Source organism: Aerococcus sanguinicola (assembly GCF_001543145.1).
GTDB lineage: Bacteria > Bacillota > Bacilli > Lactobacillales > Aerococcaceae > Aerococcus > Aerococcus sanguinicola.
In genome coordinates this window covers 1,845,487-1,903,157 of record NZ_CP014160.1, presented here as the reverse complement: position 1 = coordinate 1,903,157, position 57,671 = coordinate 1,845,487, and the positions used below count along the sequence as shown (strand labels likewise).

General features: G+C 48.1%; 51 protein-coding genes, 1 tRNA gene and 3 pseudogenes (2 of these 55 only partly in view). 19 read left to right on the top strand and 36 right to left on the bottom strand.

Features of this window, described 5'->3' with window-relative positions; translation table 11 throughout:
- Window positions 1-239: the 5' portion of a glycerol-3-phosphate 1-O-acyltransferase PlsY gene (gene plsY / locus AWM72_RS08500; protein WP_067976227.1), read on the bottom strand. It extends 367 nt beyond the left edge of the window; only the first 239 of its 606 coding nucleotides appear in the window; its start codon is at window positions 237-239; the stop codon falls past the left edge of the window.
- A 200-nt stretch (window positions 240-439) separates the two neighbouring features.
- Here plsY and parE point away from each other — a divergent pair, with 200 nt between their 5' ends.
- The 6 genes from parE to AWM72_RS08470 all read left to right on the top strand — a co-directional run bounded on the left by parE (window position 440) and on the right by AWM72_RS08470 (window position 9,812).
- Window positions 440-2,494, top strand: a complete 2,055-nt coding sequence (gene parE / locus AWM72_RS08495) for a DNA topoisomerase IV subunit B (RefSeq protein ID WP_067976226.1) — start codon at window positions 440-442, stop codon at window positions 2,492-2,494.
- Between the two features lie 3 nt (window positions 2,495-2,497).
- Window positions 2,498-4,963 (top strand): DNA topoisomerase IV subunit A, encoded by a 2,466-nt coding sequence (parC, locus tag AWM72_RS08490; RefSeq protein ID WP_067976224.1) that lies wholly within the window; start codon window positions 2,498-2,500, stop codon window positions 4,961-4,963.
- A gap of 88 nt (window positions 4,964-5,051) precedes the next feature.
- Window positions 5,052-5,903, top strand: coding sequence for an aldo/keto reductase (locus AWM72_RS08485; protein ID WP_067976222.1), 852 nt, complete (start codon window positions 5,052-5,054; stop codon window positions 5,901-5,903).
- Window positions 5,904-5,964: 61 nt separating this feature from the next.
- On the top strand, window positions 5,965-6,903 hold the full coding sequence (locus AWM72_RS08480) for a manganese-dependent inorganic pyrophosphatase (RefSeq protein WP_067976220.1): 939 nt from the start codon (window positions 5,965-5,967) through the stop codon (window positions 6,901-6,903).
- A gap of 72 nt (window positions 6,904-6,975) precedes the next feature.
- The gene (gene trkA / locus AWM72_RS08475; protein WP_067976219.1) at window positions 6,976-8,358 is read left to right on the top strand and encodes a Trk system potassium transporter TrkA; all 1,383 of its coding nucleotides are present in this window, start codon (window positions 6,976-6,978) and stop codon (window positions 8,356-8,358) included.
- 2 nt (window positions 8,359-8,360) lie between these two features.
- Window positions 8,361-9,812 carry a TrkH family potassium uptake protein gene (locus AWM72_RS08470; protein ID WP_067976217.1) on the top strand — a complete coding sequence of 484 codons (1,452 nt, stop codon included), beginning with the start codon at window positions 8,361-8,363 and terminating at the stop codon, window positions 9,810-9,812.
- Between the two features lie 55 nt (window positions 9,813-9,867).
- Here AWM72_RS08470 and AWM72_RS08465 read toward each other — a convergent pair whose 3' ends face one another.
- Window positions 9,868-10,761: a fructose bisphosphate aldolase gene (locus AWM72_RS08465; protein WP_067976213.1), complete on the bottom strand. Its 894-nt coding sequence runs from the start codon at window positions 10,759-10,761 to the stop codon at window positions 9,868-9,870.
- 647 nt (window positions 10,762-11,408) lie between these two features.
- Between AWM72_RS08465 and AWM72_RS08460 the strand changes: the two genes are divergently transcribed.
- Both AWM72_RS08460 and AWM72_RS08455 read left to right on the top strand, forming a co-directional pair.
- Window positions 11,409-11,762 (top strand): HesB/YadR/YfhF family protein, encoded by a 354-nt coding sequence (locus tag AWM72_RS08460; protein ID WP_143485075.1) that lies wholly within the window; start codon window positions 11,409-11,411, stop codon window positions 11,760-11,762.
- Between the two features lie 17 nt (window positions 11,763-11,779).
- Window positions 11,780-12,199 (top strand): OsmC family protein, encoded by a 420-nt coding sequence (locus AWM72_RS08455; RefSeq protein WP_067976210.1) that lies wholly within the window; start codon window positions 11,780-11,782, stop codon window positions 12,197-12,199.
- 79 nt (window positions 12,200-12,278) lie between these two features.
- On the opposite strand, the gene AWM72_RS08450 is transcribed toward AWM72_RS08455, so the two are convergent.
- The 16 genes and pseudogenes from AWM72_RS08450 to aroF form a co-directional block, all read right to left on the bottom strand.
- Window positions 12,279-12,971 carry a VIT1/CCC1 transporter family protein gene (locus AWM72_RS08450; protein WP_067976209.1) on the bottom strand — a complete coding sequence of 231 codons (693 nt, stop codon included), beginning with the start codon at window positions 12,969-12,971 and terminating at the stop codon, window positions 12,279-12,281.
- 338 nt (window positions 12,972-13,309) lie between these two features.
- Entirely contained in the window at window positions 13,310-14,239 is a 930-nt protein-coding gene (locus AWM72_RS08445; RefSeq protein ID WP_067976208.1) for a dihydroorotate dehydrogenase, read from the bottom strand.
- On the bottom strand, window positions 14,239-15,021 hold the full coding sequence (locus AWM72_RS08440; RefSeq protein WP_067976206.1) for a dihydroorotate dehydrogenase electron transfer subunit: 783 nt from the start codon (window positions 15,019-15,021) through the stop codon (window positions 14,239-14,241). The genes AWM72_RS08445 and AWM72_RS08440 overlap by 1 nt, the downstream gene beginning before the upstream one ends.
- 24 nt (window positions 15,022-15,045) lie before the next feature.
- Window positions 15,046-18,204, bottom strand: a complete 3,159-nt coding sequence (gene carB / locus AWM72_RS08435; RefSeq protein ID WP_425246124.1) for a carbamoyl-phosphate synthase large subunit — start codon at window positions 18,202-18,204, stop codon at window positions 15,046-15,048.
- Between the two features lie 31 nt (window positions 18,205-18,235).
- On the bottom strand, window positions 18,236-19,312 hold the full coding sequence (locus tag AWM72_RS08430; RefSeq protein WP_067976203.1) for a carbamoyl phosphate synthase small subunit: 1,077 nt from the start codon (window positions 19,310-19,312) through the stop codon (window positions 18,236-18,238).
- A gap of 2 nt (window positions 19,313-19,314) precedes the next feature.
- Window positions 19,315-20,595, bottom strand: a complete 1,281-nt coding sequence (locus tag AWM72_RS08425) for a dihydroorotase (protein ID WP_067976201.1) — start codon at window positions 20,593-20,595, stop codon at window positions 19,315-19,317.
- Between the two features lie 31 nt (window positions 20,596-20,626).
- Window positions 20,627-21,547 (bottom strand): annotated as a pseudogene (locus AWM72_RS08420) (aspartate carbamoyltransferase catalytic subunit); the annotation flags it as partial.
- 42 nt (window positions 21,548-21,589) lie between these two features.
- On the bottom strand, window positions 21,590-22,126 hold the full coding sequence (gene pyrR, locus AWM72_RS08415; protein WP_067976633.1) for a bifunctional pyr operon transcriptional regulator/uracil phosphoribosyltransferase PyrR: 537 nt from the start codon (window positions 22,124-22,126) through the stop codon (window positions 21,590-21,592).
- A 274-nt stretch (window positions 22,127-22,400) separates the two neighbouring features.
- Entirely contained in the window at window positions 22,401-22,925 is a 525-nt protein-coding gene (locus tag AWM72_RS08410; protein ID WP_158444765.1) for an HdeD family acid-resistance protein, read from the bottom strand.
- Between the two features lie 356 nt (window positions 22,926-23,281).
- The gene (locus AWM72_RS08405; RefSeq protein ID WP_067976198.1) at window positions 23,282-24,604 is read right to left on the bottom strand and encodes a uracil-xanthine permease family protein; all 1,323 of its coding nucleotides are present in this window, start codon (window positions 24,602-24,604) and stop codon (window positions 23,282-23,284) included.
- A gap of 222 nt (window positions 24,605-24,826) precedes the next feature.
- Window positions 24,827-25,651 (bottom strand): MetQ/NlpA family ABC transporter substrate-binding protein, encoded by an 825-nt coding sequence (locus AWM72_RS08400; RefSeq protein ID WP_067976195.1) that lies wholly within the window; start codon window positions 25,649-25,651, stop codon window positions 24,827-24,829.
- Between the two features lie 69 nt (window positions 25,652-25,720).
- Window positions 25,721-26,620, bottom strand: coding sequence for a prephenate dehydratase (locus tag AWM72_RS08395; protein WP_067976193.1), 900 nt, complete (start codon window positions 26,618-26,620; stop codon window positions 25,721-25,723).
- A gap of 25 nt (window positions 26,621-26,645) precedes the next feature.
- Window positions 26,646-27,734, bottom strand: a complete 1,089-nt coding sequence (gene aroC / locus AWM72_RS08390; RefSeq protein WP_067976191.1) for a chorismate synthase — start codon at window positions 27,732-27,734, stop codon at window positions 26,646-26,648.
- The gene (aroA, locus tag AWM72_RS08385) at window positions 27,715-29,019 is read right to left on the bottom strand and encodes a 3-phosphoshikimate 1-carboxyvinyltransferase (protein ID WP_067976188.1); all 1,305 of its coding nucleotides are present in this window, start codon (window positions 29,017-29,019) and stop codon (window positions 27,715-27,717) included. The genes aroC and aroA overlap by 20 nt, the downstream gene beginning before the upstream one ends.
- Window positions 29,019-30,104 carry a 3-dehydroquinate synthase gene (gene aroB, locus AWM72_RS08380; protein ID WP_067976183.1) on the bottom strand — a complete coding sequence of 362 codons (1,086 nt, stop codon included), beginning with the start codon at window positions 30,102-30,104 and terminating at the stop codon, window positions 29,019-29,021. The genes aroA and aroB overlap by 1 nt, the downstream gene beginning before the upstream one ends.
- Before the next feature lie 39 nt (window positions 30,105-30,143).
- The gene (gene aroF / locus AWM72_RS08375) at window positions 30,144-31,169 is read right to left on the bottom strand and encodes a 3-deoxy-7-phosphoheptulonate synthase (RefSeq protein WP_067976182.1); all 1,026 of its coding nucleotides are present in this window, start codon (window positions 31,167-31,169) and stop codon (window positions 30,144-30,146) included.
- 523 nt (window positions 31,170-31,692) lie between these two features.
- Here aroF and aroE point away from each other — a divergent pair.
- From aroE to AWM72_RS08355, 5 genes and pseudogenes are all read left to right on the top strand, one after another.
- A complete protein-coding gene (gene aroE, locus AWM72_RS08370) occupies window positions 31,693-32,505 on the top strand; it encodes a shikimate dehydrogenase (protein ID WP_067976181.1) in 813 nt (270 codons plus the stop codon).
- A pseudogene (locus AWM72_RS08365) lies at window positions 32,492-32,836 on the top strand (shikimate kinase); the annotation flags it as partial. The gene aroE and the pseudogene AWM72_RS08365, both read left to right, overlap by 14 nt.
- Window positions 32,791-33,015, top strand: coding sequence for a shikimate kinase (locus AWM72_RS09720; protein ID WP_425246123.1), 225 nt, complete (start codon window positions 32,791-32,793; stop codon window positions 33,013-33,015). The pseudogene AWM72_RS08365 and the gene AWM72_RS09720, both read left to right, overlap by 46 nt.
- Complete coding sequence (aroQ, locus tag AWM72_RS08360) at window positions 32,996-33,424, top strand: type II 3-dehydroquinate dehydratase (RefSeq protein ID WP_067976179.1); 429 nt, start codon at window positions 32,996-32,998, stop codon at window positions 33,422-33,424. Before AWM72_RS09720 ends, aroQ begins: the two co-directional genes overlap by 20 nt.
- A 2-nt stretch (window positions 33,425-33,426) precedes the next feature.
- Complete coding sequence (locus AWM72_RS08355) at window positions 33,427-34,269, top strand: prephenate dehydrogenase (protein WP_067976178.1); 843 nt, start codon at window positions 33,427-33,429, stop codon at window positions 34,267-34,269.
- Between the two features lie 79 nt (window positions 34,270-34,348).
- Here the strand turns inward: AWM72_RS08355 and AWM72_RS08350 are convergent, their stop codons facing one another.
- The 4 genes from AWM72_RS08350 to AWM72_RS08335 form a co-directional block, all read right to left on the bottom strand.
- Window positions 34,349-35,155: an ABC transporter ATP-binding protein gene (locus tag AWM72_RS08350; protein WP_067976176.1), complete on the bottom strand. Its 807-nt coding sequence runs from the start codon at window positions 35,153-35,155 to the stop codon at window positions 34,349-34,351.
- Window positions 35,156-35,167: 12 nt separating this feature from the next.
- Entirely contained in the window at window positions 35,168-36,058 is an 891-nt protein-coding gene (locus AWM72_RS08345) for an ABC transporter permease (protein ID WP_067976175.1), read from the bottom strand.
- 5 nt (window positions 36,059-36,063) lie between these two features.
- Window positions 36,064-37,017, bottom strand: a complete 954-nt coding sequence (locus AWM72_RS08340; RefSeq protein WP_067976174.1) for an ABC transporter substrate-binding protein — start codon at window positions 37,015-37,017, stop codon at window positions 36,064-36,066.
- Window positions 37,018-37,784: 767 nt separating this feature from the next.
- Entirely contained in the window at window positions 37,785-38,687 is a 903-nt protein-coding gene (locus tag AWM72_RS08335; protein WP_067976173.1) for a hypothetical protein, read from the bottom strand.
- Between the two features lie 214 nt (window positions 38,688-38,901).
- Between AWM72_RS08335 and AWM72_RS08330 the strand changes: the two genes are divergently transcribed.
- A complete protein-coding gene (locus tag AWM72_RS08330) occupies window positions 38,902-40,299 on the top strand; it encodes an L-cystine transporter (RefSeq protein WP_067976171.1) in 1,398 nt (465 codons plus the stop codon).
- Window positions 40,300-40,355: 56 nt separating this feature from the next.
- Here the strand turns inward: AWM72_RS08330 and AWM72_RS08325 are convergent, their stop codons facing one another.
- Both AWM72_RS08325 and AWM72_RS08320 read right to left on the bottom strand, forming a co-directional pair.
- Entirely contained in the window at window positions 40,356-40,913 is a 558-nt protein-coding gene (locus AWM72_RS08325) for a DUF2628 domain-containing protein (protein ID WP_067976170.1), read from the bottom strand.
- Between the two features lie 150 nt (window positions 40,914-41,063).
- Window positions 41,064-42,725 (bottom strand): G5 domain-containing protein, encoded by a 1,662-nt coding sequence (locus AWM72_RS08320; RefSeq protein WP_067976169.1) that lies wholly within the window; start codon window positions 42,723-42,725, stop codon window positions 41,064-41,066.
- A 196-nt stretch (window positions 42,726-42,921) separates the two neighbouring features.
- On the opposite strand from AWM72_RS08320, the gene AWM72_RS08315 reads away from it, so the two are divergent.
- Window positions 42,922-43,170 (top strand): hypothetical protein, encoded by a 249-nt coding sequence (locus tag AWM72_RS08315; protein WP_067976168.1) that lies wholly within the window; start codon window positions 42,922-42,924, stop codon window positions 43,168-43,170.
- Between the two features lie 191 nt (window positions 43,171-43,361).
- Here the strand turns inward: AWM72_RS08315 and AWM72_RS08310 are convergent.
- Window positions 43,362-43,434 (bottom strand) — tRNA-Ala (locus AWM72_RS08310).
- Between the two features lie 217 nt (window positions 43,435-43,651).
- Between AWM72_RS08310 and AWM72_RS08300 the strand changes: the two are divergent.
- Together AWM72_RS08300 and AWM72_RS08295 are read left to right on the top strand one after the other, a co-directional pair.
- Window positions 43,652-44,413 (top strand): annotated as a pseudogene (locus AWM72_RS08300) (SDR family NAD(P)-dependent oxidoreductase).
- A gap of 45 nt (window positions 44,414-44,458) precedes the next feature.
- Complete coding sequence (locus AWM72_RS08295; protein WP_067976164.1) at window positions 44,459-45,583, top strand: pyridoxal-phosphate-dependent aminotransferase family protein; 1,125 nt, start codon at window positions 44,459-44,461, stop codon at window positions 45,581-45,583.
- Window positions 45,584-45,634: 51 nt separating this feature from the next.
- On the opposite strand, the gene AWM72_RS08290 is transcribed toward AWM72_RS08295, so the two are convergent.
- Genes AWM72_RS08290 through AWM72_RS08275 form a run of 4 tightly spaced genes read right to left on the bottom strand, consistent with a single transcriptional unit; the run spans window position 45,635 to window position 49,250 of the window.
- Window positions 45,635-45,961 carry an MTH1187 family thiamine-binding protein gene (locus AWM72_RS08290; RefSeq protein WP_067976163.1) on the bottom strand — a complete coding sequence of 109 codons (327 nt, stop codon included), beginning with the start codon at window positions 45,959-45,961 and terminating at the stop codon, window positions 45,635-45,637.
- Window positions 45,962-45,978: 17 nt separating this feature from the next.
- Window positions 45,979-46,446 carry a hypothetical protein gene (locus AWM72_RS08285; RefSeq protein ID WP_067976162.1) on the bottom strand — a complete coding sequence of 156 codons (468 nt, stop codon included), beginning with the start codon at window positions 46,444-46,446 and terminating at the stop codon, window positions 45,979-45,981.
- Window positions 46,447-46,459: 13 nt separating this feature from the next.
- Window positions 46,460-48,031 (bottom strand): vWA domain-containing protein, encoded by a 1,572-nt coding sequence (locus tag AWM72_RS08280; RefSeq protein ID WP_067976160.1) that lies wholly within the window; start codon window positions 48,029-48,031, stop codon window positions 46,460-46,462.
- 19 nt (window positions 48,032-48,050) lie between these two features.
- Window positions 48,051-49,250: an AAA family ATPase gene (locus AWM72_RS08275; protein WP_067976158.1), complete on the bottom strand. Its 1,200-nt coding sequence runs from the start codon at window positions 49,248-49,250 to the stop codon at window positions 48,051-48,053.
- Between the two features lie 144 nt (window positions 49,251-49,394).
- Here AWM72_RS08275 and AWM72_RS08270 point away from each other — a divergent pair, with 144 nt between their 5' ends.
- Window positions 49,395-50,261 carry a fructosamine kinase family protein gene (locus AWM72_RS08270; protein WP_067976156.1) on the top strand — a complete coding sequence of 289 codons (867 nt, stop codon included), beginning with the start codon at window positions 49,395-49,397 and terminating at the stop codon, window positions 50,259-50,261.
- Between the two features lie 48 nt (window positions 50,262-50,309).
- Here AWM72_RS08270 and AWM72_RS08265 read toward each other — a convergent pair whose 3' ends face one another.
- The 3 genes from AWM72_RS08265 to trkA (AWM72_RS08255) form a co-directional block, all read right to left on the bottom strand.
- Window positions 50,310-51,242 carry a dihydroorotate oxidase gene (locus AWM72_RS08265; RefSeq protein ID WP_067976154.1) on the bottom strand — a complete coding sequence of 311 codons (933 nt, stop codon included), beginning with the start codon at window positions 51,240-51,242 and terminating at the stop codon, window positions 50,310-50,312.
- A gap of 187 nt (window positions 51,243-51,429) precedes the next feature.
- On the bottom strand, window positions 51,430-52,878 hold the full coding sequence (locus AWM72_RS08260; RefSeq protein ID WP_067976152.1) for a TrkH family potassium uptake protein: 1,449 nt from the start codon (window positions 52,876-52,878) through the stop codon (window positions 51,430-51,432).
- Window positions 52,879-52,881: 3 nt separating this feature from the next.
- Complete coding sequence (trkA, locus tag AWM72_RS08255) at window positions 52,882-54,246, bottom strand: Trk system potassium transporter TrkA (RefSeq protein ID WP_070486015.1); 1,365 nt, start codon at window positions 54,244-54,246, stop codon at window positions 52,882-52,884.
- Between the two features lie 328 nt (window positions 54,247-54,574).
- Here trkA (AWM72_RS08255) and AWM72_RS08250 point away from each other — a divergent pair, with 328 nt between their 5' ends.
- A complete protein-coding gene (locus AWM72_RS08250; protein ID WP_067976148.1) occupies window positions 54,575-55,798 on the top strand; it encodes an NADH-dependent flavin oxidoreductase in 1,224 nt (407 codons plus the stop codon).
- 72 nt (window positions 55,799-55,870) lie between these two features.
- On the opposite strand, the gene AWM72_RS08245 is transcribed toward AWM72_RS08250, so the two are convergent.
- The 4 genes from AWM72_RS08245 to phoU form a co-directional block, all read right to left on the bottom strand.
- Window positions 55,871-56,359 (bottom strand): class A sortase, encoded by a 489-nt coding sequence (locus AWM72_RS08245; RefSeq protein ID WP_067976145.1) that lies wholly within the window; start codon window positions 56,357-56,359, stop codon window positions 55,871-55,873.
- Window positions 56,360-56,425: 66 nt separating this feature from the next.
- Window positions 56,426-56,566 (bottom strand): hypothetical protein, encoded by a 141-nt coding sequence (locus tag AWM72_RS09415; RefSeq protein ID WP_158444763.1) that lies wholly within the window; start codon window positions 56,564-56,566, stop codon window positions 56,426-56,428.
- A 50-nt stretch (window positions 56,567-56,616) separates the two neighbouring features.
- Window positions 56,617-56,985, bottom strand: coding sequence for a DUF4430 domain-containing protein (locus AWM72_RS08240; RefSeq protein ID WP_067976143.1), 369 nt, complete (start codon window positions 56,983-56,985; stop codon window positions 56,617-56,619).
- A gap of 320 nt (window positions 56,986-57,305) precedes the next feature.
- Window positions 57,306-57,671 carry the 3' portion of a phosphate signaling complex protein PhoU gene (phoU, locus tag AWM72_RS08235; protein WP_158444761.1) on the bottom strand. The gene runs 303 nt beyond the window's last position, so only the last 366 of its 669 coding nucleotides appear in the window; its start codon lies off the right edge, out of view; its stop codon occupies window positions 57,306-57,308.

Genomic DNA, 57,671 nt, shown 5'->3' with positions numbered 1-57,671 from the left:
CAAGTAAAGACAGTAAAGCTCTGGGCAATGAGGACAATGAGACCTGCTTTGAGCATATCGCAGACGAAGACAAATAAGCCACCGGTCCTACCAAGAGCACGAAAGGCATTGGTGGTCCCGATATTCCCTGAGCCGTAGTCACGGAGGTCAGTCTGATAGAAGACCCGACCGATCAGTAGCCCAAAAGGAACTGAGCCAAGAAGATAAGCAATAATTAAAAGTAATAGATTTAATAACATATATTCACCTGCTTTTTTGACATGTCTATATTATAGCATTATTCCGACCGCCCTTGATTAAAAAATTCAAAAGGGGCACAAAACTAGGCAAAGGAAGCAGGCATTGTGAATTGAGTAAAAATCGAGTAAGATGGTAAAAGATGTCTTTTGAGACGCGATGAAATAAATGATTATAATGGATTAAAGGGGACATGCTTAAGATGACCAAAAAGCAAGCACAATATGATGAAAGTTCAATCCAAGTCCTAGAAGGCTTGGAAGCCGTCAGAAAACGGCCGGGAATGTATGTGGGATCAACAGATAGCCGAGGCCTTCACCACTTGGTCTATGAGATTGTAGACAATTCTGTCGATGAGGCTCTTGCTGGCTATTGCGATGAGATTGACGTCTGCATCCATCCAGATAATTCTGTCACCGTCCAAGATAATGGCCGGGGCATGCCCATTGGCCAACATGCGACAGGCCGGCCCACGGTAGAAGTTATTTTAACCGTCCTCCATGCCGGAGGGAAGTTCGGAGGTGGCGGCTATTCGACTTCAGGTGGCTTGCACGGGGTTGGCTCTTCTGTCGTGAACGCACTTTCTTCATCACTAGAAGTTACCGTCCACCGTGACCAAAAAGAGTATAAGCAAGCTTTCAAGGACGGCGGTAAGCCAGGTAAGGCCCACTTGAAGTCCATTAAATCCAAGGCCACAGGAACCAAGATTCATTTCAAACCAGATGAAAAAATCTTTGGCCAGGCCCAATTCGATCGCAAGACCTTACAAGAGCACTTGCGCGAATCAGCCTTCTTAATGAAGAACTTAAAGATTAATTTTAAAGATGAAAGAGAGGACTTCGAAGAAAGCTACCACTATGAAGAGGGGATTGTCGCCTTCGTTAAATACCTTAATGAAGACAAGGACGCCCTCCACCAGGCTGTTTATTTCGAAGACAAGGCAGCCGAGAGCGGAATCGAGATGGAACTCGCCTTCCAGTACAACGATGGCTATTCCGAAACCATCCTATCCTTTGTCAACAATGTACGGACTTCGGACGGGGGGACCCATGTTTCAGGGCTTAAGACCGGACTTACCAAGGCCTTCAATGAATATGCGCGGAAGACCAACCTGCTCAAACCCAAGGAAAAAAACCTGGAAGGGACCGATGTGCGCGAAGGCTTCACGGCTGTCCTATCCATCCATGTGCCGGAAGAATACCTACAATTTGAAGGGCAGACCAAGAGTAAGCTAGGAACCCCCCAGGCTCGGTCCAGTGTGGAAGCTATGGTTAATGAGAAGTTGGGCATCTACCTTCTCGAAAACGGGGAATCCGCCCAGCACTTGGTCCGCAAGGCATTGAAAGCTCGAGAAGCCCGGGATGCTGCTCGCAAGGCCCGGGAAGAGAGCCGCAAGGGCAAGAAGAGCCGCAAACGAGAAACTCTCTTATCCGGCAAGCTGACCCCTGCCCAGGGTAAAAACGCTAAACGTAATGAGCTCTTCTTAGTCGAAGGGGATTCAGCGGGAGGCTCAGCCAAGCAGGGACGGGACCGGAAGTTCCAAGCCATCCTACCGCTTCGAGGCAAGGTCTTAAATACGGAAAAGGCCAGCATGCAGGATATCTTAAAGAATGAAGAATTGAATACTATTATCTATACCATCGGTGCCGGCGTCGGGGTAGAATTTGAACTTGCCGATGCAAATTACGATAAGGTCATCATCATGACCGATGCGGATACCGATGGGGCCCATATTCAAGTCCTCCTCTTGACCTTCTTCTACCGCTATATGCGGCCCTTGGTCGAAGCCGGCAAGGTTTATTTGGCTATGCCTCCTCTTTATAAAGTATCTAAAGGTAAGGGGAAAAAGGCAAAAATCCGCTATGCTTGGACCGATGAAGAGCTTGCCCAAGTGACTAAGGAAGTTGGCAAGGGCTATACCCTCCAACGCTACAAGGGTCTGGGGGAAATGAATGCTGACCAATTATGGGAAACGACGATGAACCCTGACTCCCGCACCTTGATCCGGGTGACCTTGGATGACCAATCGCTAGCTGAGAAGCGTGTTTCCGTCCTGATGGGGAACAAGGTAGCCCCTAGACGGGAATGGATTGAAGAAAATGTTGCCTTTACTATGGATGAAGAGGACAAGCTTTTAGAGGCTGCTAGCCAGGAGAGCGATCCAGAAATGGAAGAAGAATTGGCCAGTAAACTGGCTGACCAGTCTGCTGGTCCCGAAGCTGACCAAACGAGTCTATTTGATGATGAGGAGTTTTAGTGCATGACAGTCGATATTCAAGAATTATCTCTAGAAGATGTAATGGGGGACCGTTTTGGCCGCTATTCCAAGTACATTATCCAAGACCGGGCCTTACCGGATATCCGCGATGGGCTCAAGCCTGTCCAACGGCGGATTCTTTATGCCATGTTTGTGGATGGCAATACCTCCAGCCATAATTTCCGTAAGTCTGCTAAAACAGTCGGGAATGTGATCGGTAACTACCACCCCCACGGCGACAGCTCGGTTTATGACGCCATGGTGCGGATGAGCCAAGACTGGAAAAACCGGGAAGTTTTAATCGAGATGCATGGTAATAACGGCTCGATGGACGGTGACCCAGCAGCTGCTATGCGTTACACCGAGGCCCGTTTATCTAAGATTGCCGATGAACTCTTGGCCGACTTGGACAAGCAGACGGTTGAAACCATGCTCAACTTTGACGATACAGAAGAAGAGCCTACCGTATTACCTGCCGGCTTTCCAAACTTACTGGTCAATGGAGCAGCGGGGATTTCTGCTGGTTATGCGACGGAAATTCCCACCCACAATCTGGGAGAGGTCATTGATGCGACTAATTATTTTATCGACCATCCCAAGGCTAGCATAGACAAGCTCATGGACTTTCTACCCGGTCCCGATTTTCCGACAGGGGGAATTATCCAGGGCAAGGATGAAATCCGCAAGGCCTATGAAACGGGCCGGGGCAAGGTGGTTGTCCGGTCTAAACACCGCATGGAGACCCTGCGTTCGGGCCGCCAACAGATTGTCATCGATGAAATTCCCTTTGAGGTCAACAAATCGGATTTGGTCAAACGGATGGATGAACTCCGACTCAATAAGAGCATCGAGGGCATTAGTGAAATCCGCGATGAAAGTGACCGCAACGGCCTAAGAATTGTTATCGAGTTGAAGAAGGATGCCAATGCCAATGCCATCCTCCAGTATTTCTATAAAAATACGAACTTACAGATTAATTACAACTTCAATATGGTAGCCATTAACCAGCTCCGGCCCCAGCAAGTGGGCTTGAAGGATATCCTGTCAGCCTATATCAGCCACCGTAAGGAAATCGTCACCCGGAGGACCCAATTTGACCTCGACAAGGCTTCTCAGCGCTTGCACATTGTCGATGGTTTAATCAAGGCCATCAGCATCCTCGATGAACTGATCCAAACCATCCGGCAGAGTAAGGACAAGAAGGACGCCAAACAAAATATTATGGAGCAGTTTGACTTTACTGACAAGCAAGCTGAAGCCATCGTCAACCTCCAACTTTACCGACTGACCAATACCGATATCACTAGCCTTCAAGAAGAAAATCTCAGTCTAAATGAAGCCATTGCTTCTTACCAAACGATTTTGAGCCAGCCCAAGGTCTTACTCAAGGTCATCAAAAACGAGCTCAAAGCCATCAAAAAAGCCTATAGCAATCCCCGTCGTAGTGAGATCCAAGACGAAATTAGTGAAATTAAGATTAAAAAGGAACTTCTTATTCCTGAAGAGCAGGTCATGGTGGTCATCAGCAACTATGGTTATGTCAAGCAAACTAGTTTGCGTTCTTACCGGTCCTCTGAACTAGAAGACCTGGGACTAAGAGAGGGCGACCATGTCCAATACTTAGCTGAACATTCTACACTTGACCTATTGATCTTAATCACTAACAAAGGCAATTATATCTTCCAACCTGTCCACGAACTTCAAGAGCTCAAGTGGAAGGACCTAGGAGAGCACATATCGCAAAGGGTTAACTTTGCTAATGATGAAAAAATTATTAAAGTTCTCCCTTACGCCAAAGATAGCAAAGATAACATTTTGCTTATTACCCAGGCAGGCATGGTTAAGCAAAGCCCCTTAGCTGATTTTAAAGAATTTAGAGGTTATAAGAAGCGCTCAGCCGTCGCCATGACCCTCTCCGACGAGATGGACCAGGTCGTCAATGTCTACCAAATTTCTGCCCAGACAGATCAGAGCCAAGCCCAGATCATTATCTTTACCGAATTTGGCTTCAGTCTGCGCTACAGCATTGACGAAATCAACCAGGTTGGCCTCCGTGCCAAAGGGGTGAAGTCCATTAACCTCAAAGATAAAGATCAGGTTGTCAATGCGGTCTACCAGGACCAAGCTGACGACCAGGCGCAAATTATCTTATTCACCCAAAGAGGGCACGCCAAACGTTTGCGCTGGGAAGAAATTGCCAGTCTTGGCCGGGCCAAACGGGGGCTAGTGGTCCTCAAAGAATTGAAAACCAAGCCTCACCGCTTACTCGCTGCCTATCCGGTAACGACCACCCAAGACCTCTTTGAACTCTACTGCGCCAATGGCCAGCTCAAGCAAATTCGAGCTGTTGAGGCGCCAATTGCCGACCGCTATTCCAATGGCAAAGCCCTGGTCGATGAAGACAAGGAAGGGGAGCTTATGCGTGTGACCCCCCTCATCGACTTGGATGAGCTAGCGGCAGAAGACTAGGCCTTTCACTTTTCAAATCTTAAGCAGACCTGTTATACTGGGACTAAAGACTGATTACTGATGATTTCAAAGGAGGCGTTGGATCCAAATGACCATTCCATACTATACTTTGCGTAACGGTGACCAAGTCCCCCAAGTCGGTTTAGGGACCTATAAGCTTAAAGGTCGGGCTGGTGTGGACAGCATCAAGGCTGCCTTAGACATTGGCTACCGCTACCTCGACACCGCTTATAATTATGAAAATGAGGGGACAGTTGGCCAGGCCATTCGTGAATCAGGCCTGGCTCGTGACCAAATCCAAGTCGCTAGCAAGTTACCAGGCCGTTACCACGCTTATGATTTAGCTCTGACGGCCATTGAAGAATCTCTCTACCGGGCCCAATTGGACTACTATGACTACTACTTAATCCACTGGCCTAACCCTAAGCAAGGCCACTATGTCGAAGCTTGGCAGGCCCTGATTGAAGCTAAAAAACGCGGCTATGTCAAAGCGATTGGGGTCAGCAATTTCTTGCCTGAACACATCGATCGCTTAATTGAAGAGACCCAGGAAGTACCAGTTATAAACCAGGTAGAGACCCATCCTTACTTCCAACAGGCTAAGCAGATTGCCTATGACAGAGACCACGGCATCCTGACCCAAGCTTGGAGCCCACTCGGTCGGGGGAGCGAGAAGATGTCTGAATCCATCTTGGAACAAGAGCTAATTAAAAAGATTGCTGAGAAGCACGGCAAGACACCAGGTCAGGTCGTCCTGCGCTGGCATCTACAGATCGGCACCATGCCCATTCCTAAGTCGAGCCATGCTGACCGCCTGGAAGAGAACTTCAAGGTCTTTGACTTTGAACTTGACGATGACGATATGGCCCAGATTGCTCGCTTGGACCATCCCAATGGTCGAACCGGGGCACAAAATCCAGCAGTTTATGAAGAATTCTAAGCCTAAAGCCGGCTTTTATGATAAAATAGAGGCAGAAGTTTTTTAGAAAAGAGGAGATTTTGTGAGTAAAATTCTTGTTTTTGGACACCAAAATCCAGACACAGATGCCATTACATCTGCTATCACTTACAGTCATTTATTAAATCAATTGGGTGAGGAGGCTGAAGCCATCGCTCTTGGCGACTTAAACCCAGAGACCCAGTTTGCTTTAGAGCATTTCTCTGTCCAAGCCCCACGTGTGCTTAAGAAAGTAGCTGCAGAAACAGATCGCGTGGCCTTAGTGGACCACAACGAATTCCAACAATCTGCTGAAGATATCCGTGAGGTTGACATCCATTCTGTAGTGGACCACCACCGGATTGCTAATTTCGAGACGGCTTCACCTTTGGCCTATACCGCTCGCCCCGTAGGCTGTACCCAGACGGTCATTTATGGCCTCTACCAAGTCCATGGCGTTGAAGTGACTAAGGAAATCGCAGGTTTAATGCTTTCTGGTCTGATTTCTGATACCTTGCTCTTGAAATCACCAACTTGTACCGAAGAAGACCGTAAATTAGCCAGCAAGCTCGCTGAAATTGCTGGAATCGACCTTGAAGCTTATGGTCTCGACATGCTGCGGGCAGGGGCCGACGTTTCTGAAAAATCTGCCTTGGAAATCGCAGATGGCGACGCTAAGTCCTTCGAAATGAACGGTCACTCCGTTCGCATCGGCCAAGTCAACGTGGTAGATGTCAATGACGTCCTCAAGCGTAAAGACGACATGCTCCAAGTCATGCAAAAAGAAACCGCAGAAAAGGGCTATGACGCTTTCTTCCTCGTGGTTACCAATATCTTAACCAATGATTCAGAAGGCTTACTAGTTGCTAATGTCGACCTTGTCGAACACTTTGAAAAAGCCTTTGCTGGTGAGATCGTTGACTCTCAAATCGCCTTACCAGGCTTAGTATCTCGGAAAAAACAAATTGTACCTCCTTTAACTGAAGCTTTCGAAGAAGCTTAGAGGAGCGTTTGCATGAATTAAAACGAGGCTGGGACAAAAAGCTCCAGCCTCGTTTTAAATAGGGGTTGTGTAATGAAAAAAATGGAAATTGTGGTGGTTGGAGGGGGCGAACTCGGCCAAGAATTATGCTATCTTCTCAATAAGGAAGGGCACGAGATCACCTTAATCGACCAGTCCCAGCAAGTCATCGACAAGTTGATTGAAGTTCTAGATATCCAAGGTATCTGCGGGACAGCAACCAACTTAGATACCTTGTTGGAAGCCAATGTGGACCGCTGTGACGTCTTTATCAGCGTCACCAACTTGGATGAAGTGAATATTATCTCAGCCATCCTAGCTGAAAAAATTGGCGCCCGCTACCGGATTGTCCGCTCACGCTCGGGGGAATATACGGCCAATGAAGACTTCATCCGCGAGCACCTGGGCATTAACTATGTCATCAACCAGGACAAAGAAGCCGCTAAGGAAATTGTCACGGTCCTGGACTATCCTGCTGCTATTCATGTCGAAAAATTTTACCATGACCGGATCAAGCTCCTCCAGATTCGCCTGACCGCCTACAGTCCTATCCTCAATTGGAGTGTAGCCCAGGTCCGGCAAAAATTAAGCGATATTGTGATCTGCCTGGTCGAGAGAGGGGACCATGTCTTTATTCCGCACGGGGATGATTACCTGCGCCAGGATGACCAGATCCATATTATCGCAACCAATGAAGTCTTGAGCCAGTCTGCCTATATCGCAGGCCACAAGCAGCGGGCCAACTACCGGTCGGTAATGATTATAGGGGGAAGCCGGATCAACCGCTACCTGGTGCCCTTGCTGGACAAGCGCGGTATCCATGTCAAATTAATCGAAAAAGACCTCAAGCGAGCCGAACTCCTAGCTGATGAAATTGACCAGGCTGAGATTATTTTAGGCGACGGAACGGACCAACGTTTCTTAAGGGAGCACCGGATCGACCGTCATGATATTGTCATTTCCATGACCGATTCCGACGAAGAAAACTTGATGCTATCCCTTTTCGCCCATGAAGAAGGCGTTAAGAAAAACATTACCAAGGTTAACCGACCCAAGCTTGTCCGGCTCCTGAATGCAGAAAACCTGGATGTCATTGTCTCGCCCCGGATATCAGTTTCAGATGCCATTATCCGCCATGTACGGGCTATTCCAGAGAATAACAGTGCGCTCTTAGGCTATGCCCGATTGGCAGTGGATAAGGAAATAGCGGAAGCTATGGAATTTCAAGTCAGCGCCCAGGACCGGGTGACCCAAGCGCCAATTAAAGACCTGGCCATCAAAGACCATGTGCTCCTAGGGATGATCGTGCGCCAGGACCGACTCCATATTCCATCCGGCGACGACCAGCTCCAGGCAGGGGATGATGTCTTGATTTTTACCTCCTGCCGGGATGTCTTTAGCCTGGATGATATCTTAGAGAGGGGTGAGCGAGCCTAGCCATGAATACGTCCTTTCTTCGTTTTATCATCGGTCGTCTGCTGATGATCCTAGGTCTCTTGATGCTTCCATCTATCCTGGTGGGACTCTATTACGGCAATCCCGCCCGGGTCATCTGGGCCTTTGTCATCACCATTGCCCTCTGCGAACTCCTTGGTTTAGCCTTGTCCTACCGCCAGCCCGATTCGGATATCTTCTACCAGCGCGAAGGCTTTGCCCTGGTTAGTATTATCTGGTTGCTCTATTCTTTTTTTGGGGCCTTGCCCTTTTATTTGAGCCAGTCAGTAGGGGACTTTATCGATGCCTTCTTTGAATCGGTCAGTGGCTTTACCACGACGGGCGCCTCTGTTCTCAGCTCCAGCCTCCATATCCTGCCTGAAGCCCTCATGTTCTGGCGGAGCTTTACGCTCTTAATTGGTGGGATGGGTATGTTGGTTTTTATCCTATACATTCTACCGAATTTCGGGGCCAGGGGGGTCTATGTCATGCGGGCCGAACTACCTGGTCCGGTCTTTGGTAAGGTAGAGTCCCGGGTCTCCAGCTCCATCAATATTCTCTACAGCATTTATTTGGTCATGACCCTAGTCGTCATGGTTCTCCTCCGCTTGGGAAAGGTTCCCTGGTTTGAAGCAGCCCTCTTAGCCATGGGGGCCTCGGGGACAGGGGGCTTTAACATTTACAGCAATTCCATTGCCCACTACAATAGCGACTATGTGGACCTCGTTATGGCCATTGCCATGTTCATCTTCGGGATGAGCTTTAACTTTTTTTACTTGCTCTATATCGGCAAGTGGCGGCAGGTCCTCCACAGTGAAGAATTGCGCTGGTATGTGGCCATCATTGCCTTGGCCAGCTTAATTATCTTCCTCAATATTAACGGCCTCTACCAGAGCCCCTTCCAAGCCTTAAAAGACGCCTTCTTCAACGTAGTATCGGTTAACTCGACTACTGCCTACACCAATGTCTCCATCGCTAATTGGCCGGTCACGACAGATATTGTCCTGCTCTTCCTCATGTTTACAGGAGCCATGTCCGGCTCGACCACTTCAGGCTTGAAAATCGTCCGGATTGCGATCTTCTTCAAGTCCATCCGCCAAGAGATCCGCCGGGTCCTAGCACCTAGCCGGGTCCAGCCCATCAAGTTTGACGGAAAAAGGGTAACCCATGATATCCAGCGCTCGATTGCCTTTTATCTGATGACTTATCTAGCTGTTTTCTGCCTGGTACTCTTTATCCTGAGCCATTACACCCAGAGCTTCAGCGGAGCCTTCAATGCGGTTATCGCCACGCTGAACAATATTGGTTATGGCCTAGACCTGCTAGGCCCTAGTGAAGACTATGCCGAATTAGCCCCTTTCGCGAAGTTCATTATGTGCCTAACCATGCTGATGGGGCGCTTGGAAATCTATCCCATCCTCCTAAGCCTAACACCACGAGTTTGGAAGAAATACTAGTATAAGACAAAAAAACAGCTCAAGGTAAATCCTTGAGCTGTCTTTTTGTCTTAAATTATACTTCTTTATTCACCGAAGCATCATAGATCGTATCGATAGCTGTCTTGAGTTCATTGTGGAAGTCTTCATCAGATTGGCTAGCCCGTAAAGCATTGGTTAGAGCACGGGAGAAGCTAGCAATCACGCCTTCATTGCGGCGTAGCTTATCATTGGCTTCATCAATCGAGTAGCCGCCAGATAGGGCAACCACGCTTAGGACTTGTGGATGGTCAACTAATTCTTTGTAAGCGTTATCGACGCTTGGTAGGGTTAGCTTAAGCATTACCACTTGGTCGTCAGCTAATTGGTCAAGTTCCTTGAGAATTTCTTGTTTGAGGACTTCTTCAATCTCAGCCTTATCCTCAGCATGGATATTAACTTCCGGCTCAACAATAGGGACGAGGCCAGCAGCAATAACTTTTTTGGCCAAATCAAATTGTTGGCTAACTACTTTCTTAATTCCGTCAGGGTTCAATTCTAAGATATTCGAACGTTCCTTGGTCCCAAAGATGCCACGTTCGTTGGCACGGGCTAATAGGTCATCAAGATTTGGAATATCTTTCATGACTTGGACACCGTTTTCGATCTCAGCTAGTCCTTTGTCAATTTTTAGGAAGGGGACAATCCCTTTATCTGCCAGGTAAGTCGCGGTATATTTACCTTCAACTTGGCGATCCATGGTTTGCTCAAATAGGATAGCCCCGAGAATCTTGTCTGAATTAAAGGCGTCATCCGTCATAATCCGGGTCCGCATCTCATGGACGAGATCAAACATTTCTTCTTCGCTAGAGTATTGGTCCTCAGAAACACCATAAGCGGCTAAGGCCTTAGGAGTTGAACCACCGCTTTGGTCTAAAGCAGCGATAAAACCGTCTCCTGATTTCACACGGTCAAACTGTTCTTGGTTCATAATATTATAAGACTCCTTTACTTAAATTCTATTTGAGACAAAAACTAAATCCCAATCGTCTCGCACTTATTATAACAAAAATGAACTTAGCTTCAAAGGGAAGGCCTATATTAATTTACCCATCGCTTCTCATAATGTATATTATGTTAACTAGAATAGATAAAAAGACTCACTGACAAGATCCACTGATTTCTTAGCTTATATATGAATATTTATTCATTATGTGTAAGTCTAATTTCTATCTATCCCATCATCTCTTTGGTTAACTACAAACTGACCCCGTCTTTAGCCTCTAGACTTAGTTTACTGCTCAAGTTAAGACGCTAGCTAGGCACACTAAGTCCTAGTTGCTGATAATTTGATCAAAAAGCTCCAAAATGCATTTCACAAAGTCATTTCGAAATTAAATAAATATGCTTCAAATTTGAATTGTTTACTCCTTGTCACTGACTCTCTCTTAAATGTTTGGCCTTGCAAGCCTTTTCTTAGTTATTTAGTCCATTTAGCTTGATAACATTCTGAGTCAACTTTATTTACTGGATTGGCTGACTCCATTCACTCGAAGTTAACTTACTTGACCTCTTATAGGTCCTCTATGCTAAACTTAAGGCAATGAAATGAATATAATAGATAGGAAGTGTTGGATAATGGATATTCAAGTGAGTGACGCGGCGGTAAAGTTCTTTAAAGATGAAGTGGCACCAGGCCCCGGTCAAGGCATTCGCATTTATGGTAAAGTCTATGGGTCTACCAATGTGCATGACAACTATTCCGTGGGGATCTTAGTTGAAGCGCCGCAAAATGTTTTTGCCCAGGTAGAAAAAGATGGCTTGCTGATCTTTGCTGAGGATGAAGACCAGTGGTTCTTTGAAGATTATAATTTAGAAATTGATTACGATGCTGAAGAAGATGTGCCAACTTACTACTTTATCAGTTCTAATCCTGAAGAAGCCGCCAAGCAGCGAGAAGTCGATGCCCAATCTGGCGCTTCCGCCCATTAAAGAAAGCGTGACTTAAAATGACTAAGATGCATGTCCAAGCTGAAGTGCTTGAAAACTTACATTTAAAGCTGTCCGTCGATGGCCACGACTATGAACTCGACCACGATTTACCAGACTCTGACTACCAGCCCCAAGCCACAAGCCCAGCTGGTGCCCTCTTGATCGGTCTAGCTGGCTGCAAGCTCATGCTGGCTCAATCCTACTTGCGCAGTCGCAAGCTCGAAGGCGTGACGGTCTCTCTCGACCTAGAAGCCAATTTAGGCCGAGATGACCAAAAACACCGCAATCTGCTGGCGGATGTGAAGCTCAATATTGACGGTGACTTGACCGACAAGCAAAGAAAGAACCTCCAGCGCTACGTGGACAGCCAATGCGCTGTTGAACAGATTATCTTAAGTGACAGCAACCGCATTCAAACCCACTACCAGTTTAATTAAAATGATTACAATTAAACCACATCCAAACTTTACTTGCTATGGCTTTGGATGTGATTTTTTCTTTAATAAATTATAGAAATTAAATACTGGCCAAGATACTGCCAATCCCATAAGCAGCTAGGGCGGCAAGTCCACCGATTACTAGCATTTCCATGCCGGACTTGAAGCTATTTTCCTTGGTAACCGAAGCCTTAGACACCCCTAAGATAAAGAGCGTGACAAAGGTCATCAGGATAGAAATACTGAAGCTATAAGGAACAAAATCTTCATTAAAGTATGCCAGGATAAAGATGATGAGCGGAAAGAGACCGAAGAAGGCAAAGGAAAAGAAGGTAATGCAGGCATTGGTTAAGGGCTGGGAAGCCTCTTCTTCTCCTACAGAGAGGACCTTCATCTGGGTATCGACATCATGCTGGACTAGTTTTTCAGCAATAATCTGGGCTTGTTGGCTGGATAAACCCTTATTTTCATAGACTTCTTGAATGTGAGTTTGGTTGAGTTCAGGATCTTTTTCAAGGATTTTTGCTATTTCCAAGCGCTCAAAATCATCATAAGCTCGCTCTGACTTACTGGATAAATAATCGCCGATAGCCATGGAGATACCATCCGCCAAGAGATTAGCAAAGCCTAGGATAAGGATCACCTCCATATTGAGGTCTCCCCCGATAGCCCCTGCCACCACAGCAAAGGTTGTAATAATTCCATCCAAACCGCCATAAACCATGGACTTCAACCCCTCGCCCCGGTTAAAGTTCTGTACTTCACTTGCCATATGAACCACTCCTTTTCTTATTCAATGCATGCTTCCAAGTCTATTAGAAAGTAGTCAATCGATGAAAAAAGGCACACCGAAAGACAGTTGATACTGCCTCACAGTGTGCCTCATTAAGCGCTCTGCTGTCGGAAGTCTCACCTCCCGACCGGGTTTTGGACCTAAAGATCCGCCACTTGCTCTAAACGATTATTTAACTTTCTATACTCATTATAAATAACGCCATCCACTATGTCAAGCTATATTATAATAATTACAATGTAAATTTAAAGTAAAGAAAAGAAAGACTCCAAACGAGAATCACTCACTTGGGGTCTTCCCTATTTAACTTTCTAAACTTAACCGCGCAAGCGCTGGCGGACATCTATAATTAAATCCTCTAAGCTTTTAATCCCTAGTTCATCCATCCTATGCGGTAAGGCTTGGATGAGTTTTGGGCAGATATAAGGATCAGTAAAATTGGCAGTGCCAACAGCTACAGCTGAAGCGCCCGCCATAAACATTTCGAGCACATCATCGACTGTGAAGACACCGCCCATGCCAATAATCGGCAGGTCTGAGTGACTGGCTACCTGGTGGATCAAACGAATAGCAACCGGCTTAATCGCTGGTCCTGATAAGCCACCCGTTTGGTTGGCTAAGATCGGACGCCGGGTCTTCAGGTCAATCCGCATGCCCAGAAGCGTATTGATCATGGTAAAACCATCCGCTCCCCCCGCCTCGATGGCCTCGGCAATCGGTAGGATATTTGTGACATTAGGCGATAATTTGGCATAGACAGGCACCTTAGCCACCTTCTTAACCGCCTGAATCAGGTCAAAGGCCACGTCAGGATCTGTCCCGAAGGTAATTCCGCCTTCTTTAACATTGGGGCAAGAAATATTTAATTCAATGGCTTTGACATTAGGGGCGTCACCTATGCGTTCACAAACGATCACATAGTCTTCCTGGGAAGAGCCGGCTACATTGGCGATAATGGGCAGGTCTTCATAGACTTCTAAGGCCGGCAGATAGTCCTTCATGACCACCTCTAGGCCTGGATTCTGTAGTCCAATCGCATTGAGCATGCCGGAGGGGGTTTCGGCCACCCGTGGCGTCGGATTACCCAATTTTTCTTGAGGGCTGGTAGCCTTGACCATGATCGAGCCCAGTTGGTTGAGGTCATAGTACTTAGCGTATTCCTTACCGAAGCCAAAGCAACCTGAAGCAGGAATGATAGGGTTCTTTAAGTCGAGTCCTGGCAGCTTAACCGCTAAACGATTCGTCATTAGAGCACCACCTCTTTAGCTTGGAAGACGGGGCCATCTTCACAGACCTTCTTCGTCCGGATCTGACCTTGGGGGCCATCCTCGGATGACCGGCAGACACAGGCTGCACAAGCCCCCATCCCGCAGGCCATGCGTTCTTCTAGAGACAGCTGGATATTGTCTGTTCCCTGGCAGGTCTGGTAGACCGCCTTGAGCAGGCCATTGGGACCGCAGGAAAAGACAGCATCAGGTTCAATCCCTGACTCGCGTACCATCTGGCAGACATTGCCATGGAAGCCATAGGAGCCGTCATCGGTAGACACATGGGTGGGGCCTAATTGGCTAAAGGCCTCTTCATAGTAGACCACGTCCTTGGTCGCATAGCCGAGGAAATGGTGGCAGTGGACCCCTTTTTGGCGGAGCTGGGCCGATAATTCATAGAGTGGAGGAATTCCGATCCCCCCACCAATAATGAAGGCCTGGTCGCCTGCTTGAAGCTGGGAGAGGTCAAAGCCCCTACCTAAAGGCCCCATGACATCGAGGACATCGCCAGCTGTCATCTCAGAGAAGATCCGGGTCCCATCCCCTTCCACCCGGTAAATAATCCGGCAGGTCCCAAGCTCGCGGTGGATGCGGTTGAGACTGATGGGACGCCTGAGTAAGAGGTCCTGCCGGGGCACCCGGATATGGATAAACTGTCCGGATTCCCCCATTTCTTGGACAAGGTCCCCTTTCAAGGTCATTTCAAAGATTCTAGGTGCAATTTCTTCCTGCTTGATGATGGTCATCATCTCCTGGCGCATGTCCTCTCCCCTTTCTAAAATAATTTAAATCGCTTGAATTGAGAATGCACGAGCTTGCATGACACGAAGGATGGCGCGGGCTGTATCCAAGGAGGTAAAGAGTGGGACCCCTTGTTCAACCGCAGCTTGGCGGATCGCAAAACTGTAGTCCTGGCTTTCGTCTTCCTCTTGGGAGACCCGGTTAACAACGGCTTGGATAGAGCCTGAATGGATGGCTTCTTGGACAGATGGGGCCTGAGGATCTTCACTGTGGCCTTCAATGCTTTGAACCAAGAGCCCTTGTTCTTCAAAGTAAGCCGCTGTATTCGTTGTGGCCACAATCCCATAACCCAGTTCCGCAAAAGCGTCGGCCAGGTCATAGGCTTCTTCCTTGTCTTCGTCAGCAATAGTAAAGAGAATATTCCCGTGGTCCGGCATATGGAGGCCGGCTGCCTCAAAGGCCTTGTAGAGGGCCTTGTTGCTATCGCGGTCGCCGCCCATGACTTCCCCTGTTGACTTCATTTCAGGACTCAGATAGGAGTCGACTTGGTTCAATTTAGTGAAGGAGAAGACCGGTGCCTTGACATAGACTTGGTCTGTTTCAGCTGCTAGGCCAGTTGGATAGCCAAGATCGGTGATTTTCTGCCCAAGTATAGCCTTGCTTGCCAGTTGGGCCATTGGAATATCGGTCACCTTACTTAAGAAAGGTACGGTCCGGCTAGCCCGTGGATTCACTTCAATCACATAGACTTTATTTTCATAAATAACGAATTGGATATTCATCATGCCGATGCAGTTTAAGCCCAGGGCTAATTTTTCCGTATAGTCCAAGATAGTGGCCTTAATCTCTTCAGAGAAGGATTGGGGTGGATAGATCCCCATGGAGTCGCCTGAATGGACGCCGGCATGCTCGATATGTTCCAAGATACCTGGCACAAGGACATTCTCCCCGTCACAGATGGCATCGACTTCGCATTCATAGCCAGGGAGGTAGCGGTCGATCAGAACCGGATGTTCAGGTGAGGCCTTCACCGCATTGGCCATATAGTTTTCAAGGTCGGCTTGGTGTTCCACAATCTGCATGGCCCGGCCGCCTAGAACATAGGATGGCCGTACCAGCACTGGGTAGCCGATCTTGTCCGCGATCTGTACCGCTTCTTCGGGACTTCTAGCCGTGTCCCCAATCGGTTGAGGAATCTCTAACTGGCTCAGGGCCTGTTCGAATAAATCACGGTCTTCTGCCCGGTCCAAATCTTCCACTGTGGTTCCTAGGATCTTAACGCCAGCCTCGGCGAGTGGTGCAGCCAGGTTGATGGCGGTCTGACCTCCGAATTGGACGATAACGCCGAGGGGCTTTTCAACCGCAATGACTTCCATCACATCTTCAAAAGTTAAAGGTTCAAAGTAGAGCTTGTCAGAGATGGAGAAGTCTGTCGACACGGTTTCCGGGTTATTGTTCATAATAATGGCTTCATAGCCCGCGTCTTGGATGGCCTTCACAGAATGGACAGTCGCATAGTCAAATTCGACCCCCTGGCCAATCCGGATAGGGCCTGAACCTAGGACGAGGATAGAGTCTTTGTCCGTGGAAGGCTGGCTTTCACTGTGGCTTTCATAAGAGCTGTAGAAGTATGGAGTGGAAGCTTCGAATTCAGCAGCACAAGTATCTACCATCTTGTAGACCGGATGGATGCCCGCTTCCAAGCGTTTCTCACGGAAGTCAGCTTCGTCCATGTCCCATAACTGGGCCAGCTTATAATCGGTAAAGCCATATGTTTTAGCCTGGCCAAGTTTTTCCATGTCTCCTGGGTGCGACTTAAGATCATCCTCAATTTCTACGATGTGTAAAAGTTTATCCAGGAAGAAGAGATCGATCTTTGTCAACTGGGCGATATCTTCAATGCTGTAGCCGCGGCGGATGGCTTCCATGATATAGAAGAGTCGGTCGTCTTGGGCTTTGATTAATTTTTCGCTAATGACATCGTCTGAGACATCTTCGAGTTCTTTCATTTCGGCGTGGTAGCAGCCAATTTCCAGTGAACGGACAGCCTTCAGCGTCGCTTCTTCGATATTCCTTCCGATCGCCATGACTTCTCCTGTCGCCTTCATTTGTGTCCCTAGGCGGCGCTCCGCATCTTGGAACTTGTCAAAAGGCCAGCGCGGAATCTTGCAGACAACATAGTCCAAGGTGGGCTCAAATTCTGCATAAGTTGATTCCGTCACAGGGTTCATCATTTCATCCAGGGTCAGGCCGAGGGCAATCTTGGCTGCTAGCTTGGCGATCGGATAACCTGTTGCCTTGGAAGCTAAAGCAGAAGACCGAGACACCCGAGGGTTCACTTCAATCACATAATACTTGAAGCTCTTAGGATCTAGAGCTAACTGCACATTACAGCCCCCTTCAATTTCAAGGGCACGGATAATAGCTAAGGAAGCATCACGAAGCATCTGGTGTTCATCATCGGACAGGGTCTGGGTGGGTGCGTAAACAATAGAGTCGCCCGTGTGGATACCGACAGGGTCAAAGTTCTCCATATTACATACCACAATGGCATTATCAGCGGAGTCCCTCATCACTTCGTATTCAATTTCCTTGTAACCCGCAATGCTCTGTTCGATCAGGCACTGGGTCACGGGGGATAAGGAAAGCCCGTTTTCGGTGATTTCTTTAAGCTCCTCTTCGTTCTCGCATAGGCCCCCACCCGTTCCGCCTAGGGTATAGGCTGGACGTACAATCAAGGGGTAGCCGATTTTCGCTCCAAAAGCGACCGCTTCATCTACCGTGTGGACAATGGTCGATTCAGGGATGGGTTGCTTTAATTCTTCCATCAATTGCTTGAACTGGTCCCGGTCCTCGGCCTGTTCAATGGCTGAGAGTTTGGTGCCCAGTAATTCAATGCCTAATTCGTCTAAGATGCCGGCTTTAGACAATTCTAAGGCCATATTAAGACCGGTTTGCCCGCCTAGGGTTGGCAGAATCGCATCGGGACGATCTTTTCTCAGGATGCGGGAGACAAATTCATAGGTAATGGGTTCGATATAGACCTCATCTGCGATCTCCTTGTCAGTCATGATGGTCGCAGGGTTAGAATTGACGAGGACGACTTCATAGCCTTCTTCTTTAAGAGCTAGGCAAACCTGGGTCCCAGCATAGTCAAATTCAGCTGCTTGGCCGATCACAATCGGGCCTGAGCCAATGACCATAATTTTTTGGATATCTGTACGTTTAGGCATCTTAGTGCTCCTTTCTTGCATCAATCATTGCCATGAAGTCATCGAAGAGATGGAGGGCGTCGTGTGGCCCTGGGGCAGCGTCCGGATGGTATTGGACGGTGAAGGCTGGATAGTGGCGGTGCTTGAGCCCTTCCACTGTCCCGTCATTAATCTCCACATGGGTAATGATTAATTTTTCTGGATCGATGGAGTCTTTGGCTACCGCATAGCCATGGTTCTGAGAAGTGAAGTCAATCCGACCGGTCGCAATCTCGCGGACTGGATGGTTGACTCCGCGGTGGCCGAATTTCATCTTGTAGGTATCGGCTCCATTGGCGAGGGCAAATAATTGGTGGCCGAGGCAGATCCCGAAGATTGGGACCTGTTCTTGAATTTCACGGATCATATCGAGGACAGCAGGCAAGTCTTTCGGATCTCCTGGTCCGTTTGAGAGCATGACGCCATCGGGTTTGAGGGCCAGGATCGTTTGAGCATCGGTATCATAAGGGACAACGGTCACGGAACAATGCCGTTCAGAGAGCGCCCGCAGGATCGAATGCTTGAGGCCAAAGTCCACGACAACCACCCGACGTCCGGTATTAGGATTAGGATAAGGCGTCTTAGTTGAGACACTCGCAACGTGGTCCTTAAGAGCTGGTTCGGCTTTGAGCTCAGCCAGGGCTTGGTCCCGGTCGGCATCAACCGCGATAATAGCTGCTTTCATGGCCCCCTGTTCACGAATTTTATGGGTCAAGGCCCGGGTATCAATCCCTGCTAAACCTGGAATCTCATGTTGTTTCAAAAACTCATCCAAGTTCATCTGGCTCCGCCAATTGGAGGGACGGCGGGCCCATTCCTTAACAATGACCGCCTTACAAGAAGGAGCAACGGATTCATTATTATCTGCCGTGATCCCGTAATTGCCGATCATCGGATAAGTAAAAGTAATCAACTGGCCAAAATAAGACGGGTCCGTGATGGTCTCTTGGTAGCCGGTCATGCCAGTGGTAAAAATAAGCTCACCGCTGACTTCTTTTAAGGCACCAAAAGCTTGTCCGCTAAAATATGTGCCATCTTCAAGTAATAAAATTCTTTCCATCTTTAGGCCTCCTTTTGCCATACCAATTGCCCATCCACGAAAGTTGCTAGGGTCTCTCCCTTGATCTTCCAGCCTGCAAAAGGCGTATTCTTCCCTTTGGAGAGGAAGTCATCGGGATTAATCTCACTTTCCTGGTCGAGGGCAAAGATAGCCAGGTCAGCTGGGCTGCCAACTTTTAGCTGGCCTGCCTCTAAGTTAAAGATTTCTGCCGGTTTGCGGGCCATCCAATTGACCACCTGTTCGAGGGTAAAAATACCTCTTTCAACAAAATAGCTGTAGATCAGTTGGAAGGCCGTCTCGATGCCGACAATCCCAAAGGCTGACTTAAGGAAGCCTTGGTTCTTCTCTTCGAAGGCATGTGGGGCGTGGTCGGTTGCAATACAGTCAATGGTGCCGTCCAAGAGCCCATCAATTAGGGCTTGGCGGTCAGCAGTTGAACGTAGCGGCGGATTCATCTTGTACATGGCGTTATCAGCCGGAATATCTTCATCCGCTAACAGCAAGTGGTGGGGAGAGACTTCACAGGTCACATGGATCCCCGCTGCCTTAGCCTGACGTACGGCCCGCACACTCTCCTTGGTTGAGACATGGCAGACATGGTAGTGGACGCCGGTCGCTTCTGCCAGGAGAAGGTCCCGGGCGATTTGTGAAGATTCTGAAATCGGTAGAATACCTGGTAGGCCTAGTTCCTCAGAACGGTCTCCCGCATTCATGACCCCACCAAACAAGAGCGAATCATCTTCCACATGGGCCACCAAGGCTTTATTAACTTTGGCAGCTTCCTGCATGGCCTGGTACATGGTGCCTGCAGTCTGGACCCCTACCCCATCATTACTGAAGGCAAAGGCGCCCGCTTGGCTCAAAGCCTCATAGTCCACCAATTCATCCGACCGGAGGCCCTTGGTAATCGTAGCGTATTGGTGGACCTTGATTTTAGCCTCTTTTTTGATCAGGTCATACATATGGTCCAAGCGTTCCTTAGAAGACGGCACAGGGTCTACATTGGGCATGGCACAGACGGTGGTAAAACCACCCCGGGCTGCGGCTAAGCTCCCGGAAGCAATGGTTTCCTTATGTTCTTGACCAGGCTCCCGGAAGTGGACGTGAACATCCACTAGGCCGGGACTGATTAAGCCCCCTTGAGCGTCAAAGACTTGGTCAAAAGCTTCTTCCGCGAAGCCCTGGCCTAAAGCTTGGATACGCCCATCCTCAATAACGAGTTCAACCGGATCCAGCGCATTAGCCTGCCCATTCATTAAGCCATTCTTGATTAGTGTTTTCATGCTTAGCCTCCCTATTCTCTTTTTTTGCTTCTTTACCATTGATGACAGCTTCTAAGATAGCCATCCGCATAAAGACCCCATTGGACATCTGTTGGACGATGCGGGATTGGTCGCACTCCACCAGACTGTCGGCAATCTCCACATCCCGGTTAACAGGAGCTGGATGCATAATAATGGCATGATCTTGCAGTCTTTCAGCTCGTTTTAGAGTTAGACCATAAGCTTGGTGGTAGTCTTCCTTGCTGTAGGATTTCTCTCCGTGATGGCGTTCGTTTTGGACCCGGAGCATCATCATAACGTCCACCTTCTCAACAATCTGGTCGAGATCTTCATAATGGCCATACTGGTCAAAACTTGTGTCATACCACTCAGGAGCCCCGGCGAAGTAGAGCTCAGCGCCTAGGCGGTGGAGCATTTGCATGTTGGACTTAGCCACCCGGGAATGAACCAGGTCCCCAACAATGGCTACCTTCAAGCCTTGGAAGCGGCCGAATTCTTCATAGATTGTCATGAGGTCGAGTAAACACTGGCTAGGGTGCTGGCCGCTACCGTCCCCACCATTGATAAGAGCACAATGGATATGAGGGCTCTTAACCAAGTCATCATAATAGTGGTCTTGCCCATGCCTGATTACCGCAATATCAACCCCCAAGGCCGACATAGTCAAGACTGTGTCGTAGAGAGTCTCCCCTTTTTGCACGGAAGAAGTTGACGCTTCAAAGTCTAAACATTCCAAGCCCAGCTTGCGCTCAGCAATCTCAAAGCTGCGGTGGGTCCGCGTTGAGTTCTCAAAGAAGAGATTGCTAACGAAGTATTGCTTTTGAATCGGCCGGTGTTCGGGATGGTATTTGTAGACTTGGGCCATCTTAATAAGCCCGAGCACTTCTTCATCGCTTAAACTTTCCACACTCAGTAGGTTTTGGAGGCAGATCTTTTGCGTATTTAAAATCATGACAATCCTTTCTAGCTCTTCCTGGAGCGTTCAATCAATGCTTTAATGACTTTGTTCGATATAGATGCCGTCTTCTCCGTCGACTTCTTCCATCTTCACAAGGACGCGCTCTTTGCGGGATGAAGGGAGGTTCTTGCCGACATAATCAGCATGGATAGGAAGCTCTCGGTGGCCCCGGTCAACGAGGACTGCTAGGGCAATCAGTTCTGGGCGGCCAAAGTCCATCACCGCATCCAGAGCTGCGCGGATGGTTCGTCCGGTATAGAGAACATCGTCAACAATGATCACTTCCTTGCCTTCTAGGCTGACTGGGATGTTGGACTCATTGACTTCTGCTTCTTGGACCTTGGTCTTTTGATCATCGCGGTAGCGGGTAATGTCTAGCTCACCAACAGCTACTTCAATGCCTTCGAGTTGTTTAAGACGTTGGGCAATCCGTTGGGCTAGGTAAATCCCCCGTGTTTTGATCCCGACTAGGACAAGTTGGTCTAATTGGTGGTTACGCTCAATAATTTCATAAGAAATCCGGGTAAGGGCCCGTTTAATGGTAACTGCATCGACAATTTCTTTCACTGACATCTGGATTTCCTCCTCCGTTTGGCTCATTAGATACAAAAAAACTCCTGCCCGCAGAGGACAGGAGTTGATGGTTACTTAAAGAAACTCGCACAAAAAAAGCAAGTCTTTTAGAGTTCAGACTGAGGACGCACCCCACCCTGAGACATCTCGCTCCTTCTTAGCCTCACGGGACTAAATTTAAAGGAAAATATTTAATTCATTCACTGGTCATTACTATACGCCAAGCCGAGCTAAAAGGCAAGGGGAAAATGCCCTTGCCTTCATTAGAATATGCTTAGAAAGCATAAATGATATGTTGGATCCCTGATAATAAGAAGTAGAAAGCAACCAAAAAGGTCAGGCTAACTAAGGCGCTCAGGGGATTAAAAATTAAGAAAATAGCCACAATCAGGGCAATGATATTAAGAATTAGGGTCAGCCAGAAGAGCGGCGTACTTACCTGTTTAATCGCTGACAGACTCATAAAGCCAAAGATAGCCGAGATAAAAATCCAGAAAGCAAAAATAAAAGGTAAGATGGACGCTGACAGGCCTGGCTTAAAGACCAAGTAAAGACCCAGTAAGATATTAATAATCCCAAATATTAAAAGATGGGTCGGTTTGATCCCGAAAGATTCTTTTAAGCGATGGCGAACCATGAGCTGGTAAATCCCCCGAAAAAGAATCCCGATAGCAAAGACGAAAGCCAAGGTCATTAGACTAGCCAAGGGATCCCTAAAGGCAAACAAGGCTAGGATAATAAAGAGAATCCCTAAGATAAAGTGCCCCCATCCAAATGATTGGTCATTATTTTCTGACAAATGAAACATCCTTTCTTTATTGTGAAATGATTATAACATTAAGACATTCTCATTCTAACAGAAATAAGGCAAAGCTACCGACTATATGCTTTGGATCGATGGTTTCTTAAGGAAAAATAAAAGGTAAAAGAGACTGGGACAAAGGTTCCAGCCTCTTTTTAAAAAGCGAACATTTTTCAAAAACGTGTTCCAAAAGTCAGGCCTGACATCCACTTCACGAACTATGTCCAATCGTTTACCAACGATTTCCCATAGTTCGTTCCAGTGGTTCAGGCCTGAGCGACTTTTGTCACACTCTCTTTCAAATAATGTGTGAAGTGATGCTAAGGGTTCAGCTTTAGCCGAATTTAGCAGCCTTAACGCAAGGTCTTCCGTTCTTTTAATAGGACGTTGAGAAGGAGAGCTACGATGGTACCGGCTGAGATACCGGAAGAGAAGAGGCCGGCTAAGAAGCTCGGTAGGCCTTGGGTGATTTCTGGTCTAAAGGAGACGCCAAGACCGATGCCGATCGCTGAAGCAGTGATGATCAAGTTGCGGGTGTCGAAGCTAATCCGGCTGAGGGACTGGATACCGGACGCAGCCACGGTCCCAAACATGAGCACCCCTGCCCCGCCCAGGACGGGGAGCGGCATGACCGAAATAACTGTCGCTAATTTAGGGCTCATGGAAAGGACAATCATAATAAGACCAGCGACAATGGCCACCTTCCGCGAGGCATTACGAGTCAGTGGAATCAGCCCGGTATTTTGACTGAAGGTGGCAGCAGGGCCTGAACCGAAAAGCGGAGCGATAAAGGAACCAAAGCCATCTGCCCGGACCCCAGCAGCGACCTGCTCATCGCTTAGCTCACGCTGGGTCACTTCCCCTAAAGTCTGCATCACGCCCACCGTTTCGATGACAGTGACCAAGTAACCGGAAAGAAAGGGCAGGGCATAGCGCCAGTCAAAATCAATCCCAATCTGGTTGAAGGAAGGCATTCTAAACCAGGGCGCAGCTAGAATTTGGTCGGTATCCACCCGGCCCATAAAGAGGCAGAAGAGATAGCCGATCCCCATACCGATGAGAATGGCATAAGAGGACCAGTTCCCCCGACCGTAATGGTTAAAGAGAACGACAATCAGAAAGACAAGAACAGCAATGCCGAGATTGCTCGGGTCCCCATAATCGGGGGCTCCAGCCCCACCTGCTGCCCAGTCCATCGCGGTAGACATCAGGGTTGCTCCCATAAGAGTAATCACAGAGCCCGTCACGACAGGCGGGAAAAAGCGCATCAAGGGTTTAACAAAATAGGACATGACGATCTCGAGTAAGGCCGCAAGCATGGTGCCTCCAAAGTAAGCGGGCAGACCGCCCAGGGCAATCACACTCTGAGCCGGTCCAATAAAGGCAAAGTCTGTTCCCATAATAGTAGGCAAACCCACCCCTACCCGGAAAAATCTTGGACCAAAGCCCCGGGACTGGATAATAGAAACCAGGCCCGATACAAATAAGGCAGCACTGATGAGATAGGCCGTCTGTTCCACACTGGAAGAGGCCATTCCAGCGATAATCAAGGGGACCGCTACGAGGCCCCCAAAGGCCGTAATCACATTTTGAAAGCCTAGGACCACCGATTCCACGAGTGCTGGTGAGTCTTCAACCTGGTAGCGCAATTTAATGGCATGTTCTTTTTCTTGCATATTTCCTCCTTGCCCACAGGGACATCATTCGCTTATCAAACATTTTAATTATTACTTTAACACAATATTTAATCCTTGTTAATAGAAAACGAACATTAAATATATTTTATTTAAATTCATTCGTTAAAACGATAGTGTTTTGGCATAAGAAAAAAGCTCCTATTAAGTTAACATCTTAACAGGAGCCCCTTTCCTCTCAGGAGAACATTTATCACTAAGTTTTTAATCCGCAGTCCAAGCCCATTGGACCCGGTCATTGGTCTGGTTGATTTCTTCGACACGTTCTTTTAGCTGGTCGGATTGGTAAATCTTAACTAGATCTTTGACCCAGTCTGCCTCTTGATCAGTTGAACGCACCACTGCTTGTAACTTCAATTCAGGGCGCAGGTCCTCATTCAGCAAGGCTTGGTCAGCCGACATCCCGGAGTCATAGAAGGTTGAGCCTGGGATGATGGCATAGGCCACATCCTTTAAGGCTTGGGGAAGAACAGGCGCTTGGACCAAGGACAGCTCGATGCCAGCCTTGTTCTCAATAATATCATCCTCCCCTACTTCGGACTTATCGGTCTCTGGGTCAAGGCGGATCCAACCCGCTTTCTCAAGTAAGAGCAAGGACCGGGTCACATCGACCGGGTCGTCAGAAATAGCCACCTGGTCGCCTGGCGCCACTTCATCCAAGCTCTTCTTTTGCCCAGCGAAGAGGGCCGTTGGAACGGTAGGAACGGGGGTCACAGCCACCAGGTCAGCCCCGGCCTCCCGGTTAAACTGTTCCATGTAAAGGGTGTGCTGGTCCACATTGAGGTCCATCGACCCCTCCTGGATGGCGATATTCGCCCGCTGGAGATCATCGAAGTCCCGGTTCTCCACCTGGTAACCTTCTTTTTCCAGGGCCGGTTTAACTTCTTCTAAGAAGAGTTCACTGTAAGGACCAGGTGAAGTGGCCACACGAATAGTTGTTGTGGGCTCCACTTGCCGGCTACAAGCCAAGAGTCCACTAATTAAGACTAAGCCAAGCGCTAGACCCAGCCATTTTTTTACTTTCAACATTGCTTGTCCTCCTTCTTTATCTTGCTTACTTAGAGTAACCTATTTAGGCCCTATAAGCAAGCATTAAGCCTAGGTCAGATAGGAAATTTCCGCCTCTTGGGCTTCCATGCAAGCGATGATCTGGATGTATTGGCTAGCGTGTTCAAGCATCTGCCAAAAGAGCTGGGCTTGACCTTCTAAGCCCTGGATATCCACTTCAATGAAGAAGCCATAGCTGAAGGGCTGGTCTTGAATAGGACGGGCATCCAGGCCTTCCAAGTTACAATTGAACAAGTTAAAAATCGTCAGCAATTGGTGGAGGGCCCCCGGCTTGTGGGCCGTTTCCACATAGAGCATCAAGCGACTGGCCCAGGGATGGTCCGCTAACAAATGAACTAAGAGCTGGTCCTTATCTAGGTTCAACAGCTCGTCGCGGTAGCGCCGCATCATAAAGAAACGCGTCATATTGGTCGATTCATTCTGAACTTGGCGGGCTAAAGCCTGCAAGTGGTAAATTTCCCCACAGCGTTCGCTAGACAAGGCCCCTAAACTGGGATCCCCTTCCTGGGCAATGAACTGGGCAGCCTGGGCCGTATCCTTATAGGAAATGGGCTGGATCCAAGGATGGTCCGCAAAAAAGTTCGTGCACTGGGACAAGGCTTCCGGATGGGAATAAACTTGCTTAAGCTGACTCAGCTGGGCCCCCTCTACTCCCCATAAGACATGGCGGATGGGCTGGTAGTGCTCAGCTTCAGCGTAAACTTGCTGGTAGCGAAAGAGGTCCAAGGTCCGTGTAATAAGCCCCGTGGTTGAATTCTCGATGGGCATCACGGCCCGGTCGATTTTTCCACTGAGGAGGTCATCCACCATCCGGCCAAAGCCATCATAAGGCAGCCCCTCATATAGCCCTTCCTGCACAGGCATCTTCTGCCAGTGGGCTAAAGCGGCCTCACTATAAGATCCAACAATACCCTGGTAAGCAACTTTCATCCCTCATCCCTCTTTCTCTCTTTTCTTATGACCGGGTGAGGATTAAGTCCATCAACCCGATCGCCGTCACGGCTTCAATCACAGGTAATACCCGGGGTACAATGCACGGGTCATGGCGTCCGGTAACCTCTAGTTCAACGTTTTCATGACTTTCAATATTAATGGTCGATTGGGCCTTAGCAATCGAAGCCGGCGCCTTAATGGCGGTCCGGAAGTTGATGGGTGTGCCTAAACTGATCCCCCCGACAATCCCCCCATTGTTTAAACTGGCGGTTTGGACCTGGCCCTGGTCATCATAATAAAAATTATCATTGGCTTCTGAAGCCCGCATAGAGGCAATCTCGAAGCCAGCGCCAAATTCAATCCCCTTGGTAGCTGGCACGGAGAAAATTAAATGGGCAAGCGTCGATTCGATGGAATCGAAGAAGGGGTTGCCATAGCCGGCTTCCAAGCCCAAGATATAAGTCTCGACAATGCCCCCTACCGCATCATGCTGGCCCTTGGCTTGGCGGATACAGCGGGCCATTTCTTCAGCTAAGCCCTCCGTCAAAACAGGCAGGGTCTCTTGGCGGAAGGCCAATAAGTCCTCTCGACTGAGTTTTTGGAAGTCAAGCTCTGCTTGGTCCTTGACCTCACCGATCGAACAGACCCTGGAGCCAATGGTCACTCCATACTGGTCCAGCCATTGCTGGCAGACGGCTCCCGCAAAGACGAGGGGCGCTGTAATCCGTCCCGAAAAGTGGCCGCTTCCCCGGTAGTCGTTATATCCATCATAGCGCTTGAGCGCGGGATAGTCCGTCTGACCGGGACGCATGAGTTTACGCATCTGGCTGTAGTCCTTGGACCGGGTATTGGTATTGTAGATCAGAGCCGTCAAGGGCGCGCCCGTTGTATGGCCGTTAAAATAGCCACTCACAATATCCGGTAGGTCTTCTTCCCGGCGCGGTGTCGTTAATTCATTTTGGCCCGGCCGGCGTCGCGCCATCTCTACCAAGATCTTGTCTTCATCGAGGGCTAGTCCAGCTGGCAGCCCAGAAATGGTGATGCCAATGGCTGGACCGTGTGACTCACCAAAAATGGCCACTTGTAACTGTTTACCCCAAATTCCACTCACGGTATTCGCCTCCTAATTTCTTAAAATCTTCCCAGAAGTGTGGGTAAGATTTGCTGACGCTATCTGCATCTTCTATGATAATGGCTTCCTGGCAGACCGTCGATGCGATGGCTAACATCATCGCAATCCGGTGGTCCTTGTGGCTGGATACCCGGCAAGCTCCTTTGAGCTGGTCCACACCTTGGATGATTAAATTATCTCCCTGGACCTGGATCTTAGCCCCTAACTTACTGAGCTCTTCTTGCGTCGCTTTTAGGCGGTCAGATTCCTTGATCCGTAAGCGGGCCAGGTTCTTAATCTGTGTCTCACCCTTGGCTAAACAAGCGGTCAGGGCAAGGACAGGAATCACATCGGGACATTGGGAGCCGTCTAATTCGCAGCCGCCTTCCAATACTTTAGCTTGGATTCGGATTCCGTCATCCTGGACCACAAGCTCAGCACCCAGGGCTTGGAGGAAGCTAATAATCTCTTTATCCCCCTGCTGGCTGGATGGGGCGAGGTCTTGGACGGTGACCGGATTACCGAGGGCCCCTGCACAGAGAAAGAAGGCAGCTTGGGAATAATCGCCTTCCACCCGGTAATCGTTAGCCTGGTAAGTCTGCTTGCCTTTAATCTGGAAGCATTGGTCCTCTGCTCGGTAGTCAATGTCAATCCCATACTTGGCAAGAATATCCAAGGTCAAGTGGATGTAACCCACCGACTCCAAGGGGCCCGTAATTTGCAGGGTCGAATCGCCTTCTAAAAGCGGCAGGGTATAGAGCAGCCCCGTAATAAATTGTGAGCTAATATTGCCTGCCAATTGATAAGCGCCAGCTTGCAGTTTTCCTTCAACTTTCAAGTCCAAAGCTCCATCCGACAAGTTCTCATAATAGAGCCCTTGTTCGTTATAGATCTTTTCATAGGGATCCAACGGCCGACTGCCTAACTTCCCTCGGCCGACAAAGTGGGTCTGACCTGGAAAAAGGCTGGCAATAGGAATCATAAAGCGCAGGGTCGAGCCTGACTCATTGGCATCGATCAGCCGTGAAGCAGACTTGGATGGATGGCCACCACGGATGCTTAAGTCTACCCGCTGGTCTCCGGCTTCCGTCAGCTTGATTTCAGCCCCCAAACTTTGCATGGCTTCAATGGTTGCTTGAATATCATCAGATAGCTGCACATTTAGGACCTGACTTTCCCCCTGGGCGAGGCCAGCCGCAATAATGGCGCGGTGGGCCAGGCTCTTGGAAGGTGGGATATGGACCGCACCCGCTAAGGGCTTGGCTTGAATTTGTAAATCGGTCATTAATGCTTTCCTCCTTCCAGCAAGGGATCAAAGAAATGATCAGGCACCTTGCGGATTTCAGCCTGGCCAATCCTTTTGAGGGTAATGATATGGAGTTGGCCATTTAAATTTTTCTTGTCATTTTTAATGAGAGGCAGGATGCCCGCATAGTCTTCCACTTGGTCCAAAACGGTCGGTAAACCGAAGTCTTTCACCACTTGGTAAATTTCTTGGGTCGACCCTTGGGGGCTGAGCCCCTGGTCCTCTGCCAATTGGTTGATCGCCAGCATACCAATAGCCACCCCTTCGCCGTGGGTATAGCGCTCATACTGGTAGTAGGCCTCAATGGCATGGCCTAGGGTATGCCCATAATTTAGCAGCATCCGACAGCCCGTATCCTTCTCATCGGCTTCGACTACTTCCTGCTTGATGGCACAACAGCGCTCTAGGATCCTTTCAATATCAGCCATGACGCCTGACCGGTTGCCCGCTTGCTTGAGCTTGTCAAAGAAAGCCCGGTCGCGGATGCAGCCGTATTTAATGACCTCTGCCATGCCATCGCTAAAGGCCTTGTCAGACAAGGTCTCTAAGACATTGGGATCAATCAAGACGGAATGGGGGTGGTAGAAGGCTCCCACCAGGTTTTTTCCTTCCTTGAGGTCCACGGCTACCTTGCCGCCCACACTGGAGTCCACTTGGGCAAGGAGCGTGGTCGGAACTTGGATCAAATGAATCCCGCGCAGGAAGCTAGCAGCAACAAAGCCTGCCAAGTCACCAATGACCCCACCCCCTAAGGCAATAATCAAATCGCTCCGGCTGATGCCAAAGTTCACCAAGCGTCCGTAGAGACCGGGTAGGTTTTCAATCGATTTACTGGCTTCACCAGGGGCTAGGACAATTAGCTCAAAGTCATAGCCAGCCTCTTGTAAAGTCGTCGTCACTTGGCTTCCATAGTAGTGGGCCACATTTTCATCCGTAATGACGACGACTTTTTTGCCTTTATGGACAGCTTGGATTTCTTCGGCTAGCTGACCGAGCAAGCCCTTCTTAATTTTTAATGGATAGCTGACTGCTGGTCGATTCAGTTTAATTTCAAGCTCCGCCATTTCAACAGCTCCTCTCATTTGTGCTTTTAATTATTTAGTCTAGTCGCCCTCTGGTACGGTCCGTCCTTCGACTTCAGCAAGGACACGGATTTGTTCCATCAAGCGGTCGAATTGGTCTGGGGTCAAGCTCTGTTGACCATCGCTCCATGCATTCTTAGGATCAGGGTGGATCTCCATGATCAAGCCGTCAGCGCCCGCTGCAATCCCAGCCTTAGCTCCGGCAGGTACCATGTAAGCAATCCCAGCCGCGTGTGAAGGGTCCACAATAATAGGCAGGTGGGTCTTATGTTTCATCAATGGCACCGCTTGAATATCTAGGCAGTTCCGGGTTTCAGTTTCGAAGGTCCGGATTCCGCGTTCGCAGAGAATAACATTTGGATTCCCTTCTGCCATGATGTATTCAGCAGACATTAACCATTCTTGGTAGGTGGCGCTCAGGCCACGTTTTAAGAGGATAGGCTTGTCGGTCTTACCTAATTCTTTTAAGAGGGAGAAGTTCTGCATGTTACGGGCCCCAATTTGGATAACGTCCACATGTTCCACGAATTCATCCAATTGTTCAATGGCCATTAATTCGGTAACAATTGGCAGTCCTGTTTCACGACGGGCTAGGTCCAAGAGGCGGATCCCTTCTGACTGTAAACCTTGGAAGCTGTATGGTGAGGTTCTTGGCTTGTAGGCGCCCCCTCTAAGCATGTTGGCCCCAGCTGCTTTCACCCGCTTAGCTGTCCCAACAATCTGTTCTTCCCCTTCAACGGAGCACGGGCCTGCAATAATAGCTAATTCCTTGCCGCCGATGATTTGGTCGCGGACCTTGATCTGACTTGCTTCAGGGTGGAAGGCCTTATTGGCTAACTTATACGGTTCAGAGACCCGGATAACTTCCGCAATGGTGTCATTGGCCTGAAGTTTGGATTGGTCCACGCGGGAAGTATCTCCGACAATCCCGATGACATCAACCTCTTGGCCTTCAATAATAACGGCCTTGTTACCTGTATCTTCGATTTTATCAATGACATCTTTAACATCGCCAGCTGTCACGTTTGCTTTCATTACAATAATCATTTTCTGTCTCTCCTTTTTATTTCGCTACTATATTTACTATAACACGGTCGGTCTCAGATGGATTCTTAGAAGCAAAAAAGTTGCATTCGTCTTTAACCGAATGCAGCCTGACTAATCCTCTCGAGATGTGAAGTCTTAGATAGTGGGTGCTCCATTCGATTTCTTACCATCAATGGAGCCCTATGCATCAAAGATTGCTTTAGCCTCCATTACCTTTAAAAAAGTAGAAGCTAAAGTAAAACCAGCTATTTGCTAAAAGTTGTTGTTGAGTTAACATGTTCTTTCCTCCTCACTGGTTTTCTTTAATGCGTGCTTTAAATATAGCAGACCAAGGGGAAGCTGTCAACTATTAAATGATAAAATTCTAATCTTATTTTTATTTTACTAATATGTTAACTTCAGATCTTAGCTAAAAAGATTGATTTGACAACTCTTTTTGCCATTTTACCAAGCAAGGCTTGCATTACAATAATGATAACTTTATCATTATCGTAGTGAAAATAAGCTAGAACGGAGTGATGAGATGGAATTTTATGGCTTATTTGGCTACCCCTTGGGCCATAGTCTATCCCCAGAGATCCACCAGATTATATATGAAGAAGCCCAGATTGAAGCGGCTTACAAACTCTTTGAAGTTCCCGAAGAAAGTCTCAGCCAAGCCTTAGAAGCGCTGAAGACTTTAGATATCCGTGGCGCCAATGTCACCATCCCCTATAAGCAGGCCCTCTTCCCCTATCTGGATGAGCTGTCTGAAACTGCGAAAAAATTGGATGCTGTCAATACCATTAAGCAAGTCGACGGTAAACTCAAGGCCTATAATACGGATTATGATGGCATCCACCTATCTTTTGAACGCCGCCATTGGCAGACTCAAGGGAAAGCCGCCTATGTCCTAGGAACAGGAGGGGCTGCCCAGGCGATGGGCCATTATCTGACGGACCACGGCGCCCAAGTCCACCTGGTATCCAGACATCCCGACCAGCACCAGGACAAGCCCTGGCCTTGCCTTTCCTATGCTGAGCTTGAGATCCTAAGAGGCGACTTCCTGGTCAATTGTACACCTGTCGGCATGTATCCGAAGACCCAGGCCTCCCCGCTGGAAGCGCATGACCTCGACCGCTTTGACCATATCTTCGATACCATCTATAACCCTTATGAAAGCCAGCTCTTAAGTGATGCCAAAGCAGCCGGCAAGGCCTACTGTAACGGCCTGGACATGTTAGTCGGCCAAGCCATCCGCTCCGTCGAAATCTGGGAAGACCAGCATTTCTCTAAGGACCAGGTGGAGCGTATTTTAGCCCGTGTAAAGAAAGGATTTAACCATGACCCAGCCTAATCTCATCCTCATCGGTATGCCCGGATCGGGAAAAACCAGCCTCGGTCAAGCCCTCGCCCAAAAACTTTCCTTAGATTTCCTAGACATGGACCAGGAAATTGAAAGAGTCTCGGGCCGAACCATCTCTGAAATTTTTGAAGAAGGAGAAACTGCCTTCCGTAGCTTCGAATCCCAACTTGCCCGCGAGCTTGATCAAGCTAAGGGCCTTATTATTGCCACGGGTGGCGGGGTCGTCAAAGATCCCGATAATGGTAAGCCCTTAAAAAAGGAGGCAAAGTCTTCTTTATCGACCGCCCCCTGGACCAGATTGCTGCAGACATTAACAGCGACCAACGCCCCCTACTCAAGGGACGCCTGGACCAGCTCCAGGTCCTCTACCAAGAGCGCTACCCCCTCTACCAGGCAGCTGCTGATTTCCATATCTCCAACCAGGGCAGCCTGGACCAGTGCCTGAAAACCATTATAGCGACCTATCGAAAGGACGGAAACCATGAAATTCTTAATTCTTAACGGCCCCAATCTCAATTTCTTAGGCATTCGGGAACCAGCTATCTATGGCCATGCTAGTCTCAAGCAAATTGAAAGTGATTTAGACCAAAGCTTTGACCATGAGCTCAGCTTCTTCCAGAGCAACCATGAAGGCGCCTTGATCGACCGCCTGCAAGAAGCTTATTACGAAAAGATCGATGGGATTGTTTTTAACCCGGGTGCTTTCACCCACTACTCTTATGCCCTCCACGATGCGCTCACCAGCATCCAAATCCCTTGTGTGGAAGTCCACCTCTCAGCCATCCAACAAAGAGAGAGCTTCCGTCAGACCTCAGTTATTGCCCCTGCCTGCATCGGCCAGATTTCAGGCTTCGGTAAGGACAGCTACGCCCTGGGCCTAGAAGCCCTGCTTAAACATTTGGAGGAATAAGTATGAAAATTGTCATTGTCGGTCTGGGAGCGATCGGGTCTTCCTTTGCCCAAGCCTTGACCCAAGCAGGCTACCAAGAAATCCGCGGCATCGACCAGAATCCAGAGACCTGTCTCAAAGCTGAAGAATTAGGGATTGTAAAGACTGCCCAAACGGAGGATGACCAAGCCCTCAGCCAAGCTGACCTCATCTTTATCACCCTCCACCCCCAAGCGGTCGCCCCCTATGTTGAAAGCAAGCAGGACCTCTTCAAGTCGACCTGCCTCTTGACGGACGTTACAGGGATTAAGCGGGACGTTATGGACCAAGTCGAAGCCATTCTCCGCCCTGACTTAGACTTCATCTATGCCCATCCGATGCGAGGGAGTGAAAAGGCAGGGATCGCCGGCCTCAATAGTGCCCAATTCCGGGGAGCCAACGCCCTACTCGTCGTTAGCCAAAGAAACCAGGAGAGCCACCTCGAATTGATCGAAGCCCTCTACCGGGCCATGGGCTTCCAGGAGGTCAGCCGGGTGGATGCCGAAAGCCATGACCGGGCCATAGCCTATGTGAGCCAGCTCATGCACGTCCTCGCCGTTGCTGCGGTAAATTCCGCCCCTAACTGTGAGGACACCGTGCAGTTCGCGGGCAATAGCTTCCAAGAACTGACCCGGATTGCGGACGTCAATGCGCCCCTATGGACAGACCTCTTCCTCCACAACCAGGACTACTTACTGGAAAGCATCGAAGCCTTCGAAAAAGAACTGGTCCGCGTCAAAACAGCCCTAAAGAACAAAGACTCTGACCAGCTCCAAGACGCCTTCCAAGCATCCACCCAGCAAAGAAGAGAATGGTATGTGGACTAAGGTCTAAAATTTAAAACATCAAAAAAATCCTCGACCTTCACTAATCCAGTGCGGGCCGAGGATTTTTATATGGTCCATATTAAGCTTTTAAGAGCAAGTCGTCATCACGCAATTGGTTACCGACATTCTCCTTGAAGAGTTCCATCAAGTCTTCAACCGATAATTTGGCCTTGTCTTCCCCTTTGACATCGACAACAATGCGGCCATCATGGAGCATGATCAGACGGTTGCCGTAAGCCAGAGCATCATTCATGTCATGGGTGATCATGAGAGAAGTTAAGTGGTTCTCCTCAATCAGAAGCTGGGTTAAGCCCATCACCATCTCACTAGTCCGCGGGTCGAGGGCCGCCGTGTGCTCATCCAAGAGTAAGAGCTCGGGCGTTTCGAGGATGGCCATGATCAGGGTTAGGACTTGGCGCTGGCCCCCAGACAAGTTAGATGCAGCGGTGTTCAAGCGGTCTTCAAGGCCCAAGTCGACCCGGCTGAGCTGGTCACGGAAGAGCTGGCGCATGTCTTCTGTTACAGACCGGCCGAAGCCCCGACGTTTGCCCCGTTTGTATGCGATGGCAAGGTTCTCTTCAATGGTCAGATTACGGGCAGTCCCCATTTGTGGATCTTGGAAGACCCGGCTGATTCCAGCGGCCCGCTTGTAGGCAGGCCGGTCCGTAATATCTTCACCGCGCAGGCGGATCCGCCCAGAAGACACTGGAATCGTTCCTGCAATCAGGTTGAGTAAGGTTGACTTGCCTGCCCCATTGGAACCAATCACAGAGATAAAGTCATGGTCATGGATGGCGAGGGACAAATCTTTAGTCACATGGTTTTCATTAATACTTCCTGGATTGAAAACCTTATTAATCTGGTCAAGTTCTAGTAAGTTCGTCATAACACTACTCCTTTACTTAGCACTGGCTTGCCGGTTCGCGAAACTGGCCTTGGCATGGGGGGCATAGAGAATAATAGCGAGCGCGATGGATGAAAGCACCTTGATATCGCTGGGAAGAACAGGCAGGAATTGTTGCTGCATGATGAAATCAATAATCAAGCGGTAAATCACAGCTCCAATCGCAATGGTGATTAAACGTTTGCCGAAAGTGAGGTTGCGGCGGAGCACTTCCCCAATAATAATAGCGGCTAAACCAATAACAATCGTCCCGGTCCCCATGGCAATATCCGCATAGCCGTTATTCTGGCAGATAATCGCTCCTGATAAGGCAATCAAACCGTTAGAGAGCATCAAGCCCACTAACTTCATTTGGTCCGTTTTGACCCCATTGGCTTCTGCCATGAGCGGGTTATCCCCAGTCGCCCGGAGCGTCAAACCATATTCGGTATTCATAAAGATCACCAGAGCCATAATAACAACTGCTAGGAAAATTAAGGCAATGATTAAAGAAGCCAAGGTAGGATTCATCCCCGTCGCTTGGAAAGACTCCATGATATTGGCCTCCCCTAGTAAAGGAATATTGGCCTGCCCCATGATCCGCAAGTTAATGGAATAAAGCCCCGTCATGGTTAGGATCCCGGAAAGCAAAGCTGGAATATGCATCTTATTAATCATAAAGCCATTGACCAAGCCTGCCACTAAGCCCGCTAAGAAAGCAGCAAGGGTAGCGATCAACGGATGGACTCCCGAAACAATTAACTTGGCGCAGACCGCCGCACCCAAGGGGAAACTCCCCTCAGCTGACAAGTCGGCAATATCTAAAATGCGGAAGGTCAAATAGACCCCAATTGCAAGAATGGACCACATGAGTCCCTGTGAAATACTTGAAACAATTAAATCCATATCCTTTATTCTCCCTTCTTAATCTGTGCTGGGTCAATCCCTAGGTCTTTGGCCATGGCTTCATTTATTACTAATTCATAATCCTTAGCTTTTTCGACAGGAATTTGACTGACATCGGCGCCATCTTTGAGGATTTTAACCGCCATTTCAGCCGTCTGCCGGCCTAGATCCTTGTAGTTAACCCCGTAAGTCGCTAAGCAACCTTCTAAGTGGGCGCTCTCAGCTCCGATGGTTGGCACTTTGGCTTCCCGGACCACACTGCCAATTGTCGGAATCGTTTGGGCAATCGTGTTATCGGTCGGTAAGCAAATGCCATCCACACGTTTGGCCAAGGCTGTAACCGCTGACTGGACTTCATTGGTTGTCGTCACCGTTTGTGCTTCCACTTTCAGGCCCTTGCTTTCCGCATAGTCTTTGAAAGCCTTAAACTGGATTTCAGAATTCACTTCGCTGGAATTGTAAGGCATGCCCACCGTCTTAATCGACGGATCGATCGTCAAAAGTAGGTCCACCGCTTTCTCCACTGGGGCAATGTCGCTGGTTCCTGAAGCATTGGTTCCCGGTTGGTCCAAGGACTTCACAAGGTTAGCAGAGACCGCATCCGTTACCGCTGTAAATAGGACAGGGGTTTGCTTATCGGCATTGAGGGCAGCCTGGGCTGCGGGCGTCGCAATGGCGAAAGTTAAATCCTTGCGCCCCTTCATATTTTGGGCGATCGAATTCAGGTTAGACTGGTCAGCCTGGGCATTCTGGTAATCAATATGGATGGTCTCCCCATCCTTGAAGCCCGCTTCTTCGAGGCCTTCCACGAAACCTTCCCGGGCATTGTTGAGGGCTTGGTGTTCCCCATATTGGATAATCCCAATCTCTTTTTGTCCGTCTTGACCGCCCTGGCTACATCCAGCCAGAGATAGGCCGACTAAGCCTAGTCCTAAAATAGCGCGTATTTTCTTATTCATTCTTCTCTCCATTTCTAGTGCTAAGGCACAGATCCGTCTAGCCTTCCTGGCAAACAAAAAAGGTTTAATTAGATATGATAAAAACTAATTAAACCTTAAGGCTATCTGATTTATAAGCTATGCCTTTAGCCATTAGAATTTATCATTCTGGATGGCTAAACACTTCAAAAGACTTCAGCCATCATAGATCCAAAACGCTGATGTTTGTACCTATGATGGATTCACAGCTACAAACACGATCTAAAATAGCTAAAGTAATACTTGCTCATTTTCTTAGCAGAACATGAAAAATTAACATGCTCTAAATTCAATTGTTTCATTCTTCATGCTCCTCCCTATCGTGATGACCTAATAATAAACCGACATTATAATAAAGTCAAGAGAATAATTAACAAAAACTAATCTTTCTTACAAAAATATCATAATTAAGGGTGTGAGCAAGAGCGGTTAGACTTGAATGATTGGAGCCCAAGCGGATAAGAGCGACTTTAGCCGGTCGTTCCGATTGGGTGAAATCCCTTCAAGTCTGCTCTTGCGAACCCGACTAGGAAGGGTGTGAGGGCTGGCGGGAGAAATAGACCTCTGGAGCAAATAGTCAGAGAAGATTGCAAATCTTCGGCGACTATTTGTGAAGAGGAGCTATTTCTGCCAGACCGAACCCGACTAGGGTGTGAGACTTGGTACTTAGATTCGGATGATTTAGGAAGAAAGCAAAAAAAGGCCAGGGTTAACCCCAGCCTCTACCTACTTCTTTGACATCTATTCAATTAATAACCTGTTCCAGTCTCATCCCCTGCTTGTGGAGCCGGGTCCGGACTTGTAGGGGCAGGTTCGGTCCAACCATTATCAGTAGCCGGTGCTTCTTGATTTTGCCAGCTTCCACCCCCATTATCCGCAGGGGCTTGCCAGCCCTGGCCTTCATCTGCAGGCGCTTGGTCGTCGCCAGAGAAAAGATTGCCGAGCCAAGACTTGGCATATTCCCAGCCTTCTTGGATCAAGCTGCCCCCATCTACCCTAATATCTGGTGCATTCAGTGAAATGTTAGGGAGGTAGACTTGGGCCTGTCCCAAAGCAAAGTAGCCTAATACTAAGGCGAGGACGATTACTAAGAGACAGCCCCCACAACCGCAACCCCGGCGCCGTTTCCTAGGATAGGGCTTATATTGGGCCTGGTTGGCTAAGGCTTGGGCCTCTTTGGCTTCCTTGGCTCGCTGGCGCTCCTCGGCCAGAGCAGCCTTCTTCTCTTTCCAGGGTTCTTTCTTGGCCATCTCATGCTCGATTCCCCGGTTAATGGCCTGGCCGCTAGCCTGGACGCCCCGCTTCACCTGCTGGCCTAAGCCGGAAAGAAAGGCTGCCCCTTTACTCTCCATACTCGAGTCAGTAGGACCTTGCTTATCTTCTTCTACATAGTCATCAGATTCTTCTTCCTCTACTTCACTTCTTATCTCATCTTCAATCGGTTTTTCATTGAGAACTTCCACCAGGGCATCCCGGTAAGTTTCCAGCTTAAGCTGTTGGCGGTGGTTTTCCCGGGATACTGGTCCAGCTGCTAGCTCTTCCAGTTCATCTTGGACTTCTAAATATTCTAGCTCCAGATCAGGCCGGTCTTCTTGGCGTAAGAAGGCCTTTAATTGGTCTGGATTATCAAAGTGCTGATTAAATTTTACCATGACTCGTCTCCTTTAAGTGCAAGCCGATCAATCACTAATCTGCTCTCAACATCTGCTTTAAAGCTATATTATACCATTTCTTCCCCTCAAAAAGAGAAAAATGATAAAAAATCGGTCTCGAGGCTTATTAGGTGCATTCTAATAAAAAATAAGCTATAATATTCTCAGTTCATCAGCTAATAAATAGTAAGTGAACAAGAAGGAGGTATGCATTTTGCAAGTTATTATTACTTTACTCATATTTGTTGCGCTCTGCCTGGTCCTCAACCAGATGAGCCGCAAGCACGTTAAATATTCCAACCGCGTCTTCACCGGTCTGGGCTTAGGGATCGTCTTTGGACTCCTGATCCAATTCATCCTAGGCGCTGAGAGTGAGGTCACTGCGGAAATTATGGACTGGATTGATATTGTCGGCAAGGGCTACATCAACTTCCTACAAATGTTGGTTATCCCACTGGTAATGGTTTCCATGATCCGGGCCTTTACCAAGCTCGACCACGAACAATCCAACCTCGGTAAGATCGGGACAGGCGTTATCGGAACTCTACTCATTACCGTTGCGATTGCCGCATTCATCGCTATCGCAACCGGAGTCCTCTTCAATTTAGATGGGGCCGAATTTGCCCGGGGCGCTACTGAGAATGCCCGGATTGACCAATTAGTAGAGCGTAATTCGGAAATCGCTGATTTAACCATCCCTGAAACCATCCGTTCCTTCATTCCGGTGAATGTCTTCGCGGATATGGCGGGTAGCCGGTCAACTTCGACTATCGCTGTTGTTATCTTCTCTGTCTTTGTGGGGGCTGCCTATCTCGGTGGGCGCCGCCACCATCCAGAAGAAGCTGAAATCTTTGAAAAGATTATCAACAGCCTCCATGCCATTGTTTCTCGTTTAGTCACCCTGGTCCTTCGCATTGCGCCATACGGGATCTTCGCTCTGATGACCAAGGCCCTAGCGACTTCAAGTATTTCAACCATCCAAACTATGGCAACCTTCATTGTAGCTTGTTATGTGGCCTTGATCGTGATGTTTATCATCCACATGATCATCCTTGTCCTCTTTGGGATTAACCCCATCCAATATCTCAAAAAGGCTGCCAATGTCTTGATCTTTGCCTTCACGGCTCGGTCAAGTGCAGGTTCCCTGCCCCTAAACATTCAGACACAAACCGAAGCTTTGGGTGTGGATACACCAACTGCTAACTTCTCAGCTACCTTTGGCCTATCCATCGGTCAGAACGGTTGTGTGGGGATTTACCCTGTTATGTTAGCCGTTATCGCAGCACCAGCTGCCGGCATGTCCTTCTCTGACCCAAGTACCTGGATTACCATCATTGCAGCAGCTACCATCACCTCTATCGGGGTATCTGGTGCAGGTGGTGGGGCCACATTCGGCTCCCTCATTCTCTTTGGTATGTTAGGACTCCCTATCGAAGTTATCGGGCTCATGGTTTCTATTGAACCGATCGTTGACATGGGACGTACCGCCCTTAATGTCAACGACTCCATTATCGCTGGAACCGTGACCTCTAAGGCTATGGGCAACATGAACCAAACCATCTTCAATGATAATGAAGCCCTGGTTGAACCAGAAGATGATGTTGACCGTTAATTTAAGAAAATAGCTCATAAGAAAAGACCAGTCAAGTAGCTTTTGACTGGTCTTTTTTAGTGAAATAATTTTGCTAAGTTAGGCAAGCGCTCACCGTACTTGAGATAACGGTACTTAATGTAAATCCCGTAGCGGCCTGAAAAGAAAGTAATCAAGACCAGCTTCAACCAGAAGGCAAAAGGCAGACAGGTGAGAGCGATCAGAATGAGACCGAATTCCCACAAACCCTGATAACAAAACCAAAGCCCGCTAAAGATAAAGGCCCAAATATTAAAGCGTCCCTTGTCTCTTTCCCCACTGGCTTCAATCTTCTCCATCTCTGCTTGCATGGCTGGTGTCTCCCCGGCAAATGGAAAACGTTCCAAATGAATCTGGGATGACTTCGCCTGGGCCAGCCCACAACGGGAACAGAATTTCTGCCCCACTAAGAGACTGCCCCCACAGCGCCGACAGTAAGCCGTCCCTATCGAAGGATCCTGGTCACAATTATAGCAGTAAGAGGCCTGTTCATGGAGCCGGTAACCGCAGTGGGTACAGTAGGCCTTGGGGGCGCTTGCCTTTACCAAGTCCTCCTTGCGGTAAGTCGCTGTATCGATTAAATCTTCATTTGTCATTATGCCGCCTCCTCATTAAGTCTCTTATTCTACTATAACCTTTTTTGACCCGTTAAAAGCGAATCACTCCTGAATAAGCCTAAGGAACTCTTGAATAACAAAAAGCCCAAGCTCCGAGAGAACCTGGACTCTAAAAATCGATAGAAAAAATTATTTGCGGCGTTTCAACAAAGCAGCACCAGCTGCGACTAGGGCAAGGCCAAAGCCTGTAAAGGACACAGCAACTGCCCCTGTCTTAGGTAGAACAGAATGCGCTGATTGGGATTTAACTTGGCTAGCCTGAGCTTGACCTTGCTTGGCTTCCTTAGGTACAAGAGCAGAGACTTTCCCTGGCTTAGTTTCCTGTTTTCCAGGCTTAGCAAGTGACTGACCTGGCTTAACTGCACTTACAGGCGTTTGGTCTTCTACTGGCGCTACTGGGTCTTTGTCTTGACTTGGAGCAACAGCGGAAGGATTAACTTCTGTAGGCTCTGTGTTCATAGGAGCTACCGCACTAGGGGACGTAGAAGAAGGTTTACTTGGTGCACTTGGACTTGTAGAGGTTGGTTTAACTACAGGTCGACTTGGGCTTTCCTTCTTTGGATCCGTGTTTGGTGTGTTAGTATTTGTTGGCTGGGTGTTAACTGGACCAGTTGGTTGGCTTGGGTCCGGCTTCTGATCTGGTTCCTCAAGCGGTGTCGTTGTAGCTATTGGGCCTTCATTAGCTGGGTCAGTTGCTTGTGGATCCTGTTTCGGTTCTTGATTTGGTTGTGTATTTGGTCCTGGAGTTGGTTCTAATTTTGGTGTTGGGCTTGGTTCTGGCGTTGGAGTTGGTTCAGGTATTGGCTCTGGTTGAGGGCCCGGTGTAACAGGTGTCGTTGTTTTTTCAGGTTCCTTAGTACCAACTAAAATGATTTTATTTTTCGGTTGACGAATAACAACACCCGTCGAATCTCTTAAACCATCCTCACCTTCTTGTTTAACGATATTTTTACCTTTTTCAAGTGTTGAATCTTCAATTCTTTCCACTTCAAAAGGAATAGGCTCAGTTTTTTTCTCTTTTTCAAGTTTACCAGCTGGATAATCGGTATCGCCAGGTTTCATAGATAAGGTCAGAGCGCTGATTGGATCATATGCGTTCTTGTATTTAGAAGCATCGACACCTGGAGCATTTTTTGAGAATCTACCATAACCGAAGGAAATATTAAATGGATTTAAGATTTGATAAAGGTGACCATTTTCCCCTGTGAATTTCCCATTAGCCGACTTCAAGGCAGGCAATTCTGCAGTGGTCCAAGCTTCAAAATCTGCTTCGACAGAATTGCGACCAAAGCTCAGATTTTCACCCCAAGCATTACTATTATGGTATTGGGGCTCACTTACGCCATCTGGTCCCTTATGGTCAAGCTTACCATGGATGGCTGTTTCTTCTGCCCGGATATAGGCATCCTTTTCATTCATCCGGTCATAGCGGATGTCATTAATATACTGTTCCTTGGTCAGGCCTTGCTTAGTCACGTAGTCTTTCAGTGAAGTGCCTGCAAAAGGAACTGTTTCATCGTCATAATAAGTATTACGAGTGTTGCGGACGAGTTCTAAAGTTTTCTCAGCTTCTTGAGGATCTTGGATTTGGTAGCCTGCATTGCTAGCATCAGCACTTGGAGCAGTTGTGGGTTCTGCAGTTCCCGCCGTTGTGGTGGCAGTCGCAGCGCCTGTATCAGCTGTTCCAGTCGCTTCAACCACTTGCGGGTTAGCTGCGAGGAAGCCAGCAAGAGCTACAGAAGCGAGGCCAAGATTAACTTTACGAAATGAGAGTGTTTCTTTATTCTTCATATAATCTCCTCCTTATTCATAATATAAGTATACTACATTTTATAATTAAAAACTTATTACTTCCTAAACTGTCATTAATCACTCCTGAATAGAATAAAAGCCTTAGATTAAAAGACAATTAGATGAAAATACTTTCAGTCAGAAGGACTTTGCGGTATAATAAGGCTAAAATTTAGACATATAAGGTGGATGACAAATGCATATTGATGATGTAAAAGAATATTTTTTAGAGTGCTTTAAGCTTAAGCAATCCATTCGTACTTCTTCTATGTTTGTAGGGATGACACTGAGCATCTGTTTTTGCCTAGTAGTCTTACTGGTCATCTACCTCTTCTCACCCGTCAGCTATGAAAACTTCTTCTTGCGCATCTTTGATGTTATCCGCTACCTTCTGCTGCTGATTTTCTTCTTAAACATATGGAAATATTTCTCGTCAAGAGCCTAATGCTAAAAGCAGCGCTCCAGGTTAAATTTTTTCCTGGAGCGCTGCTTCTTAGTACTTCGTATTTTTCAGACTTTAAAAGTTGATTGATAATATTTAACATCGTTATATAACAAAAAGCGGGAAGATCACACAATAAATTGCTATCTTCCCGCTTTAAACGTTAATACATCAACATTTATAGGATTATCTTATGGAGACGATCGGGCTCGAACCGACGACCTCTACACTGCCAGTGTAGCGCTCTCCCAACTGAGCTACGCCCCCGTCAATAAGACCATTCTACCTAATTTCCAATCGAAAGGCAAGGGCTTTTTGTAATTAATTTTGCTATCTGAGAAAATGTACAGAATGTGCAAATATATACACTTGCTTATATCGGATTAAACCCCGAAAGCAATTAAACTAATTTGCCCTTCATAAATAGTTAAACTCTGAATTGAAAACCTTTCCATGTTATACTGGAGGCAAAGGAGGATGACGAATGCAAGAGTATACATTAATTACAGGTGCCAGTTCAGGGATCGGTCAAGCTTATGCGCGTTTGGCTGCTAGCCAAGGGGAGAACCTCATCTTGGTTGCCCGCCGCGAAGACCGGCTGGCTGCCCTAAAGAAGGAATTTGAAGAAGAATTCACTGGAATCAAGGTGGATTACTTGGTCCAGGACTTAAGTCAGATTGGAGAACTAGAAACTTTTTACCAAAAGACTAAAGCTTATCACATTAAGTGTTAGATCAACAATGCGGGCTTCTCTAATAGTAAGGACTTCCTCAGCCAGACGAGTGAAGAAATATTAGAGCTGATGAAGGTGGATATGCTAGCCCCTACCCTGCTCAGCCAGTATTACTTGCGCGATTACCAGGCCGTCGAGGGAGCTTGCCTGGTCAATGTTTCTTCAGTGGCAGGCTATGAGCTGATGGAATCTTCCCCCTTCTACAGTCCGATGAAGTTCTATATCAGCGCCTTTTCCGAAAATATTGGCCGCTATCTCCATAACCAAGAGGCAGCAGTCCAAGTCAAAATTTTAGCGCCGGCTGCTGTCAACACCGCTTTCATTAATGTGGCCTCCCAGGACGAGAGCCTGACAGCTGATGATGTTTGGAAACGTTACAATGAAGCGGATGAGATTGCTGCCTTCCTAGACCAGCTGATTAAGAGCGACAAAGTCTTAGCTAAGGTAAACCTAGACAGCCGCGAATTTGAACTTCTCGACCCGCAATTACCCAACCGGTGGGCAAAAGATTAGAATTGTATTATAATGAATAAAATGATTTTGAAAGGAAGTTTTACCATGTTAAACCTTAGTCCAGGTCCTTCCCATGTGACTGACAAGGTCCTCAAAGCCTTTGCCCAGTCGAAGACGAATACTGACCTTGACCATGACTACACCAACTACCAGCGCCAAGTGGAAAAGAAAGTTTCGCAAGTCCTACAGACGGATGCCCCTTCCTTCTTCATGATAGGCGAAGCCCTTATCACTTTAGAAGCGGCCATCTTTTCCATGGTTGAAGCGGGTGACCGGGTCTTAGTCCTCTCCAATGGGGTCTATGGCGCCGGCTTTGCGGACTTCGTGCGTTTTGTCGGTGGTCGGCCGGTCCTCTTCGAACAAGACTGGCGGCACGGCATTAAACTTGATGAATTGGAAGCCTTCTTAGAAAAGGACTCTGATTTCCAAGTGGCTACTTTTGTCCATTGTGAAACGCCTACCGGGATTTCTAATGACATCCACGGCATCGGAAACTTGCTCCACCGCTATGGCATCTTATCCATTGTGGACTCCGTCTCTGGAATCGGAGGCGAAGCTATCGACTTTGACCGCGCCCAAGTGGACGTCCTGCTCGGCGGCAGTCAAAAATGCTTCTCTGCCCCGGTTGGCATTGGTACCGTAACATTGTCTCAAAAGGCCTTGGACCGGCTCGACCAGCGGCAAAGTCCCATCCCTTCGTTCTATTCCAACTTTAAGTCCTATCTTAATTTTGACAATGACCATTTCGATTTTCCTTATACCATGAGCGAGAACTTAGTCTATGCCATGGACGCTGCCTTAGACCAAACCCTCTCCCATGACTTCGCCGCTAAGCACGCCAAATGGGCTGATAACACCCGGCAGCTTTTCCAAGAAGCAGGTTTTGAACTCTATGCCAAAGACCATCCTGCCAATACCCTAACAGCTGTACTCCTTCCTGAAGGCTTTAGCAGTTTTGACGTCATGGCAGCAGTTAAAGAAGAAGGCCTCTTAATCGCTAATGGCGACGGCCCTCTCGGTGAACGCATCTTGCGGATTGCCCACATGGGATCCAATATGGAAGTCGAGTATTTTGAGGCCATGTACAAGGCCCTCGACAAAGCCTTCCAGAAAGTCGGCATCCCTAGCCAAGTCTCCCTAGCCGAAGCCTTCCGTGCCTCTGATTTATAAGCTTCGCTAAAAAAGATTGACTCCAGTTTTTTATCTGGAGCCAATCTTTTTTTAATCTTCTTTATCAGCCAATTTTTTCTCTTCCCGGGCTAGGCTGGCCTTCTTCTGTTCAAAGGCATTTTCTCGGCCTGGGCGGATATCAGCTCGGAAGCTAATTTCGGTGCGGATGCCATTTTCAGCCAAGACCTTAGCTGCCTTGGTCACCACCGCCATCACTTCATCCAAATCCCCTTCAATTTCGGTCGTCATCGCGTGGGTCTGGTAAGACAGTCCTGAATCTTGGATCACCTTCACCGCTTGGATGACATATTGTGACAGGTGGTCACCTTGTCCGTAAGGGGCAATAGCGAGCGCACATAGGGTATTTAATTGTGACATATTCAAAAGCTCCTTTCCTAATCATCTAAACCATAGCGAGCCTTGTACTGGCTTACTTTCTGTTTGAGTTCGGGAACGCCATCACGCATGAGTTGTTCCCAGATCGATTCCTGGCTCCCATGCCGGGTAATACTCGACTGGGAAACCCTTGAAGCTTGGCTTTGGGCCGCCTCTTTGACTTGGACATAGGCTTGCCATACGGCCTCTAGGAAGTCATCTTCCACTTCATCGACTACTCGATGTTCCTGACGATAGAGGTTTCCCTTCCGGACGAGACTCTCCTTCTGGTAGCTGGACTCCCAGTGGTCGAGATAGCCTTGCGCGACCATATAGAAAGCCGCTTCATCCGAAATCTCCGAAAAGTTAAAGTGAGGTTCAATTTCTAGGGCCTCTAATTCCGGATAGCTGAAGGATTGAACCAAGGGCAAGTAATCCCCAAATTGCACCCGGATTAGCGCTTTTTTCAGGTCATGTGTTTGCGACATAAGCCTCCTCCTTCTAATCATGGGTTTGGCGCAGACGGTTTTGCATCAATTGATTATTGTAGGCTTCACTTTGACGCAAGTAGAGAATCTTGCCATAGCTTTCGGTCGACAAGGGGTTCTCTTCTTGAGGATCAGCCTGGGTCAAGATCCAGTACATGTTATGGTAGCCATAGCGGTCGAAACCATCATCCCCGTAACCGTCTGTAAAGTAGACAGCAACCGAATTATGGTCGTTAAAGCCATGGTCATGGAGCCAGTCAAAGGCGGGTGCAAAGCTCGTCCCACCCCGCCCTTCAAAAGAAAACTGGGATAGGGTCTGATGGGTCAAACGTTCAGCCTTCACCACCTTGGTATCGACTTGGACTAACCAGACCTGGTTGCCCAAAGTCTTTTGGATATTGGCCAGTTCACCTAGGCTATAAGCTAGGGCTTCCTCATTTTGCGAGGCGGAGGTGTCAACAAAAACAATCAGGGTTGTTGCGGTATCCAAGACCCGGCCAGGTAAGTCGATGCGGAAGGGCTGCCGTCGGTTCATCCGGTTCTTAGACAGGCGGTAAGGAACGGGAGTCGCACCCTCGCCCCTCTGGATAATCTCCTTCCAATTGATGGCCCGTGACTTATTCATCGGCTTAACCTTTTCTGATAATTGGCCCGACAAGTGTTCCCGCATCTCATCGGTCAAGTCATCATAGGCCTTACGAACCAGGCCATTGATGATCTTACGATGGAGGTCGTTATTCTTACCCTGGGGGATGACCTGCTGCATGGAGAAATTCTTCTTCATTTCGTCGTTTAGCTGCTCGGCAGAATCAATGCGCAAGTCCGAGAGCTTGTCTTCATCAAAATTACCCGCTAGCTGACTATATAGGTCGTCCATCTGCCCCGACCCCTTCATCTTCTCGAAGGTCGATAAGGTCCGGTTGTGGCTAGGATGGGAGGGATCATTAGCGATTTTCTTCATCTCTTGGTAATAATAGAGAGTCCCCTTCTTCTCCTGCAGGCGGACATCGAGCTTCTTTCTTAAACCAGGCAGGGAAACGGCGTGACTGGGAAGGTCTTGGATGTACTGGTTAATCTCTGTTTCCATTGCCACGCTCATGACCTTGGCATCCTCCGTCTCTTGAAAGGCCCAGTCATAATCGGTCATATGATTAAAAATTATGTGGTAGCAAATCTGACGGATCCCCGCTAACATTTGCTTAGGACTCTCATAATACATGAAGAAAAGGATAGGGTTGATCGTGAGTGTAAAGCGTAAGCCCTCAAAGGATAAGTTCATGGGCTTAGCTAGGGTCTTACTCATCTGCCGGTCCAAGCGGTAAATAATACCCGCGAAGAGGCTATCGTTAGCCCCACTGTAGCTGCGGTCCGTCATTAGAGAGGCCGTTAAGAGGCCAATGAATTCGTGCATGAGGTCAGAAAAAGTCTGGTAGTCTTCATCCGCCCCAAAATTCATATAAATAATGAAGGCGATCCGCAAGCGGAAATAGCGGTCATCAATATTATCGATAGCGAGGCCCTGCTGGCTAGAACCCATTAAAGCCAACAATTCATCCCGACTTTTATCTGTCTTGATTCCGTCCATACAGGTCTCCTTTCCCTAATTATTTCTTCGATACAGCCATAGTGATCTCAAAGGCCCGGTCCACATAAGCGTCAAAATTCGAGAGAGCTTGGTTCAAGCGTCCCAAAGCTGAGGCCGCTTCGGCTTCGGTCAAGCGCTTGACCAGGCTATAGACCTCATCTGCTTCCGTTGCCAAGAAGAGATCCAGGTAGCGGTTAAGCAGGTCCTGGTCGGTCAATAAATCCTCATGGTCCAGAAGATAGGCAGTCAGGTCTTCAATCACCCGCTTCTTGCGGATGGCCTCCATAGCTTGGTAGCGGTCTAGGATAGAAGCATCCAAGTGGGGGCCTTCCGCTTCAACCACTTCCGCTGCCTTGATAAAGTCGCCCTGGTGGGTTTGGAGGTAGGAGAGGAAGACTTGACCGGCTTCTTCACCGATACAGCCGTCAATCCCTTCAACGAGGAAGGCCAAGAGGTCATCATCCGCTAAATCAAGCAAGTCATAGCCTGCCCCTTCATAATTATAGAAGAGTTCCGATAAGCGTTCATAAGCACGAGGGGTCGGATTCTTATCCCGGGTCTCATCAATCACAATGAAGTATTGCCGGCCTTCTGCTTGGAGGAAGTCCCGGATGAGCGGATGGATCATGGAATGCCCTGGCCGCTTAGGATGGTCAGCTTGGGCAAAAGATTCCAGCCACTGGTCTAAAGTCGTTCCCATCCGAATCCGCATGGTCCGGTCATTAATAGCCATATCCCGGGCATTGGTCGCATAGGAAGAGCCTTCAAAGCCTTCAACATCAGAAGACGGATTTTCCGCCGTAATAATAACCACATTGTCTGGCAGGTCGATCCCCATAAGATTGCGTTGGAGGACCAGGTTCATCAGTTCGCCTTGGACCATAGCGATCGGCCGGTTAAATTCATCGAGGAAGAGGATGACTTTTTTATCCGGATTGGCCTCAGCTGCATCGACCGCCCCTTGGACTTGCGGGTTGAGATAGTAATCGATTCGGTCTTCCTTAGGCACCGGCATAGTTAGGTCCCCAGGCTGTAAGAGCGAACAGGTAATTTCAAAGAAGGGAAAGTCATTCGCAGCGGCGAGTTCACGCACGAGCTGGGACTTACCAATCCCCCCGTGTCCCACAATGTCTGTTACAATATTTGAATCTTCTTGAAGCAATAAATTAATTCCTTTAAAGACTGCTCGATAAGTCAGCCCCGGCACTCGGTCTGCCATCGACATCCACCTTTCTTGTGTTTCATTTCATCTTCTTCTATTATAACAAAGATCCCTGCTTGAAACTAATCCTAGCTTTTGAGCTTTCCTCCAAAAACCACTAGAATAGACATTGTAAGCGACTAAAGATTTAGGAGGATAAGCATGTATGCATTAACTGACCAACAAATTGCCCAATTGCCATTAGACGCTATCCAAAAGCTCACCCCCGTAACAGGTGGTGACGTCAACCAGGCCTACCGGGTTCAAACCAGCCAAGGCGACTATTTTCTCTTAGTGCAAGCTAACCGCCGAGAAGATTTCTATAAGGCTGAAATCGCTGGTTTAAAAGCCATGGCTGAGGCCGGGGTCCGCGTGCCGGAAGTCATTGCCCATGGCGAATTAGGCCCGGACGCCTACCTCATTCTAGAATTTATCCATGAAGGACAAGGCCAGCAAGCGGATCTCGGCCAGATGCTGGCCAAGCTCCACCAGAGTCACTCTGACCGCCATCAATTCGGCTTCGATCTCCCCTACCAGGGAGGCGATATCCGCTTTGAAAACACTTGGAGGGATGCTTGGAAAGACTTCTTTATCGACCAGCGCTTGATCCCCCTCGAACAAGCCATCAGCCAAAAAGGGCTCTGGCAGCCAGAAGACCAAGCCAACTATCAGAGGGTCCTTGAAATAATTAGCGAGACTTTAGACCAGCATAGCTCAAGCCCTTCCCTCCTCCACGGTGACCTCTGGGCAGGTAATTATATGTTTGACCAAAACGGCCAACCGGTTCTTTTTGACCCGGCCTGCTTTTATGGGGACCGGGAATTCGACTTAGGGGTCAGCCTGGTTTTTGGCGGCTTTAGTCCTGACTTCTACCAAGCCTATAATGATGCCTATCCCCTAGCTCCCGGTGCCCAGCAACGCCTAGAATTCTACAAACTCTACTTCCAAGCCCTCCATCTCTATAAATTTGGCGGCATCTACCTCCAATCCGTCCGCCAAACTATGGCGCGGATTAAAGACCAGGCCTAAATTTTTCCATCTAAAAAAGCTGCGCTTTGACTTGCACAGCTTTTTTAATTAATCCATATATTTTAATTTACCACGGAAGTCTTCAATGGACTGGTAACCTTTTTCCTTCATGATGGCTTCGAGCTCTTCTGTCAGGCTCGCAAAACAGCCTTCCCCTTCTTCATAGAGGGTCGTCCCTACCCCAACCATGCTGGCTCCGCAAAGGATATGCTCAAAGACATCTCGACCATCGCATACGCCGCCAGTCCCGATAATAGCGATCTCTGGCCGCAAGCGTTGGTAGAAGGCATGGACATTGGCTAGGGCTGTTTCCTTAATGGTTTCGCCACCGATCCCACCAAAACCTTGCTTGGGTTTAATCACGACCTGCTCGTCATGGATCACGAGACCATTGCCCACCGAATTAATGCAGTTAACGTAGGCCAAGGGATAGGCGTTGAGGATATCCGCCATCTGGTCAAAGTGACTGGGATCAAAGAATGGGGGCAGCTTAACCCCTAGGGACTTGGTAAAGAAAGAAAAGACCCGTTTTAAGATCCGGTCAGTTGTTTCAAAATCATAGGCAATCTGCGGCTTCCCGATAACATTGGGACAGGATAGGTTTAATTCCACGAGTCCCTTGAAGTCACTCGCTTCGACCTCTTCTAAGATTTTGTAGATTTTCTCTTCTTCCAGTTCAGTAACAGAGAGGAAATAAGTTTTATCCGGTTTAGCCGCTTGGAAGTCTGCTAGGGCTTGGAGGTAGTAAGGCAAGCCTTGGTTGGGCAGGCCGGAGGAATTAATGCTCCCTAAGGCAAAAGTCTCCACTCGCGGCTGGGGATTTCCCTCCCGCGCTTCCAGGGTAGCCGTTTTAGTGATGAAGGTCCCCGCTGCTGAGTCATCCAATGCAGCAAGTTCTTCCTTCCTTTCACAGGAAACACCCGAAGCGTTCATAAGACAATTAGAAAAATGAAAGTGATGAATTTGACTTGGTACAGCCATTGATAAGTCCTCCTAATCATAAATTATAAAAAAGAACCCCCTAAATGAAATAGGAAGGTTCTAAAGCAAATACTTTGCCTATAAAAAGAGGGATCCCGTCAAAAGTAAGCATTTCTTCTGTCATTTGATGGGTCCCTCCTCTTTTTATTTCTTTTTATAGTTTAGCGATTTTGCCCGATCCTGTCAATTAGATTTTTTGCCAGGTGTGCTTGGAGAAGAGCAGGAGCATCGGATAGATCTCTAAGCGACCAAAGAGCATAGCGAAGGATAGGACTAGCTTGTTCCAATCACTTAATTGGGCAAAGCTCTCAGCTGGCCCGACTTCTCCTAGGCCGGGTCCGACATTGTTATAGGCCGTCGCGACAGCTGATAGGATGGTCTCTAAGTCACCCATGGAAGGGGCGACCAGAAGAACAAAGAAGACAAAGAGCAGGACATAGGTCACAAAATAATTCTTGACGGTCGTCAACCAAGCCGTGTCCACTTGCTTGCCTTCCATCCGTGAGGCGACGGCCTGGTTAGGATGGATGATTCGCTTGGTATTAGCTAAGAAGCTCTTCCATAAGATGGTCAGACGCGAAACCTTGAGACCACCCGCCGTTGAGCCGGCACAGCCCCCGACAAACATTAATAAAAGTAAGATCACTTTAGAGAATTCTGGCCATTGGTTAAAGTCATTAATGGAAAATCCGGTTGTGGAAATCACCGAAGCAACAGTAAACAAGGCTTCTTCGAGGGCCTGACCGAGGCCAGCCGTTTGATCTTTAATATTCCAAATAATCAAGGCCGTCGCTCCAGCTACAATCAAGAGGTAATTTCTTAACTCCTCATTTTTAAAAGCCCGGCGGTCTCTTTGGATAAAGAAAAGGAAGTAGAGATTAAAGTTGACCCCGAAAATTAACATGCCTGCCGTTAAAATATAATTGATCAGACTGGAGTCATAATAAGCAACACTGGTCGCCTTAATCCCGAAGCCCCCTGTTCCGGCCGTCCCAAAGGCATGGAGGATGGCGTCAAAGACCGGCATCCCAGCTAGGACCAAGGCCAGAATTAAGACGAGGAAGAAGACGAAGTACAAGGCGTAGAGGATCCGGGCGGAAAAAGATAAGCGGGGAACGATTTTACCGAAGCTGGGTCCCGGAACCTCAGCACTCATGATCTTACCTGCCCGGCGGTCAACACGGGGCAAGGCGGCTAGAACAAAGACCAGGATCCCCATTCCGCCAATAAAGTGGGTAAAGGACCGCCAGAAGAGGACTGAATGGTCGAGTGATTCGACATCGGTCAGGATACTGGCCCCCGTCGTGGTAAAACCACTCACGGTCTCAAAGAAGGCATCGAAGAGCGAATCCATGCTGCCAGTAAAAATAAAGGGCAGGCCCCCAAAGAAGCTCATAATGATCCAAGACAAGGCGACCACCAACATAGATTCCTTGGTATAAATCGCTAGATTCGACAACTTGCGCCGCCCCATCAGCCCTCCAGCCAACATCAGGAAAAGAGCTGGCCCTAGAAAGGCGAGGACATTATCCCAACCTTCCTGGTAGAAGAGAGCCACTAAGACAGGCAGCAACATGAGGAAACCGCAGACGGCGAGTATCCGGCCTAGGGTATGGACAATTACACGTGTATTCATGCCCTACCCCCTTAGAATGTCATCCAGGTCGGAGATATCACGTTGGTAGGCGACAATAATCAAGCGGTCGCCAGCCTGTAACTGGTCATGGCCGCTCGGGATAATAATTTGTCCCTGGCGGAAAATCGACCCGATCATCACATTGTCGACCAGGTTAATTTCAATTAAGGACTTACCGACCAAGCGCGAATCCGAAGCCACTGTGAACTCAATAGCTTCTACCTGGTTATTGGCAATGCGGTAGAACTTCTCAATATTAGACCCATAGGAACGTACAAAGGAGCGAACCAGGTGGATAATACGGTCCGCGAAGAGCTGGTGGGGGATCACTACGGTCTCCAGGTCCATCAGACCAGTATATTCGATCAAGGCCACCCGGTCCATCTTAGTCAGGGTCTTACCGATACCAAGACGCTTGGCCAGGATACTGAGAACAATATTTTCTTCGTCAATCCCCGTCAGGGTAATGAGGGCATCAAAATTCTCCAAATATTCTTCAAATAATAGGTCTGGATGGGTCCCGTCGCCGACAATAACCACTGCTTCTTCATTCTCAGCAGCTAGGCGGAGGGCCTTTTCCTCCTTGCGCTCAATCACCTTAACCGCAATCTTTCTTTGGATGAGTTTTGGCACCAGGTGGAAGGCGATATTGGAGGCACCCACAATCATGGTCGAGCGGATCTTCTTGGTCGACCCACCTAGGACCTTATAAAATTCGCGCAATTGCTGGGAATCTCCTGTCACATAGACCCGGTCATTGGCCCGAATCACGAAGTCCCCATAAGGAATAAAGATTTCGCCCTGGCGTTCCACCACGCAGATCAAGATCTTATCAATATGGTCAAAGACCGCTCCTAACTGGCTAAGAGCCAAGCCATCAATCTGGCTGCCCTCGCTCACATCCAAACTAATCAGATGTGCCCGGCCCCTGAAGAAGGACTCCACGCTAAAAGCAGAGGGATAGTCTAGGTTATTGAGCATTTCAGTCGCAGCTTCCAGCTCAGGATTCACGATGAGGTCAATCCCAAGTTTGCCATTAGAGAAGTTCAGATAATCCGTATATTCCGGATTAGACACCCGGGCAATGGTATACTTGGCCCCTAATTCCTTGGCAACGATTGAAGCCATTAGGTTGATTTCATCATAATTGGTCACTGCAATAAAGACATCGCAGTCTTTAATATTGGCTTCTTCTAAGACGCTGATGGTCGCTGCATTTCCCAAGACTCCCATAATATCGTAGTTGGCAAGCAAGTCTTCTAATTTATGAGCATCTTTTTCAATCAGTGTCACATCATACTGTTTACTTGAAAGGTCCTCGCATAAGGCGGAGCCAACTGCTCCAGCCCCCACAATTGATATTTTCATTTGACTTAACTTCGCTTCTTTCTCTTTATCATTCATCTGCTAAGTTATCATTTGGGCATGAACCAGCTCAACTAAGCGCTCGTTTCGATCCTTAAAGCCCATTGCTTCATTGGGGCGCAAGCTTAATCATGCAGAGCTCTGACCGGCATGATCTAACGCCGAGCTATCAATCTGCATCACTGAAATCTCTTAACTTAAAGGTTTGCCCCTCCTACTCAGCACTAACTATAATAGTCGAATGCCCTAAAAAATGCACGCCTTTTTTAAAAGTTTTTTAAACTAAAAAAATATGCTATAATCGGTAATAAATATGATAGGAGGAAATCAGATGTCCAAACAAACAACTGCCAAATACCAGGCCCTTTTTGAGCCGGTTAAACTCCCTAATGGAATTGAACTAGCAAACCGCTTTACCCTCAACCCCCTCACCACCAATTCATCGTCAAGAGAGGGCTTCGTGACCGATGAAGACCTCTTCTACGCTGAGAGACGGTCGCAATCCGCTCCCCTGCAAGTGACGACTGCTGCCTATATTGAAGACTATGCCCAACTCTTCGAATACGGCCCCAGCGTCCGTGATGACCGCTTCATCTATGGCTTGTCCAAATTAGCTGAAAGCATGCAAAAAGACGGCGCTAAGGCAATCTTACAGCTCACCCATGCTGGCCGCTTCGCCAAGATTGCCCTCCAGGACTACCATGTGGTCTATGGGCCTAGCCGGATGGAACTGAAGACACCGGTCGAACATACCGTCTATCCTATGAGCCAGCGCAAGATTGACCATGTCATTGCCCAGTATGCCGCTGCCACCCGCCGAGCTATTCAAGCAGGCTTTGCCGGGGTGGAAATTTCTAATGCCCAACGTCTCCTCCCCCAACAATTCTTCTCCCCCTTCTCCAACCAGAGAGACGATCAATATGGTCCCCAATCCATCGAAAACCGGGCCCGCTTCGGGGTTGAAGTCACAGCTGCTTGCCAAAAGGTGATTGAAGAAGAAGGAGCTACAGACTTCATTCTTGGCTTCCGTGGCACGCCAGAAGAAACCCGGGGCAGCCAAATTGGCTATACGGTTGAAGAATTTAACGATTATTTCGACCGCTTGCTCGATGTCGCTGACCTTCAATACTATGCCATCGCCAGCTGGGGACATGATATCTATAAAGAAAAGGTCCGCGCTGGCAAATACGAAGGCCAGTTTGTTAATGAAGCGGTTTACAACCATGTTAATGGCCGTGTGCCCGTCATTGCAACCGGTGGAATCAATAGCCCTGACAAGGCCCTTGAAGCCTTCCAATATGCGGATATGGTAGGCCTGTCTTCCGTCTTTGTCACCGAACCTGATTTCGTGACCAAGTTGGAGGCTGGCCGAGAAGATGAGATTGACCTGGGCTTCGCAGTTGAAGAACTCGATGACCTGAAGATCCCTCACCGGGCATTCAAAGACCTGGTTGAATTTATGGACTTCGGCGGCTCCCTCCCCCAAGAATCTCGCGACCGCTTGCGCGAACTTGCTGAACAAACACCCACCTCTTACTTCAAAGAATACAAATAAAAACCTAAAAAATAAGCGACCCTTCCTCACTAGCAGAGGAAGGGTCGCTTATTTTACTTTGTTAATTTTTGCTTAGTAGATATGTTCCACGTCACGGTATTCACCCTTGAAAAGGTCCAAAGTCTTTGGATCAGCTTGGTCAAAGTCAATGGTATCGACTAGCTTGGCTTGGACAATCTTACGGTTGGGGTCATCCCCTAAAGCCTTGGTACAGGTCATCAGGGTCAACATAGCCTGGTCAGTCTTAGGATCAACCAAGTCCACCCGTGTTTCTGGAACCACCTCATTAAAGTCGACCTCGAAACGATAAATTTTATCTAAGTCAGTCACATAGATCGAATCTCCCATCTTGGTCTTGTCCAAGATAGGCGTAAGGAGAAGGTTTTCTCCAAAGTAATTCATATTATGACTGGTAATGGGATAATTTCCCTGGCCTAATTTTTGTTCGCCGGGGAAGAAAGTCGAGGCCCCGTGCAACATATTTTCTTCGGTTAAACCGTCGAAAATAGGCACGTAAATGTCAGCATCTGGATAAGCCACTGCTCCAATCACAGGAATCACCGAATTTAAGCCCTTAATCCGCTCTTTAGCAGCGGCGACCTCTTCCGCACTAGCCTTAGCCTCTGCTTAAGAGGAAGCAAGTTCCTGGCTGCTTTGACTGCTTGCTGCCTCATGGGCTTCCTTGACGGGCGCCTTCTCCGCCGAACAAGCGCTGAGAATAAGGGCTGCCAGACTTAGGGCTGCCAGATAATGTGTCATTCTTTTCATGGTTTTTCTTCCTTTCTAAACTAGCCCATCATCCTTAGACGGAGGACCAGCTAGCTTATCTTATCAAGTTTCCAGACGACCTGGTCGCCTCTTTCGATCTGCACCTGGTCTAAGGGGATATCGCTCGATTCTTGGTTTAATTCGTAGCGCCACCAGCGCTTAGCTTGGGGATCTTCCCGGTAGCCATTGATCGCTTGGATATAGTGGCTGTCCGTTTCAAGCTCAAAATGATCAGCCATGACATCGAGCAAAGTTTCCCCAATGACTTCTTCTTGGGGCATGCTTTTATCTTCCACCAGCTTGCCATCCACATAGACTTGGATGGTCAAATCTTCCTGGGGCTTAACGTTTTGTTGGCAAGCCCCCAAGCCAGCGATCATAAGCAAGCCCAAGAAGAAGCTCCATAATCCTTTTTTCAATGCTTTCCACCTTTTCTGTGAAAATTTCCTTAGCTAAGTTTATTCTAAACTAATTTTTATGACTTGTTAAGCTTGAAGGTCTAAAATCCCTAAATGAAAATCTCCCTTAAGCTAAAGAAAACCACCAGCTAGATAGCTAGTGGCAAGATAGATTGATTAATCTTAAAGTCCTAAGACTTGATTAAGCTCTTCTCTTGATAAGTAAATGGATGGCTTCCTTCCTCCAAATTCCTCATCAATGAAATCTTTGACTTCATCTGAATGGTAAACAAGAAAAAAAGCCAGCCTCTTTCCAGGCTGACTTCTCTAAATAGAAGAGACTAGGCGTTCAGATCCACCATGTTGCCATCTTCCATATAAAGGACGCGTTCACAAATATTGGTGGTGTAGTCCCCTAAACGTTCATAGTTTGAAGCAACAGAGAGATAAGCAGCTGCGCTTTCGCTAAGGTCTGCATTGTCCCCTGCTGTGATTTCATCAACGATATCATTGTGGACTTGCTTGTAGAGGGCATCGACTTCATGGTCTCTTTCCGCAATTTCCTTAGCTGCTTTAGCATCTTTAGCAAAGAAGGCAGCGATGGCATCTCTAACCATAGCCTCTACTTTAACTGACATTTCGCGAATTTTTTCTTCAATAGCTGGCAAGCGCTGGGAGTCAGCAATGACTAGGGAAGACTTAGCGAT

Coding starts and splice junctions, on each gene's coding strand:
- parE (WP_067976226.1), top strand. CDS start 440: ATGACCAAAAAGCAAGCACAATATGATGAAAGTTCAATCCAAGTCCTA.
- parC (WP_067976224.1), top strand. CDS start 2,498: ATGACAGTCGATATTCAAGAATTATCTCTAGAAGATGTAATGGGGGAC.
- AWM72_RS08485 (WP_067976222.1), top strand. CDS start 5,052: ATGACCATTCCATACTATACTTTGCGTAACGGTGACCAAGTCCCCCAA.
- trkA (WP_067976219.1), top strand. CDS start 6,976: ATGAAAAAAATGGAAATTGTGGTGGTTGGAGGGGGCGAACTCGGCCAA.
- AWM72_RS08470 (WP_067976217.1), top strand. CDS start 8,361: ATGAATACGTCCTTTCTTCGTTTTATCATCGGTCGTCTGCTGATGATC.
- AWM72_RS08465 (WP_067976213.1), bottom strand. CDS start 10,761: ATGAACCAAGAACAGTTTGACCGTGTGAAATCAGGAGACGGTTTTATC.
- AWM72_RS08460 (WP_143485075.1), top strand. CDS start 11,409: ATGGATATTCAAGTGAGTGACGCGGCGGTAAAGTTCTTTAAAGATGAA.
- AWM72_RS08455 (WP_067976210.1), top strand. CDS start 11,780: ATGACTAAGATGCATGTCCAAGCTGAAGTGCTTGAAAACTTACATTTA.
- AWM72_RS08450 (WP_067976209.1), bottom strand. CDS start 12,971: ATGGCAAGTGAAGTACAGAACTTTAACCGGGGCGAGGGGTTGAAGTCC.
- AWM72_RS08445 (WP_067976208.1), bottom strand. CDS start 14,239: ATGACGAATCGTTTAGCGGTTAAGCTGCCAGGACTCGACTTAAAGAAC.
- AWM72_RS08440 (WP_067976206.1), bottom strand. CDS start 15,021: ATGCGCCAGGAGATGATGACCATCATCAAGCAGGAAGAAATTGCACCT.
- carB (WP_425246124.1), bottom strand. CDS start 18,204: ATGGTCATTGGCTCAGGCCCGATTGTGATCGGCCAAGCAGCTGAATTT.
- AWM72_RS08430 (WP_067976203.1), bottom strand. CDS start 19,312: ATGGAAAGAATTTTATTACTTGAAGATGGCACATATTTTAGCGGACAA.
- AWM72_RS08425 (WP_067976201.1), bottom strand. CDS start 20,595: ATGAAAACACTAATCAAGAATGGCTTAATGAATGGGCAGGCTAATGCG.
- pyrR (WP_067976633.1), bottom strand. CDS start 22,126: ATGTCAGTGAAAGAAATTGTCGATGCAGTTACCATTAAACGGGCCCTT.
- AWM72_RS08405 (WP_067976198.1), bottom strand. CDS start 24,604: ATGCAAGAAAAAGAACATGCCATTAAATTGCGCTACCAGGTTGAAGAC.
- AWM72_RS08400 (WP_067976195.1), bottom strand. CDS start 25,651: ATGTTGAAAGTAAAAAAATGGCTGGGTCTAGCGCTTGGCTTAGTCTTA.
- AWM72_RS08395 (WP_067976193.1), bottom strand. CDS start 26,620: ATGAAAGTTGCTTACCAGGGTATTGTTGGATCTTATAGTGAGGCCGCT.
- aroA (WP_067976188.1), bottom strand. CDS start 29,019: ATGACCGATTTACAAATTCAAGCCAAGCCCTTAGCGGGTGCGGTCCAT.
- aroB (WP_067976183.1), bottom strand. CDS start 30,104: ATGGCGGAGCTTGAAATTAAACTGAATCGACCAGCAGTCAGCTATCCA.
- aroF (WP_067976182.1), bottom strand. CDS start 31,169: ATGATTATTGTAATGAAAGCAAACGTGACAGCTGGCGATGTTAAAGAT.
- aroE (WP_067976181.1), top strand. CDS start 31,693: ATGGAATTTTATGGCTTATTTGGCTACCCCTTGGGCCATAGTCTATCC.
- aroQ (WP_067976179.1), top strand. CDS start 32,996: ATGAAATTCTTAATTCTTAACGGCCCCAATCTCAATTTCTTAGGCATT.
- AWM72_RS08355 (WP_067976178.1), top strand. CDS start 33,427: ATGAAAATTGTCATTGTCGGTCTGGGAGCGATCGGGTCTTCCTTTGCC.
- AWM72_RS08350 (WP_067976176.1), bottom strand. CDS start 35,155: ATGACGAACTTACTAGAACTTGACCAGATTAATAAGGTTTTCAATCCA.
- AWM72_RS08345 (WP_067976175.1), bottom strand. CDS start 36,058: ATGGATTTAATTGTTTCAAGTATTTCACAGGGACTCATGTGGTCCATT.
- AWM72_RS08340 (WP_067976174.1), bottom strand. CDS start 37,017: ATGAATAAGAAAATACGCGCTATTTTAGGACTAGGCTTAGTCGGCCTA.
- AWM72_RS08335 (WP_067976173.1), bottom strand. CDS start 38,687: ATGGTAAAATTTAATCAGCACTTTGATAATCCAGACCAATTAAAGGCC.
- AWM72_RS08325 (WP_067976170.1), bottom strand. CDS start 40,913: ATGACAAATGAAGATTTAATCGATACAGCGACTTACCGCAAGGAGGAC.
- AWM72_RS08320 (WP_067976169.1), bottom strand. CDS start 42,725: ATGAAGAATAAAGAAACACTCTCATTTCGTAAAGTTAATCTTGGCCTC.
- AWM72_RS08315 (WP_067976168.1), top strand. CDS start 42,922: ATGCATATTGATGATGTAAAAGAATATTTTTTAGAGTGCTTTAAGCTT.
- AWM72_RS08295 (WP_067976164.1), top strand. CDS start 44,459: ATGTTAAACCTTAGTCCAGGTCCTTCCCATGTGACTGACAAGGTCCTC.
- AWM72_RS08290 (WP_067976163.1), bottom strand. CDS start 45,961: ATGTCACAATTAAATACCCTATGTGCGCTCGCTATTGCCCCTTACGGA.
- AWM72_RS08285 (WP_067976162.1), bottom strand. CDS start 46,446: ATGTCGCAAACACATGACCTGAAAAAAGCGCTAATCCGGGTGCAATTT.
- AWM72_RS08280 (WP_067976160.1), bottom strand. CDS start 48,031: ATGGACGGAATCAAGACAGATAAAAGTCGGGATGAATTGTTGGCTTTA.
- AWM72_RS08275 (WP_067976158.1), bottom strand. CDS start 49,250: ATGGCAGACCGAGTGCCGGGGCTGACTTATCGAGCAGTCTTTAAAGGA.
- AWM72_RS08270 (WP_067976156.1), top strand. CDS start 49,395: ATGTATGCATTAACTGACCAACAAATTGCCCAATTGCCATTAGACGCT.
- AWM72_RS08265 (WP_067976154.1), bottom strand. CDS start 51,242: ATGGCTGTACCAAGTCAAATTCATCACTTTCATTTTTCTAATTGTCTT.
- AWM72_RS08260 (WP_067976152.1), bottom strand. CDS start 52,878: ATGAATACACGTGTAATTGTCCATACCCTAGGCCGGATACTCGCCGTC.
- trkA (WP_070486015.1), bottom strand. CDS start 54,246: ATGAAAATATCAATTGTGGGGGCTGGAGCAGTTGGCTCCGCCTTATGC.
- AWM72_RS08250 (WP_067976148.1), top strand. CDS start 54,575: ATGTCCAAACAAACAACTGCCAAATACCAGGCCCTTTTTGAGCCGGTT.
- AWM72_RS09415 (WP_158444763.1), bottom strand. CDS start 56,566: ATGAAAAGAATGACACATTATCTGGCAGCCCTAAGTCTGGCAGCCCTT.